Genomic DNA, 53,051 nt, shown 5'->3' on the forward strand with positions numbered 1-53,051 from the left:
GGCGGCACCAGAGCCACAGCAATCGCTGTGCCCGCCATCGAACTCACGGCCCCCGGATTGACCTTGGCGTAACTCGCGACGGCACCCGCTGCCAGGGCGATCCCCAGATCGAGAATATTGGCCTCCAGTCGAGTTGCGACCTGTTCAGGCAAGGCCTCCACCAAAAGTAAGCCCTGGCTTCGTGCGATCAGACCCAATCCCATCGACAGGATCAAGGTGATTCCGGCACCAGCTGCAAGCGTGATCAGGGATCGCGAGAGCAGACGGGCTTGCCCGATCAGCACCGCGAATACCGCCACCCGTAGCGGCAGGATCCAGGGGGCAACGACCATGGCACCGATCACGACGGCGGCGTTGTTGGCCAGTAATCCAAGGCTGGCGATCAGGCTGGCGCCAACTGTCAGAACGATGAAGGATTCGTTCAGCCGTGCTTCGCCGTCGTAGCTGCGGTGTAACTCATCCAGCCGATGGCCTTCTTCGAGCAAAGCCTCTTGATCAACGGCCATGGCGATGCTGCATCAGCTGCGCCGACCCACAATCACCGGAGGCATTCCTCCAGCGCTTCCGGGGAGTGCCGGTACCACTTCCGTTTGGCCGTCCCATTTGTCGAGGAAGAGTTTGTAGAGCACCTGATCATCGAGGCTGCGGTTGAGCGTGTCGTAGCGAAGGGCCTCTTGTTCAGCGATCTTCACCTCCGTTTGGGCGCGGAGCAATTGCTGTTCGGCGATCTGTTTTTGCTCAATGGCGGCACGGTATTCCTCAGCGATCTGCAGGCCTGTGAGGTCCAGACCCCGCACTTCCACATAATCAAATTTGTCCAACTCCTCAGCCACCGTGCGTTCCACCAGTGCTGAGATGTCGTTCCATTCGGTGGCGATGGTGACGAGCTCGTACTGGGAGAACACTGACTTCAGTGCTTTCAGCAAGGACGGCTGGATGATGCGGGGGTAGATCTCACGGTCGTTGCCGGCAATCGTGCGATAAATCCGCCCGGCCTCGTTGGGTCGAACGGCATATTTCACCGTTGCGGTGGCTTCGATGACTTGAAGGTCCTTGGTGAGAGTGGCGAATTCCTCGGGTTTGACCTGGGTGCGCACATCGAAGGGATATACCGACTGAACGAACGGCACCTTGAGATTCAATCCGGGCAATCGGGATCCCCCGCTGACCTTGCCCAAGGTGGTGACCACGGCGACCTTGCCAGCTGGAACAATGAACAGGGCTTGCCCCAGCAACAGCAAGGTGGTCAGAACCACGGCGACCAAAACGGCAAGGCTGTTTGCCGGATCGTTAATCCGTCTTGGGCTCTGCATTCTTGATTGGAGACTTGTTCCGATGATGTCGGGTTTGGTCGTTCACCGTTGCAGGAGTACGAGATTTTCTACCAAATTGACACCATTTGGTTCAGATTTGAAGGCTTTCAAGCGATCAGCATGATGGCCAAGACTTGAAGAGTTTGGTGAGAATGACAACACATCAAATCTTTGACCCAGTACGGCTTTAAGCTGGATTTCTTAGCGAAGTCGTGTCTCTACAAGCAAGTGACCTATCAGACCCCAGTTCAGGTTCAACGTTCAGAAAATATTTGGATTGATGGCCTGACTGATGGCTATCGCTGGGGCACAACTCAGGATCTCCCTGCCGTTGGCTACACCTTTATCGGCAACACCAAAGAGCTTCCTGGCGGGACGTTTGGTGGGCATCGCAGTCTTGGTTGGAGCCAGCAAGAACGTCAATTAATTTTAGATGGTATGCGTGATATTGAGAGCGTCTCTGGTCTGAGATTTGCTGATCGGGGTGATAACTCTGATGATCAAGTTGAAATTTGGTATTACATGCTTGATGGTAATTCTTCGCGAGGTAGTTTTGGTTTTGCATACACTCCCGGCAGTGATTCTGATGAAGGTATGGTCGCTATCAATCGGTCTATGTATGAATATTCGGATGGCACTTCAAAGCATTCCATCGCTAGGGGTAGCTTTTATGGGATTACATTTCTGCATGAGCTGTGTCATGCCGTTGGCTTGAAGCATCCCCATGAAAAGGGGTTGGATGGTCAGCCTCGTTTTCCCGGTCTGCAGCGTTGGTCCAATGAATATCGGGATAAGGGCACCCACAACCAAAATGCCCACCCTTTCACCCAGCTCAGCTATGTCGATAAAGGAGCTCGGAACGGTTATGTGCCGCGAGCGATCGAGGATCACGGATTTCTGAAGTCTCTTGGTGCCTTGGATATCGCTGCTCTGCAGTGGATCTATGGCGTGAATCACTCTTATGCAAAAGGGTCCAATGTTTACCGGTTACCCACGGCGAATAAGGCGGGCACAGGCTGGAAAGCGATTTGGGACACAGGTGGTCAAGACCGAATTGATGGCAGTCGAGCCAAATCGCCAGTCACGATTGATTTACGCAATGCCACGTTGGATCAAAGTGAACGCGCTGGTGGCTATATCAGTTCTGTTGAAGGAGTTAATGGTGGTTTTACGATTGCTCACGACTGGAATGGAAAGGATCTTGAGAAACCTGCTGGGCTCTGCATCATTGAACATGCCACAGGTGGTGCTTCAGACGATCGTCTGATCGGGAATATGGCGTCGAATCGTCTTCATGGGCGACAAGGTGATGACCTCCTTTATGGGGGTACCGGAGGTGGTGATGTCTTGATTGGTGGTCGTGGACGTGACCAATTCTGGATTGATGTACAGCCAGGATCATTCGCGAAGGTCAAGGATTTCCGGCCTGGTAAAGATCAACTTGTATTTTTGGTCCCGAGGAAGGATCTTTCATTTGAGAGGGTTCGTAATCATCTTTTGGTACGGCATGAGGACATATCTGTGGCCCGATTGCTTGGTGTCTCTTCTATATCCTGGGAGCGGGATGTCTTGTTCCGTGACTTTGAAGCGATGTAGTGCTGTCGTTGTTGACGCTGATGAAGTCACAATCTGATTCGTTCAACCAAACGCCTGCCCTGGCTCGTTGTCTGAATTTTTCTAGTTCATCCAGAGGGATTTGAAGGCCTTTGGGTATGGATCGCGCATGCTCATCGAGGTCTCACGGATAAAGGTGATGCATGCTTTCGATCCGTCGAACACTTTTGCTTTGATCATCATCTCCATGGCTTGTTGGAGTGTTTTCCCTTCTCCCAGCGCACCATCGATGATTTTCACGGCTTTGGTGGGTTCACAACGACCCAACTCCTGAGCCCGCGTGGCAGACGACAGCACACTGAGGGCAATCGAAAGCAGCAGCAATCCGACGAGGGCACGCATTTTGGTTTGATGTTGTTGGCGATGACTGGAGCCTATGGGGTGTGGCTTTTCTGATCTGACTCTTGTCTGACGGAGTTGTCTCAGGATGTATCTGACTTGCTTCAGTGCTCAAGCGGTTGTCAGCTCATCGAGCTCAGATCCGAGAACAGCGTGATCATCTCAAAGCCTTGCACGCCTGCACGGACAGGCGTCTTGCTCTCGAGAGCTTTCAACAATGTGCTGGATTGTCGTTGAACCAGCCATAAAAAAAACCTCCGATGAACGGAGGAATAAGCCAAGTAATCCCCATCACCTGGCGCTTCCATAAGTGTAGTGCTTCTCGTCAAGTTTGTGCAGCTGATCCACTACATCTAGTGGGATGAATGCAAAGTTACCCCGCAATGCAGGTCGTTATCCACAGGACGGTGGAAAAAGCTGCTGATCTTTGTTGGCCTCCTCTCTTCAAATGGCCTGCAAACACTGGAGCGTTCAGGTAAGCTGTGGATATCCCCATCACCCGGCCGCCCGCTTGAGGCGGCTTTTTTGTGGCTGCCCTGCCAGTCTGGGCCTGTATTCCACAAGCCCTATGACGGTGAACCGTGAGCAGGCCATGGACGCACTGTCGAAGCTCCTTGAGGTTTTCGCAGGTCCGAACTACTCGGGCGCTCTACGTGAAGGTGATCTCACCACCAGGCTTGAGCGTTGCACTGGTTGGGTTAAAGCGGAGGCGTCAGAAGCGGCATCCCTGATCGAATCTTGCGTGCCCCATGGCAAGCCGATGCTTGCTCAGGCCCAGCAACGCCTGGCGGTTCTTCAATCGTTGAAGACGTTGCAGGCTGTTGCGATCCAGCATTTTGGCCCGTTAGACGATCCCTGTTGATGGTCGTCAGTCGCGACGCAACCAAGGGGAAGCATTGCTGAACCAGTCGCCAAGATCATCTTCTGGGTGCTCAGGATCATCTGGGTAGCGTCGACCTAGGTCGAGGTCAGCCATCAAACCGTCGAGACCCTGTTGCACGCCTTCCCGTTGAAAACGCTGCGCCTTATTCACCCATGTGCTCACGCTGCGATCACGTTCGGCAAATTTTTGAAGGTAGACACGCTCCTGGAGCGACACGAATTGACCCTGGGCTAATCGGCTACAGATGTTTTGAAGTCTCAAGCGTGTTGACGTGGTCAGCATGATCAAGTCACTTTTTTCAGGTGATAGGGAGGACCGTCCTTGGTGTCAGTGGCCCATTGCACCGTTTGTTGCACTGAGGCTGGGCCTGGTTTTCATATCCTGACGGGATGGATCTCGATCAAATCCAGAGTCTGACGCCAATCTCAGCGCGAACGTCCTGGTTGGAACGCTGCGGCACTCTGTTGTGTCCTCAGGACGACCCGGCAACGTTCGGCTCAACAGATGCAGATCTCTACTTCGATGACTCAGGTCGGCCGCGTTTTTATGTGATGCGTATCCGCCGCCGACCTCCTGTTCTCAAGGCGATGACACGACATCATCGCGTGAGTCAGTGTTTGGGATCTGCAGATGCACAGCCCTGGTGGCTCGCGATGGCTCCTTCGACCGATCGCAGCTCCCCGCCACCCCCATCCTCCATTTGCTTGATCAAGTTGCAACCTGGCGAAGCGTTCAAACTTCATCCGGGAACTTGGCATGCTGGGCCATTTATTCGCCCACGATCAGCCCTGTTTTTTAACCTTGAATTAACAACGACCAACGAAGACGACCACAATTCTCTTTCGTTGGGGACGGCATTGCATTTGAATTTGATTTGATCCCCAAGGGCCACTGAATCAAGGTGTGATTGGCGTGGATTGCCCCAACCTGTAACAGCACGAACAGCAATGGGAGCTCTTCATCCCCTATTGTGTTTTTGTAGCAACCGCTACGAACGTTCACTTCGCTACACAGCGAAGCGCAGTTCGACTCAGGGCATGGAACGGGGCCTGAGCTTTCTACGAGGAACACCATGAATGCTCTTCAGCTCTTGAAGGAGCGTGAGCTGCGCTCGCAGCTTCGCAACAATTCCAAGAAGGCAGTGGCTCGCGGATCCGAATCGAGTGATTACACCTCTGCGCATCTCTCTCCCGTCAAACTGACGAAAGAGAAAGTTTTTTCAACCCAGTTGAAGTACAGAGGGGTCTCTTACGAGGCAATTCGTGCCAATTGGCTTTGATCCCTGTTTCATTCAAGGGATAGTGCCCCGCTTCGGCGGGGCTTTTTGTTTGGATGGTTCACCTTCGAGCTCAAGCCGCCCGTGCCCTTTGATAGTGCTACCACCGGATCACTGTCCTATATGGATGTCAGAGATCAATTGCCATCCATTGATCCTGAAAATCTCTCCTCGCAAGACGTTCTGACCATTCTTTTATATCTGTTCCAGCAGCAGCCTGGTTTTGTTGACCGTGGCCATGAGGTCAATAACAAAGAGACCGCGTGGGTCAACGGCTTTTTGTTTCGCCTTCACAATGATGCTGCTGCTGAGCAGTTTTCCATCGAGGAGCTTGGTTCCAGCGTCGATAAAATTTCGGCTCTTCGCTGATTACAACAGCTGATCAAGCGATCCCAACGAGTTTCTGTTGATCTCGCTCATCCTTCGCTCAACCCTCGAGTCTTTGTTCAGTTCGAACGAATGTCATGTTTGCGGTTCAAGAGCTGACAGTTGATGGTTGGTCAAATCGTGCCGAGCATGTCTCAAAAGACAATGCGTTTTGGCATGCGCGTGCTCGCAGTGATGCCGATGGGCATACCTATCGCTTGATTAGTGAGGAAAAGCATGTTGTTTGCCTTCTCACCAGTCGTGGATCCGAGTGTTGGGAACTCGACTGAGGGTTGCTTGGGCATCGGTTGATGCTCATCACCCACCGTTGCAATATCGAACAGCTGTTGCAATGTTGATGCTTCCAATTGAAATGGGTTGGCTCTGAATCTTTGCATTCATCACCTTGAAAACACAAGAATTGTGGTTTTTGGCCCACTGGGCTTGTTGTGCATCGTTGCTCAAGGCCGCATCCAGCTGAAAAAAGATTCCGATCAGTGCCGCTGTTGAGACGGCTGCAAAGGTTGGATATAAAAACAATTGAATGATCTCTCTGGAGTGCTTCATTCGAGAGTTGTGGCTGGTCTTTCCCTAGCCCCGATGACAACGCTCTTCGGTGCCTCTTCCGACCATCTTCCAATTTCGTGAAAGCATGTTGCGTTGAGCTGAAAATGTTGTTCATGATGGCTTCCTCTGATCTGTCTTTGCATTCGTTCGCTTTCGTCTTCTTCAACCCATAGCAATGATGCGTCGTGGCCGATGTCGCCGATGTAATGCGCGGTCTTTGCGTTCAGTGGATCCGCGTCCTGCAACGGTATGGCTACTGACCGTGTTGGCACTTCTCATGTTGGGGGTTCTGATCATGCTCGCTTCCATTTGAACGGCTGCTTTTGTCGCTCTCTTCAGGCATGATCGTGTGATGACCGACGAAACTCAACAGACGCATCCGCTCTACGCCATCGATCGCGACCAGATCGATGCTGTATTGGGCCATGAAGGCGTGCCAGGCCCTCAGCAGTTGACAACGATCGCCGCACTGTTTTCTCGATATGCTGATTTTCCCGGAGCGGATGACATCCGCGATGATCTGCAGAAATGTCTGGCTCTGTGGGGGATGTCGCGCGATGACCTAAACATCAAGACGCGGGAAATCTGGAGAAGTGGTTGGCGTCCAGGACAGGATCCAGTCTCGGAGGGTGTTGGATCAGGGGCGGATGTTGAAGATACCGAAGCTTGACTCTGATTGCCTGAAGCAGGAGTGTTATGCCGGCCTGGAAGTTGTGTTCGTTGCTTGATGCTTGCGTGAAGGCTAAAAGTCTCCTGATGCAGTCTTCATGGTGGCTGTTAATTCGAATGCCGAGTGATTTTGTTCTGACAGTGCAGTGGACGCGAGAAGAGATGGTTCAAGCTTGAATGTGGGGATCGAGCTGTCAAGGCTTTCTGCCACGAATGTCGTCTTGAATATCTTTGAAAACTCGTCGGGTCTTCGATTTTGTGTTTTCCTTCGACCTGCATTGATGAGAATTTCTTCAATCATTGAGGCGTGGCTTGTGCAGTAGAAAAATAATTTTCCTGATTTAGCTAATTCTCTTCGATGCTTTTTTTTGAATGACAAGGTGAATGCCTCCGAATTGATGATTCCGTTGTCAGCCCTTCCGTCGCCTTTTATCTTGATTTTGTTCGTGCTTGGCTGGTTAAATCCTTGGTCGCTGATGTAGAACGGATGTGTTGTTGCGTTGTCAATTCTTCTAAAGCGATATTTTTTGTTTGTGTTGAGTATGAGTCGATCGATTGCTCTTCCCCTCTTGTCTTGAAAACTGTAGTAAGGCCTTGAAAAACTTCCCGCACTGACGAAGATTTCAACTGGCTTTTTGTTGTTTGGTCGCCGTGAGCTTGCTTCAAAGCTGTACATCGAATCAGATTGTTGGCCCATGTCGTTACATGACGTCTGAATTCACGTTAAAGCTGATGCTTTGGCAATCGCTTGCAAAACCCTCATCCCTCGCCATGCTCACCGTTTCAAAGCAGGGTCAAAAAGGCAAAGAGGAAGGCCGCCCCTCCCGGTGGAGAGACGGCCTAGCTCGCTCGTTTGTGCATGGTTCAACCCATCACTGCTGAAGAGAGAAAGGGTCGAAGCTTCTGGCTCGAGGCGCCCTGGGGCCATTGGCTCGAGGTGTTGGGTCGTTTTCTCCGAGGGCACCTGAGACGGTGCGGATGGAGCGTCGATTGGTGTGGCGGACCATTGCGTGCCCACCAAAGGACCAACCCAGGTCATGGTTGAGACTGTTGGAGCAGGGGCCAGAAAGTCAGTCTGCTTCTTCGGTTTGCTGGGGTGGAGTGTTGTCCGTCATGGGCGCCTCCGATCTCGATGCACTCAGTTTTGTGCCTTGAGGGCACAAAGTCATCGGCATTAAGGCGCATTGCCTCGATGGCCTGAACACTCGATTGTTGGGGTGGCTTGCCCAAAGCACGACTCCCCTTGCTTTCTCCATTCATTCTCAAGTGGGGATGGGAGCCTCCAGCCCAGTGCCAACATGCGATGACGTAACTGGGCTGCTTCAGGGATTGATCGTAGGGCTAAGAATCAGTCCCCTGGTACAGATTCCTCGGCCTGCTTTGGATCGGGTCTTCCCGTCGTCGTTGTTGTGGGAGCCGGCTTGATGGCTTCCTTCGCCACAAGAGAGGCTTCGAGTCTCTGCAGATGGGCCTCGCGCAATGCTGCTGAGATGTCCAGAATGTGTTCAGTCATTGATTGGCGTTCCAGGCAACGCGATCGGAGTGATCCTCTGCCCGGAGTGGGCCCATGGGTCTGAACTCAGCTGAAGGTTAGAAAAGCGTTAATGGCGCACAAGATCTCAATAGGCCTCGGTCTGGATTTCGACATATCTCTGGGTTCAGATGGATACCAAATGTTGAGGGGCAAGTGCTTCTTGGCCAGTTCTCTGACGTCGTATCAATCCTCTGAAGGTTCGCCCCGACTGGTTTTGTAGCTTTGGGCGCCGTTTTCGATTCTCTTGTGTTGGATGGCGTGACGAATGTAGTTGATGCACTCTTTCAGCTCTGTAATGACGTGCGTTCCTCGTCAGTGAGGTATTCCTCAATTAATGGGGAACAATCACCATTCTCTACGGCTGCAATCTCACGTTCGATGTTCTGGACGAACAGTTGGTTGCCATTTCGCTTCGCCACCATGAGAACCCTGTTCAACCGTTCAAGTTCAGCCAGCTGGTCGTCTTTGTTCATGCTCCATCAGAGGGCTTCTCTCCTCAAGATGGCAGAAACTGCTTCAGATCGGTGAGGTGAGGTATTGAATAGTTATGGGAGGAATCCCTTTGTTTTGGGTGTTTTTCAGACCAGATCAACCGATTCATTGCTTAGACAACTGCCTGTTTCGACTTCAAGCATGTTTCAATTTGGATCCAATGGCTTGATTGGTGGTGTGGTTTGAATGTCTCGGTGATTTGTATTTGCTTCTTTATAGTCTTTTGGAAAAGTTTGATCCTCCGTTTGTCTGTTGAATAATGGATTTACCTGGTGGCCAGGTCGACAGCTCTAGAGAGTGTTAATCCCAATACATCAAGGACGATAAAACCATTTAGAAGTCGCGTTATTTTCGCTGCTGAGGTCTTGCAAGAGTTTTGAGAGTAGTCGAAGCATACTTCGGCGGCAAAGAAAAAGTACTCGAGGGCTCCTGGTGCATCTAGAACGATAATGGCTGGCTCCTTGTTTTGGATCGAGCATTGGAGGTTGATGCGCCAATACCACCACGAGAAGCAGATTAGGATAATCGGTAAAAACAAAAGTAATTCTGTTATCAGCAGCACGGGGCTTTTGATCGGTGCGATAAGTAACAAATTCATGATAATCAGCTCAATTATCCAGCAGCCGGTCAAGAAGATGGCCAGTATGTCAGTCCCTTTTCGAGCATTTTTTCCCATCATCGTCCAGATGATCAGTGTGATGGTGTAAATGAAAAATGCAGCACCAATTGGCCTTAAATGGTTGGTGACGGCGTCGAGAAAGAGATGTGAAATTTCAAGAAAATTTTTAATTGACCCTTCCCCGACGGCTGTCAGGTCGAGGTTCCTGTCAAACTGCTCTGTAAAGATAAATGTGACTAATAATACATAAACTTCAGTGGGTTTTTTGAGCCGTTTAAGCAGGGTCATTTTCAATTTTTTATGAATATAAGGTGGGGTCTTGGCTGCGTCATCCTTGGGACTCCGATGATCGCCAATCGTTCACTTCCCCCCTTCCGCGTCGGAATCCAGCCATGGTTCTCAGCGTTTCACCGATAGGCGACCGTTGACTCGTGGAATCTGCCCCCAAGGCAGCTGTCGGTCAAGCTGCATCTGATTCCGCTTTGTCATACAACGTTTTGAGCTGGTCAAGCTCAGCCATCAGATATTGGATTTCAAGCCAGTCCGCCGAAAGGTCAATGGCGGTTTCTAGGCGATCAATTTGACGCTTGAGAAGCTCCGGCATCCCGCCAAGTCGCTGCATTCCTCCCATCTAACCGTGCAACACGATTGACGCAAGACGATGGGCGAGCAAGCGCCATGGGCCTCACCTTTGGATCGATCCGGTCGGTCTGGTTGATTGTCCATTCAGGCTCGATGAGGTCTTGTCGCGTCCTCGCTGTCTTCGAGTCAGGTCAAGCTTTTGCGGAAGTTCGTTGCGTACGGGAAGGCATATCCATGTTCCATTCCCTCGAGCTCCTCCTCTGCCAGGTAAAGGCTGCGTTTGAAGTGACACTGGTTCTCGGCATTGCACACCAGGAATTGTCCGTCTTCAGTTTTTTGGATGGATGAGCCTCGTGGTGTCTGCACAATGAGCTCTTCTTGAGGCATCGGATTTGCTGGAGACGCCCTTGTGTCATGGCCTTGGTGGTTCTCATCTTGGGGTAGTGAATGCAACATTTTCAGGCCTTCGTCGCTTCGCACCCTGCAAACATGGCATCTTGAAGTTGGTCGTGACGCTCCCTGCTATCAGCATTTGATGGCGACGCTTCGGTTCGGCGAGGGCGCTGGCCAGAATCCACCTCATGTCGAGCAAGGACTGTGCTACACATCCCCTTGGCGATCTGTGTGCTGATGTCGAGAGTTGGTTGTGTTCCGCCGTTGTCTCTATAAAGAGTCAGGCACTTCAAGGTTGGCTGATCCAATGAGTTGAATGCCGTCACCACAGCAGAGCAAACCCTGGAGTGGTCAAGTGCTGATGCCGTGAAAGCTTTATTTAACTCATCGACTACCCAGTTTTAAAAGCTTTTCGAGCTTCAGCGCTTTCAATAGTTTTAATCCCCATCCTGCTGGAGCAGGTCGAACTATTGCCTGCTCAACTTGTAATTGATTGTGGTTGTTTTTTGTGTCATTCATGAGTACTAAAAGGAGCTGTGATGGCAGCTCCCCTATGGATCCCGATAGACCAAAACAAAGCTATGCGATTTCTCGATTTAACACTCATCAATGTATAAAAGTTCAGCGAGAGAGACTTGCCTTCATGAAGCTGGGTAAGCAAGCTCGCATGGATGTTGACGCCGTGGCGCAGCACTGGGATGCCGGACCTGAGTCTTGCAATGTTTCGGACATCTGATGTTGAGCGAAATGGCCAAGGGCCACTGGAACGTTTCTGGCGCCATCACCAACCCTGAAGGAATGGGGGCGTACATCTCAGCTGCCGAGTCCTATCTGGCTTAGTGCGGAGCGCGATTTCTCTGCAGAGATCTCCACACGGATGTTCGCCAAGGCAATGCAGGAGATCTGATCGTGATTACGCCGCTCACTCATGAGAGGCGTCGTCGGGGTGGCAGGACTTCCTTTCAGTTTTGTTGCAACCGCGACAGGCGGTAGGGACGGGGAACGGGAATGATTCCCTCAGTTACCCCAAACCGATGGGATTCCTCGCCGTTGCAGGCTGCATGCTCTTAGCCACTGCCATGTCTGCAGCTTTAACCAGCAAGCCTTCGAAAGCCTGAGGTTGGGAGGGGGCGAGCTTGGCGGCGGCCCCCAACAGATCAGGCCAGCTTCACAACGAAGCGCTGAACAGACCTAGGGCCACCCTAGGTTTTTTTGTGTCTTAAGGAACCAAGCATTAACGCCTAATTGGCTGTTGAGTGGATGCAGTGCAATGCCATTGAGGCGTTGGAGAAAATGCTGGCGACATTGTTCACCACCAGTGAGATCAAGCTCTTCCAGGGCGTCAGAATGACGGCATGGGCAAGACCAACGATTTGCAGTCATGGCATGAGGGCCTGCGTCGGCCAATGGGAGGTGACCCTCTGCATGAACCCGTCATGGCGGCGATCCACGGCTACAGGTTCAACGATCAGTTTTGGCGTCTTAACGACCAGGGCTATCCAGAACCTGTGTTGGAGCCCATCCTTGGCCGATGGGAACAGCTGCACGATCCAGAGGATTGAACCTGGCGCAAGTGCTCACTACACAGTGCAATAACGCCAACCTGACTCCCCCCGTTCAGAAGAGGAGTCAGCTTTTGCTTCGGCGCCCAATGGCAAGGGTTGGGCCATTGGATGGAGGTTTCTTGCGGCGGGAACTTCCGTTAGCAGCTTGGGTTGAAGCAAGGGGGCGTTGGCTTCAGATGACGCGGAGACGCGGTTCAAATGAGCAACGGCAAGGTTGCGAAGTGAGATTGAGCTGATCTGACTCCTCCCCTTCATAAGAGGAGTCAGGCTGTGCATTGCTGTGTCGGTGTTTAGGACGCTGTTCTGACTCCTCCGGTTGAGAAGAAGAGTCAGCTGACACTCAGCGCCCAATGGTTATTGGAGGAACCATTGGATGGAGAGCTCGAAGCTCCAAAGTCACCATCACCCCGGTCATAGTTTAGGTGCCGTTCGAATGAGGCGATGGCAGCGACCAAATGAGCGGCAACGACGTTGTGGCGTTGGTTTTCACCCCCAGTCCGATCGGCACAAAAAAGCCGGTTCATCACACCCGGCCCATGCGCAGATGAACCTGTTGATCGGCTGAGATCCGACGCGCAAGCGGGAAGCAGAGCTCATCCCTCCGCCTGATGGTCGATTAGTTGAGGAGTTCCGTCTCGTCGGCCAGCCTCTTGTTGATGTGGCGGCGAGTTTCTGCAACGTGGCGATGTTGCGCCCACAACTCCATCACGAACTTGGCGAGTCGTTCCTGTCGCTTCCCTGGCTGCTCCGGCAGCGAAGGGTCCTGCTCTGTCACTTCTGGAAATCCAGCGTTCATCTAGATCGGCTGCTCGTACTCAACCCCTAGCTAGATCTTCCATTCAGGACCACATTCCAATGAGAAGCCCCCGCCAAAGGCAGGGGCCACGGAACGCGTTTCAGGAGTGTCACCTTGTTTCCACTCCCGTGAGGCGATCCTCCTCACAACTTCAAGCTGGCAAAGCTGCTGGCACTGTGACAACAAAAGTGGACAGCTGCTGACTCGTCCAGGCCATCAGCCCTGCTGGTCCGCCGCTTCTTCCTCTGAGCGCAGAAATCTCTTGCGTTGAGCCAACTCAAAGCCGGATGTCTCTGCTGTTTCGCGATGAGGTGTGTTGGTGCTGCTCTTCTCGTCCTGCTGCGCAGGTTTGTCGAGCCCCATCAGTAGGGGGTGAATTCCTCTTCGGCTCATTTGTCGTTGGTCGTTATTCAGATCTCGCGTGGTGGCGTTCCGGCCCAACCGCGTGAGATGACGCTATCGACACTTGCCTCGGTCTGTTGGCCTCGGTCTGTTGGCCTTGGTCGGGTGCTGGTCAAGGGGGGCGCTTGCACGATCCCGGTGCGACGAGGCCGCCTAAGAGAGTTGCTCGCTATGAGCCCCTAGTTCGTTGGGGGGAGCGACGGAATTTGCAGCGACTTTTCAGGCAGTTTTCGGTATCCGGAAAATCTGCCGAGAGTCAGTCCATTGGTCTTGCTGGCAACTGACGAGATGCCTGCCGACCCATAAGTGGGAGAACTCCCCAGTGCTCACAAATGTCGATCAGGGTGAGCTGTTGTTTCTGTTTGACGAAGGTGGCGAAGGTCTCTACGTGTGGCCGATGAATTAACTCTCAGTGCTCTCTGCGATCTTGTCGCGCCAATCAGGCCCCAGCTCTGTGGCCAGATCCTGCTCAACAGAACGGAGGTAACGCTTCCGTTGAGCTGACTCCCAACCCAACCATTTGGGAGCTTGCTTTCGCTGTGTAGTTGTCATGCTCAGAGAATCACAGATCGTTGACCCCGTGCGGGTTAAGAGCAGGTTCTTGCCTGGAAAAGCTTTGTCAGCCACTTGCCAACCAGCTCAGAGGCACCCATCACACCCCTTAAGTGCATAGGAGGGGGGCAGATGCACTGCAGCTTCTCCCGCAGCCCATCCACGTCAACCAAATGTTGACGCATGTGCTGCTGAACATGGACTGTTTTTGCAGGCAGCCTTATCCCCCCAAATTGGGTTGAAGCGCCCGCACCATTAGCCATTGCTCTGCTTGCAAGGGCGTTCACCCCGCTTCAACTTCACCCACATCGCCTTCTCAAGAGCCGTGAGTTTTGGACAGGTTTCATTGAGCACTTCGAGGGCACGCGACTTGGCATCCCGGATGTACCGCGTCGTCCGGTCAAGTTCGTCAAAGGCCATAACTATTGGATAGGTATGACTACCAAGTTAAAAACTCTGAAAAATGCGACTTGCATCAAGTGACACAGAATGGACTCCCCCTGAGGGGATGCTGTGGAAGATCACCTTAAAAACATGCTATCGCTGTGCTTCTAACAAAAGCTTTGCAGCGAATGCTCGATGTTGATCAATTCAAGAAGATGCTTCAGGCTAGTGGCATGTTGATTGTGTTTTCCTAAGGCATTACTGCTCCGGTGGTAAGTCAGTTTTGTAGTCGATTTGTAGCCATGTTTAAGCGGCTATACGCTGTTCAATGGGTGTGAAGTCCCACCCAATCGGTGACTGAATTTGGTTCAGCTTTCGGTGCTCTTCGAATAGATCTTCGATTTCCTTGCAGGCTGTGCAGTATGCCGCCCACCCAATCATTCTTCGTGGATTTGCTCGCCCACGCTTGTCAATCGCTTGATCAACGGTGACTCCTTCTGTTTCTGCTTGTTCAAATGCACTAAGTAATGGAATTTGTGCGTCTAGAACCTTTATGTCGAATCCTTGAAGCAATTCTTTGGCTTTTTCAGCTGCAGCTTCTTTGCGTGAATCAACTTTCACAAGTAGTGCAGCGTAGGGGATCTTGTATTGCTTCAGCATCTGTGACATTTCAACAGTTAATTCGATTGATCTGCTCTGCGTAGTAGTGGGCAGCAGAATAAAATCGGCTCCCTCTACTAAGTTTTTCATTTCTTCTTCGTTGCTGCTTGCTTGTCCATCTGTGACAATAATCTCTGCCAATCGAGTGGCTTTGGCAGCCGCTTCAATCGGCACGACTGGGCAGGGCAAGAGTCCTCTGGCGCCATAAGCAGTGGCTGATCTGTTCCGGTCGGCATCAACCAGGACTACCCGTTTTTGTTGATGGCTCCAGGTTGCTGCTATATGAACGCTGCTACACGTTTTGGCAACTCCACCTTTCTGGCCAAAAACAGTGATGAACATCACGCAGCGACTAATGACTCCTTAAAGGATCGCGTTTTTTTTCTGGAAGGCAATACGTGGGTTATTGCTCCTACCGCGATGACAGCGTCAGTCAGCTACGGGTCCCCAAGTCATTTTCAGACAGCGCAACCACCTTCCTTAAGAGGTATGGGCGACTGTGGGCTTCGTCTGCGAACTGCCAAAAAAAGGAGAGGTCCTACCCTCTCCCTGCGCGACGCATCACCCCCTCGCCAAAAGGGAGCAATCACACATTGACGTAAGAAATACCTATTAGTGGTTGCCATGACGACCAAAAGAGTACTGAGGTCAGGAACCCACGAAAAAGGAGGCTCCCTATTCCCTCCTCTGGTGATCTATTCGCCCCTCCTCGAAGGGATGAGCTGACGGTCGCTATTCAACGGCTCCTATCCCATCGGTAGAAGAGTCCATTGGTTAGTCGTTCCGGAGATTCCTCTCAGGTGAAACCACCAGTCAATTGACCATGTCGTTCCTGGGGCAATGAAGTCGTAACCCTGGGCTTGATCTGCTCAACGCGTGTCTTGTTACTGAACGGATCGATCTCTTCGCGGTCTGGTCAGAACAACCAGGCCCCCAACAGCACGCCGATCACCAGACCTTTCAGCCAGACCAGCGCAGCCATCTGGTACTCGGAGAGACCGAGCTTTCCCTTGATCCAGAAGAAGACCTTCTTGTCTGCGAAGACGACAGCGCGGACCGGTTTCCACGGAGCAAGACCATTCAGACGCCAGCTCATCAGTATTTGACGGCAGTTAATCGCTGTATAGCGACGGCCCTCACAAATCAACCAGTTGGTGGAAAGCAGCTACCGCCAACACCTCAAGAAGCGATCCAAGCTCTGGGCACCCACCTGGCAGAAGGAAATGGGTTGGGCACCTGAGGCTGGAACTGAACGCCCCCTGATGGATTCGAACCATCGACCGACTGCTTAGAAGGCAGTTGCCCCTTGCTGCGGTGTTGCCGCTTGGATCCTCTGGCACCTCTCCGGAATCTTCGGAGGGCCAGGCACTAGGGCTCTCATTTGTGGTGCGGTGGTTTCTGTGAAGGTGTGGGGCTGGGTTTCTGACTATCGACAGGCAAAGAAAAAACGGCTTCCGGCTAGGGCCGATCTGACGGAATGCCCCTTTGTCGGTGGTTGGCTGACGGCTGAGCGGTATCGAAAGCGCCAGTCCGTAATCGGTGGCTAGAAGCGTTTAGCCATGCCTGAAGACCAGTGATTGCTCCTCTGTCGTCAGTGCTGGCGAGAATTATGCGACTTTTCTCGTTGCCTAAATCCCGGGGCGCTGACTTGCATATGCCGGTCGGTGGGAGCGAGCTTTTTGGGGGTGTCGATATCCGAGCGAAAGATGGTTTGTCTGAGTGAGGGCTCAAAGAGGAAGGCCGCCCTTCCCGGTGGAAAGACGGCCTAGCTCGCTTATGCAGGGTTAGTCGACCATTAGGGCGATCGGCCTCAAGTCGCTACACCCACAACGACAGTTGCAATAGAAACGACGATCCCTCCCCACTTCACCCATTCCGTGTCGTGATCATGAGTGTTGGCGAAGAGGAGAGCGCCAAGCTGAATAACAACAAGCTTTTCGAACATGACAGAAGAGCCAATGGCCGTCTTTTTGTAACCGGTGGAACGTGTTCGTGAAGTTACAGATGTTCTCGAATTATGTATTGCTCGTTACTTTTTTGCCTCTATTGTTCGGCCTTGTCTCCAGGCGCAAGATCTAATGCCCAAAGAGGAAGGCCGCCCCTCCCGGTGGAGAGACGGCCTAGCTCGCTCGTTTGTGCATGGTTCAACCCATCACTGCTGAAGAGAGAAAGGGTCGAAGCTTCTGGCTAGAGGCGCCCTGGGGCCATTTGCTCTAGGTGTTGGGTCGTTTTCTCCGAGGGCACCTGAGACGGTGCAAGTGGAGCGTCGAATGGCGTGGCGTACCAGTGCGTGCCTACCAAAGGACCAACCCAGGTCATTTTTGAGACTGTTGGAGCAGGGGCCAGAAAGTCAGTCTGCTTCTTGGATCTGCTCGGTTGGACCGTCGTCTCTCATGAACGCCTCCGATCTCGATGCACTCAGTTTTGTGCCTTGAAGGCACAAAGTCATCGGCATTAAGGCGCATTGCCTTGATGGCCCGAGCGATCGATCTTTGGGGTGGCGTGCCTGGCTGCCCTCGCAGTTGGTTCCACTGCTTGACCATCCACCACTGCGCCGGCTAGTACTAATGTACTGATGCTGGGTGGCGATGGAGGAGTGGGACTTCGTTGATGAGCGAGATCTGCAGAACTGGAAAGGCGGTGTGGTCTGCATGACCTGCCAACACTTCACCTATGGCGTCGACCAGCACTGCCACACGATGGTGGGCTGCAACCTCAGGCAGAAGCAGCTCCAGCAGGGACAGCACCTAAAGAAGCGGTGCAAGCTCTGGGCACCGACCTGTCAGAAGGAAATGGGCTGGGCTCCAGAGGCGGGATGAAACCAGGAAGCTGATCAATGAGTCGCTGGGTTGTTGAAAAACTGACAACCACCTGAGGTTCAGCTCGACAGATTGCATGGACGAGCCATGCAAAACAAAACGAGCGAATCTTTGGAAGTCATTGCTGCAATCGTCGTCACTGCGGGGCTGGTTGGCGGAAACATGCTGCTGTTTGCATCCCTGCGGACAGACAACAGGGTTAAGCCTCCAGACCCTCCAGCGCGCACTGCTCCCGAAGCTCGTTCAGCGTTTGGTGAACAGCCGTAGACGTTGTGGGCTCGATGGCTGTGACCAATCAATAGACAGGGGCAGCACCTGAAGCTGGTTACCCCCCAAACGGCAACCAACCGGGAAGAAGACCTGCACGGGATAGGCCGAAGACCATTGCAACCACCCCAAGCTTGATTCCCGCCAGGATTCCTGCGTACTTCCAGCTGAACAACGTTTTTGTCTGGGAGGTCACTTCGAATACTCAGTCCAAAACATCATGCGCCACTGACGAGTTGTTCTCCTGCGCCGCGACGCTGCCGAGCAACGCTGGAAAGAGCTTCTGCGGTTGGGCTGAGCTCCCACTGACCCTGCTTGGGGTGCTGAGGTTGAGCCCTAACTCTCTGGCATAAATAAACCCCGCCATTGCTGACGGGGTGATGCTCGTACTGTATGTCTGAAAAAAGTTTCTAATTAACTTATTCGGAACAGTATTCAGGTACTTCGCGGTACGGGGGATATCTGCCCTTGTAGCATTCAAAAAATATTTTTAGGACGCCAAACATCATAATGCCAATCAATGTCAACTTACCGGTAAAGACAAGTCTTTTCAACCATGCACGTGGCTTCTGCATGAATCGAGTTTAGATTTAGAACTGGAAACTGCAAGCCTTGTGGTGTAAAAGCACAAACTCGCCCCGCCATTGCTGACGGGGTGGTGTGTGTGAGGTTTTGTCGGGAGATGGATAGCGACAATCACAACGCCCCCTGCTTTTCCCTTGCGGGTTTTTATTGCTTTCCGTTCATTGCTATTTATAATCGCTAAGTTTGCGTCTATAAATTCCCCTTTCGCTATCTCTTTTTTTCTGCTGCAGGCATCGTTTCTTCTTAATATAAAGATCCTCAAAGTACAAATACTTCATGCTTTTGGGCGAGATTCTTGAGTCTATAATCCATAAAATGTTCTTCAATGCATACATAAAGAGCGTTGAGAAAAAGAATGTTTTAATCAAGATCTTGACGGCTATTTCTAATGGTTCAGGCTTTTGCAGGACGAGGATAAATACGAAAATTGATATGGCGGCTCCCCATATCAACGCTTCCTTAAAGCTTGTCTGTCCCCAAAACTGCCTTAACATTCTGATAATTCTATATCGCTGATATTCTGCAGCATATGCAGTTACATAGCAACATGAGCGGACTAGCCCGCAGGGATCTCTTCAACACCAACCGTCCAGAACACAGGCGCTGGGGCTGTTTTAACCCCTTCACGTTCATCACTAACGCCCTTCAATCGCGCAGCATCAGGCCATAACCGTGCCTCACCATCAATCCACCCAGCACCTCCTCACGCCTTACCCAACGGCTAACAGCGCCCTCCTGTGGACCGCAAATGCTGCTGGAAGTCATCAACCTCCTAATTCGCACATTTACCATGTGCGGCACGGCCTCAACAACAACCCCGTCGATCTCCAATCCAGCCCCGTCGTCATCACATAACGCCAAGCCAAATTCAGCCATCGTCACACTTGCGGCCAGGCGAACTGTGTCGCCCTTTCGGGGATTTATGACTGGCAATCCTTTAAGTAACTTTCAAACATATTGATTACTTGATTGTAAGGGCTTTCCTCTTGAAAAACATTGAAGTGTGCAGTCACTCTTTTCAGTGGATCTTCAAGCATGTAAGTGACAATCCATTGGGAATCTTTGCTCTGGTCTAGGTATTTCAGCAGAAGTTTAGCTCTCCTTGTAGCTTCCTCCGCGCATCGTCTTGCTCTGTCTATGTCAACTGAGTTTCTTTGATAGTTTCTTCGATGACGAGGGGGCAAGCCCAAGCAACTAAAAATTATTCTAAAAAACTTGTTGACGTAGAAATTCCGATATGGACCTTGGTACGTGCCTTTGTATGGACCTTGGTAATCAATAACATTGTTCAGAGAAGATAAAATCGCATTTCGACCCTCCTGGTGGTGCAAGATTAACTCTCTAATGATTCTGAATTCTTTGCCTAGGGGGTGTTTCTTCAGCATTTGATTCACATATGGGCGAACAAAATTCATGTGGCAGTCATCCAATGCTTCAGCCCATTGTTTCGCAGCTGTCACCACACCCGCGGGCCCCTGCCGGTCTTCCACTTGGCCCGCCACCACTGCACCCCATATCGCGCTGCATCCAATGAGTGATTGGCGCAACCGTCAGCAATCCTCTCCACATCCCGTGGATGTCTCGGCAACGTCGGCCATGTAGCCATCAACCCCTCACATGCCTTGGTCCACAACAGCCATGGCGTTTCAGGGTCACGGCCAGCGGCCTGCAACATCGTTCGCACCAAAGCCAATCCATTGGCCTCCCTCTGATTCATCTTTCCCGCTCTCACCAGCGGACACCCAGCAGCTTTGAAGTCCCCCGCAGTTGACCCGAGATCCCTTGGTGTGACTGACGCCCCCTGATGGATTCGAACCATCGACCGACTGCTTAGAAGGCAGTTGCTCTATCCAGCTGAGCTAAGGGAGCAAGCCAACGCATTTTGACAGGCAAGTCCAAAGTGTCTGGATCTTGGCGTCTCAGACCTCCTAAGGTGATGGGCTCCTGATTGGCATCAATGGCGCCGCGTCGTCTCAGCGACAGCGAGAAGCAGGATCTGGTGGGCCGCTACAAGGCCGGAGAGTCCACATCAGCTTTGGCTGAGGCCTACGGCTGCAGTCCCAATACCGTCAGCCGCACGGTTAAATCACTGTTGCCTGCTGATGCCTATGCCGCGCTGAAGGCCAGTCGTCTCAAGGGGTCTACCGCTTCCCCTCAGGCAGATTCAGAGGTTCAGGCTGAACCGGAGCCCCCTGCCGTTGCAACCACGGAGCAGGACCCTGTCGATGACTCCCCCAAAGACGACGACAGCAGCCTGGCCCTGGATGATGCTGATGATTTCGGTGATGACACCGATGAGGAGCTCAACGACGACGACGACATCGGCCTCGTTGAAACGTTCACAGAGCTTGTGCCCCTCATCGGTGTTGGAGACCTCAGTGATCGACCGCTCAATCAGGCGCAACCGTTCTGTGTTGATCTGCTCCCCGACAGCGCCTACATGCTTGTCGACAAGGTGGTCGAGCTGGATGCGCGCCCCCTCAAGGAGTTCCCAGAGTTGGGCCTCCTTGACGACGCTGAGCAGGAACGTCAGGGGCTGTGCCTGTTTGCAAGCCCTCGAGCGGCCAAGCGTCAATGCGGGCGGACCCAGCGGGTGATCAAGGTGCCTGATACCGCTGTCTTTCAACGCACCAGCAGCTTCTTGCTGGCCCGAGGCATCACACGCCTCGTGTTGGACGGAACATTGATCGCGCTCGACGCCTGAACGCTCTTACTCGAAGCGATCGCGTTGATCGGGAAGCAGGACGGCAGCGCTTGTTCCGCCACTGATCACGCCGATCACCAGCGCGATGCCCACGAGAAATCCGGTCGGTAGTGGTACGGAGCGCTGCCCACCGAGTTGGAGCGCATGGCGATCCCCAAGGTTCTGCGCTCCAAGGCAAAGCAGCAGCAGCAGCAGCAAGCCACTCCCCAAGCTGATCACCAGCAGACGAAGGCGAATCAACACAGCACAACCGTCGACAAGCTCAGTTTGACGTGTCCTGGTGCAGGAGGGCATACAGCCGTCGTCTTGACAGACCTGTGGCCTGGGCCAGTTGCCGTGCGGCGTCACTGGCGGTTGCGCCTTCGTTTTGCAATGCCTGCAGCTGCCTGAGCAGGTCACTGTCGTCGGGTTCCTCAGGCTCTGCCAGCTGTGCTCCCCCCAGCACAACTGTGCATTCCCCCTGGGGGGGCTGATGCTGGAAGTGCTGAAGGGCATGTTCCACCGTTGGACCCACCTGTTCTTCGTGGCGTTTGGTGAGTTCCCGTGCCACCTGAAGCGGGCGGCTTGCTCCGCAGTGTTGCTGAAGTTCCTCCAAGAGCGTGATCAGACGGTGCGGTGCTTCGTACAGCACGGTGGTTCGGCTTTCGTTGCTGATCGCCTCAAGGCGGGCCCGTCGCTCCTTGCCCTTGGCAGGCAGAAAACCTTCGAAGCAGAAGCGTCCGCTGGGCAAGCCGCTGCTGACCAAAGCGGTGGTGGCTGCGCAGGGGCCTGGAATGCAGATCACGGGATGGCCGGCCTGGTGAGCAGCGGTCACCAGCTCTTCTCCGGGGTCGCTGATGCCGGGCAGCCCGGCATCACTGATCACAGCCAGGCTCTGCCCTGCAGCCAGAACATCCAACAGTTGGGGCAGCCTCGTGCGGGTGTTGTGCTGATGAAAGGAGACCTTGCGGCCGCAAGCTCCAAGGCGACTCAGCAGCTGGCCGCTGTGGCGGGTGTCTTCACAGGCGATCACATCGACGCTCTTGAGCAAATCGCGGGCCCTTGGCGATAGATCCCCCAGATGACCAATGGGGGTGCCCACCAGATAGAGGCTGCCGCCGCTTGGTTCATCCCGCTGCATCACAATGGCGAGCGCCTCTATTGATCATGATGCCCAGCTCTGCCGTTCTTCCCGATGGCGTTAACCAGGAGGCTCTGCTGACGGAACTGCGTCGCCTGAGCTGGGGAGCCGCCGACATCTTGCGGGCTTATGCCCGCGGCGAGCAGCCCCCGCATGGTTTCCCCAAAGCCTTGAGTGTTGATGACGGCGGCGAGGGCCCGGTGTCTGCGGCTGACCTGGCCGTGAACAAGTGGCTGCTGGACGGTCTGTCCAGCTCCTTTGATGATGCCGACTGGACTCTGTTGAGTGAGGAGACTGCCAAGGAACAGCTCACCGAAGGAGAACCGCTGCCTGCGGAATGGCTCTGGATCCTCGATCCTCTGGATGGCACCAAGGATTTCCTGCAGGGCACAGGCGAATACGCCGTTCATCTGGCTTTGGTGCGGGGGCGACGCCCCGTTCTTGGGGTGGTGCTGCTCCCGGAAGCCGATGAGCTCTGGATTGGCATCGTCGGCGAAGGAGCTTGGTGTGAAGACCGTCAGGGTGAGCGTTCGCCGGTTCGCTTCAGCGACAGAACCGCGGTTTCGGATCTGATCCTGGTGGCCAGCCGCAGCCACCGCGATGACCGTCTGGTCAAGTTGATTGACGCCCTCGAGCTCGGCGGTTCCAAAGCGGTGGGCAGCGTTGGCTACAAGGTCGCCACGATCCTGAGAGGCGAAACCGACCTCTATGTCTCTCTCTCTGGCAAGAGTGCTCCCAAGGATTGGGACATGGCGGCTCCGGAAGCAGTGCTGCTTGCGGCTGGTGGTCGATTCACCCATTCCGATCAGGCCGATCTCACCTACAACACAGGTGATGTCCGTCAGGCCGGCTGCCTGATCGCCAGCCATGGAAAAGCCCACGCCGAGCTCGGAGAGCGTGCGACGCGGGCCATGGCCGAGATCGATCCCGGCTTTCAGGTCTGAGGCCTGATCAGCTGAGGGGTGCCACCGGGGTGGGCTGAGGCTCCACTTCGGCGGCTTCGCCGGCCTGGGGCACGCCACGCAGGGTGAGGTTGATGCGGCCGCGGTTGTCGATTTCTCGCACCCGCACGGTCACCTCGTCGCCCACCTTCACCACGTCTTCCACCTTCTCGACGCGAGCTTCGGAGAGCTGCGAGATGTGGATCATGCCTTCCTTGCCAGGAAGGATCTCCACAAAGGCGCCGATGGGGATGATCCGAGTGATCGAACCGGAGAACACCTCACCCTCATTGACCTTGCGAGTCAGGCCTTCAATGATCTTCTGGGCTTCTTCCGCTGCAGCACCATCGTGGGATGCGATGGTCACAATGCCACCGTCCTCGATGTCGATCTTGGTGTTCGTGCGTTCGGTGATGCCCTTGATGGTGCGACCGCCGGGACCGATCACGGTGCCGATCAGCTCAGGATCAATCCTGAAGCTGAGCAGGCGTGGGGCGTGAGGAGAGAGGTTGTCCCGTGGTGTGTCGATCGCCTCGAGCATCTTCTCGAGGATGTGGAGTCGCGCCGGGCGCGCCTGGTTGACGGCCTCGGCCACCGTCTTCACCGGCAGGCCGGTGATCTTCATGTCCATCTGCAGGGCTGTGATGCCCTTTTCGCTTCCAGCCACCTTGAAGTCCATGTCACCGAGGAAGTCCTCGATGCCCTGGATGTCGGTGAGGATCCGCACCTCATCGCCTTCCTTGATCAGGCCCATGGCAGCGCCACTCACGGGGGCCTTCAACGGCACGCCAGCGTCCATCAGGGACAGGGTGCTGCCGCAAACAGAACCCATGGAGGTGGAGCCATTGGAGCTGAGCACTTCGCTCACCACACGCACCACATAGGGGAAGGTGTCCTTCTCAGGCAGAACCGGAAGAATGGCCCGCTCGGCCAGGGCGCCATGGCCGATTTCACGACGACCGGGTGAGCGCATCGGCCGGGTCTCTCCGACGGAGTAGGGAGGGAAGTTGTAGTGATGCAGGTACAGCTTCTCGGTGTTGGGATGGAGGTCGTCCATCTCCTGGGCATCGCTGGGAGTGCCGAGCGTTGCGGTGGAGAGCACCTGGGTCAGTCCCCGCTGGAACAAACCGGATCCATGCACACGCCGCGGCAGCACGCCGGCCATGGCGCTGATCTGACGCACCTCGTCGAGGCCACGCCCATCAACGCGCTTGCCGTCCTTGAGGATCTGTTGCCGCATCAACTTTTTGGTCAGCGCCTTGAAGCTGTTGCCGAGCAACTTCGAGCTGCTGGCCAGAGCCTGGCGGACGGCATGGTCGTCCTTGAGCCCTGCGATGGTTTCGGAGACCTCGCCCTTCACGGTCTCCAGGGCTGTGTCCCGTTCCTCTTTGCTTTGATCAAATTTGCTGAGGACAGCACTGATGGCTTTGGTGCATTGCTTTTCCAGATAGGCGGGAACCGTGCTGTCTTGTTCGGGGGTTTCCGGCTTCACCTGGGTGATGCCGAGATCCTTGAGCAGTTGTTCCTGAGCCTTGATCAGTTCGCAGATCGCTTCGTAGCCGAAATCAATCGCCTCGATCACGTCTCCCTCGGGCAGCTGATTGGCGCCGGCTTCGACCATCACCACGCCGTCAGGGGTTCCGGCGACCACGAGGTCGAGATCACCCCGTTCGATCTCCCGGTAGCTCGGGTTGAGGACGAAGTCGTCTCCCAGCAGACCCACGCGCACCGCCGCCATCGGGCCGTTGAAGGGGATGCCCGCGAGAAGCGTGGCAATGGATGCTCCCGTCACCGCCAGAACATCGGCGGGCACCCTTTCATCGAGGGACAAGCAAGTGGCTACCACCTGCAAGTCATCACGCATCCAGCTGGGGAACAGGGGCCGCATGGGGCGGTCAATCAGCCGAGCCGTGAGGGTGGCGCGTTCGGGTGGGCGGCTTTCACGACGCATGTAGCTGCCGGGAATGCGCCCAGCCGCATAGAGGCGCTCTTCGTAGTCGCAGATCAGTGGCAGGAAATCAATGCCCTCACGGCCCCCTGAACGGGTTGCGGTGACAAGCACGGCGGTGTCGCCACATTCCACCAAGACGGATCCTCCCGCCTGAGGGGCAAAGCGCCCGGTGGTCAGTCGAATCTCGCGTCCGTCAAAGGAGATCGACTGGGTTTGTCCTTGCACGACGTCTTATGTCCTTTTGTCAATCCCAAGTCTGACATTTCATGGCTGCTCTTCACAAGAAAGGGGAGGTCAAGCCTCCCCGTGACAACGCCATGGCGAGACGTGGTTCACCAGCTGGACTTGACCACGCCGGGCAGTTCTCCCTTGTGGGCGCGCTCACGAAGCTGGTTGCGGCACAGACCGAAATCGCGGTAGACGCCGCGGGGCTTGCCGGTGGCCCAGCAGCGGTTGCGGACGCGGATGCGTGCACTGTTGCGGGGGAGCGCCTGAATCTTCCGATGGATCTCCAGACGATCCATCGGATCTTCGGCTGCATTAAACGCCGCCATCAGAGCTGCGCGCTTCGCTGCATAGCGCTCAACCATTTTTTTGCGCTTCACATCGCGAGCGATCATCGACTTCTTGGCCATGCAGCTAGGGGGCGGCGAGCGATTGAGTCGTCAACGATACACGGGCGCCATCTCGGGCTCACCGACCCATCAATTGCTGAATGACGGGCAGCTGACTGGTGTCACGCACGATCAAAACAAGGGTGAGTCCCACCAGAAGAAGAAAACCGGATTGGGCAAAAGCCATTTGAATCCGTTCCGAAACAGGACGACCGCGAACGGATTGGATCGCGAGCATCATCATTTGCCAGCCATCGAGCAGTGGCAGCGGCAGTGAATTCAGCACCGCCAGATTGATCGAAATGAGGGCTGAGAAGAGCACCAACCCTGATCCCCCTTGCTGGCTGAGCTGAGCCCCCATCTCAACGATCTTCACCGGACCACTGACCTGGCCTGCTGTGGCTCGGAAGTTGGTGAGCAGACCGGCATAGCCACGCACGGTCTGCTGCAGGAGTTGGGTGAACTGCGAGCCGGTGGTGAGAACAAGTTCCCAGGGATCACGCACTCGGCGCATCTCCCCGCTGATGTTGGCCTGGAGTTGGGCCCCGATTTTCCCCATGCCCTGTTGATCGTCCGGGATCAGTTGAACCGTTGTCGTCTCGTCTCCCCGTTTTCGCTCCACACGGATGGATTGTTGCGGTGCTGCTTTCACATCGCGCACCATCGACTCAACGCCCCGTTGCCCTGCAGTGAGGGGTTTGGTGTTCAAACTGAGGATCTGGTCGCCGGCACGAAGGCCTGATCGGGCTGCGGCACCATCGGGTTGAACCTGAACCACCAGAACCCCAGGCTCCGGTTCGGCGGGGACGCCCACAAAAGCTGCCTGACCTAACAGCACCACCAGAGCCAAAGCCAGATTGGCCATCACCCCAGCAGCAACCACCAGGGCTTGCTGGGGGATCGGTCGGTTGCGCAGCAGATCTGGATCATCGGCAGGGATTGTGCTCTCCTCGTCGTCGTCAGGGAAGGCGACAAAGCCACCAAGGGGAAACAGCCGCAGGGCGTAGGTCACTCCGCGACGTTGCTTCTTGATCAGGGCCGGACCAAAGCCGATCGAGAACCCGCTGACGCGGATGCCCTGGAGTGTGGCTGCGAGGAAATGTCCTGCTTCATGCACCACGATCAGCAGAGCAAGGACCAGGAGGGCCGCCAACACGTTCATATCACCGTCAGGATTCTGGTCGGATCATTCTGGCTGGAGTCGCTCGCGGCCGACGTAAGGCACTAAGGCTTTGGGCAGTAGAACGCTGCCGTCTGCCTGTTGGCCGTTCTCCAGCAGGGCCGCCATGGTTCTGCCGATGGCCAGACCGCTGCCGTTCAGGGTGTGGACCAGTTTCGTTGCTTTGCCTTCTTTGGTGCGGATGGAGGATCGTCGCGCCTGAAAATCGCCACAAACGCTGCAACTCGAGATTTCCCGGTAGGCACCCGCCCCCGGCAGCCAGACTTCGAGGTCGTAGGTCCGGCGTGCTGAGAATCCAAGGTCTGCGGTGCACAGGTCCAAGACTCGATAGGGGAGTTCCAAGGCCTGCAGCACGGCTTCCGCATCGGCCGTGATCTGCTGATGGGCTTCTTCGGATTGATCCGGATGCGCAAACCAATACAACTCCACCTTGTTGAACTGGTGCAGGCGAATCAGACCACGTGTGTCACGGCCGTAGCTACCGGCTTCACGTCGGAAACAGGGGCTGTAGGCGGCGTAGCGCAGCGGCAGTTGATCCGCCGGGATGATTTCGTCCCGGTGCAGGGAGGTCACCGGGACTTCAGCGGTTGGTGTCAGCCAGAGGTCGTCATCCGCGCAACGGAAGCTCTCCTCAGCGAACTTGGGCAGCTGTCCTGAGCCGGTGAGGCTGGCGCTGTTCACAAGCACCGGGGGCAGCACTTCCCGGTACCCCTTGCTCGCATGGAGGTCGAGCATGAAGTTGATCAGGCCACGCTCCAGTCGAGCCCCCTGCCCCAGCAGGGTGACGAACCGGCTCTGAGCGATTCGGACGGATCGTTCCGTATCGAGCAGCTGCAGGCGTTCGGCGATCTGCCAGTGCTCTTCCAGGTTGTCTTCAACGCGGGGGCTGCCCCAACGGCGGACCTCAATGTTGTCCTCCTCACTGCGCCCATCAGGGCAGGCTTCGGCCGGAAGGTTGGGAAACCCAAGCAGCTGTTGCTTGAGCTCACTCGACAGCTGCTTTTCCTCGTCCTCAAGAACCGCCACCTTCTGCTTGATGGCATTGCCCTTGTGGCGCAGTTCGGCCACGTCTTCGCCTTTGGGATCAGCACCTGCCTTGATCCGCTGCCCGACCTCTTTGCCGATCTGATTGCCTTCCGCCTGGAGGCTGCTGCGTTGTTGCTCCAGATCACGCTGCTGCTGAGCGATCAGCTGCAGTTTGGTGAGATCAACAGACTTACCTCGACGCCCCAGTTGCTGGGCGATCGTTTCGGGGTTGTCACGCACAAGGCGCTGATCGAGCACGGTTTCAGGGGGGTCAGCGCCGGCAGCCTATGGCAGGCCGTTTCAGAGCACCTGGCCAACCATGACTGCTGCGATGCCTGAGAACAGCGTGATGCCAAGGGCAGTGAGAGGGCTCTGACCCTGGGCGACGGCCATGGTGGTGATCACACCAGCGCCAAGGCAGGCCACGCAAAGCTGAGTGGCAATGTCGTTCTGGCGCTCCACGTGCATCCGGCAGTTGGTTGGACCGTAGGGAGGGTGCTCACTGCCGCCTCTCTTGATCGCAGTGTTCGTTACGCTGCGTCAGGCTTCGTTACCTGCAGCAACAGAGGCGGGTCGGGCGCGGCCGCCGGCCGCCCACTGTTTCAGCTGCTCCAGCTGTTCGCTGGCTGTTCGTGACAGGGGAATGAGCTGGGAGGCGGCACCAATCAGATCCGGCTCTGTCAGTTCACGGTTGTCGGCAAAGGCCAGGTGCATCGCCTCGATCACGGTTTGCTCCAGCTCGGCTCCGGAGAACCCTTCACTGCGGCTCACCACGGTCGCCACGGGCAGCTTCAGCCCAGGTCGTCTCCGCTCCAGATGCAGCTGAAGGATGCTGTTTCGTTCAGCGCTGCTGGGCAGATCGAGCATGAAAATTTCATCGAAACGCCCCTTTCTCAGCAGTTCCGGTGGGAGTTTCTCAACACCGTTGGCGGTGGCGACGACGAACACCGGTGACTGTTTCTCCGCCATCCAGGTGAGCACGTTGGCCAGAACCCGCTGCGTGGTGCCGCCATCGCTGCGTCCATCGCCCCCGAATCCCTTGTCGATCTCATCGATCCAGAGCACGCAGGGCGCCATCGCTTCAGCGCGTTGGATCATCTCGCGTGTGCGCGCCTCGCTGGCTCCCACCAGACCTGCGAACAAACGCCCCACATCCAGACGGAGCAGGGGCATGGACCAGCTGCAGGCGATGGCCTTGGCTGTGAGTGACTTCCCTGTGCCCTGGGGACCCACGAGCAGGACGCCACGGGGGAGAGGCAATCCAAAGCGCCGCGCATCTTCAGAAAATGCCCTGTGCCGTTGTTGCAGCCACGTTTTGAGACCATCGAGGCCTCCAATAGCTTCCGTGCCTTCATCGCTGCGGCAGAACTCCAGCACCTCACTGCGGGCAATGGTCTGGCGCTTCTCCTCGAGCACGTCCTGAAGATCGTCTGGTCCCAACTGGCCGCGGCGGGCCAGGGCACGGGCCGCGACCTGACGAACCCTCATCTCGCTGAGCCCACTGCATGCCTGTGCCAGCTCATCCAAGACGGGGGCTGTCAGGGGACTGCCGCTGCTCATGCCGATGCTGCTGATCAGTCGGCGCAGGTCGTCGTTGTCGGGAAGGGGGAGATCCAGAAGCGTGAGGCTTTCTTCGAGATCGCCTGGGGGTGTCCATTGCCCGCAGCACAACACCAGCGTGTGAGGGGTGCTGCGCAGCGATCCCTCGAGATTGCGCAGCATCCGGGCGACGCCGGGGTCATCGCAGAACCGATGAAAATCCTTGGCGAGCAGCAGGGTCGGACTGCCTGCATCCCGTTGCTGGAGCCACTGCAGCATGGCCATCGGTTGACGGCTTCCCTGGCCGTCGGCATTCACCGGTCCGCTGATGCCATCGATGAAATTCCAGCAGACCAGTTGGCGTGCAAGACGTTTGGCGGCTTCGTCAAGCAGGCTTTCGACCCGTGCTTCCTCGTTGCTGCGGACCCAAATCAGTGGTGTACGTGCACGCACCAGAAGGTCGATTTGGTGGCCCCAGGCTGCACTGCTCATTGCTGGTTCATCTGCTGTTGCAGCTGTTGAAGGGCCTGCCAGCGGGGATCAACCTCCATCGAATCGGGGGTAGAGATGGCCGGTTGATGATCGAGGCCCGGTGGGCCTGGACAGTGGTCACCGCAGTGATTCACAACGGGCAGCAGCAGATTGAGCTGTTCGAATGCCCATTGCTGGGGATCAAATTGACCGCGTGGATCGAGAACATCAACCAGACCTTCCATCTCAGCAACCTCTCCGGAATGCTCCAGGTCGTTGGCCGTTGGTGGGGCCTCTCCCAGCCAGATCAATTCAGAGGGAGTGCAGCTCAGGTGCTGATTGAACTGGTTCAGGCAGCGATCGCAGCAGAGGGTGACGATGGTGCTGAGTTGCCCCTGCACCGCCAAGACGTTGCCGCGGTGCTCTGCTGAAACATGGCCTCGGACCGGTGTAAGCGAGGGGAGCTCATCGAGCTCCCCCTCAACCTCCCAGACCTTCGGTGTGCCCAAGGCCCGGAGCTCCTGGAGAGGAACAGGCTCCAGTGCCTCGATCACTTGCCCTTCGGTTCAAACGGCAGCCGTGAACCGCCCGAAGTGGCCGAAACCGTCACCGTTTTCTGAGCCATCTGCTGGTCCAGGATTTTCTGGAGGTTGTCGGGCAGTGCCTCTTTGCTGAGGATGAAGGTCTGCAGTGCCTGGAACACGTTGGCGATCAGCATGTAGAGCAGAACGCCGGCCGGGAGTGGGAAGAACAAAAACATTCCCGTGATCATCACGGGGGTGATTTTGTTGGCTGTGGACTGCTGGGGGTTGGCAGGCATGCCCATGCCGGATAGCAGTTGGGACAGGAACAGGGTGATACCGAAGCCTGCAACCAGAATCGCGATATCCCAATTGACTGCACCATCGGCGTAGAAGCCGACCTGCCCCAGGGCTTTGATGAACAGGAAGCCGCTGCGGGCTGCCAGGCCTGGAATCTTCGCTTCAACGGTGGCATCGCCGGCGGCGAGTGCCTTGATCGTTCCATCGTCGCTGACGCTGACGATGTCATCACCCTTGGTCACTTCCCACGTCGGCGCGAAGCGTCCAGAGTTTTCAACGCCCGTGAGCACGTCGCTGAAGGCGCGGCCATCCTTCGTATGAAGGTTCACCGTGGCACTGTCTCCAACGCCGATCTTGGTGCCCCGCGGCAGGCTGGCGATCACCGGCACATGGTCGGTTTCACCAATGAAGATGGAGTGGCTGGCGCTGTTGAACGGCTTGGGTTCCACAGCAGCGATCTGGTCCGCCGGCATCACCTTCATGTTCAACGTGTAGGGAACGTCGGCGAACGGTGACCCCCGCAATGTTGCAAACAGAGCGAACAGGATCGGCATCTGCACCAGCAGCGGCAGACATCCCGCCAGGGGGCTGCCGAATTCCTTCATCACATTGCCAAGTTCCTCTTGCTGCTTCTGAGGGTTGTTGGCGAACCGGCTCTTGATCTCAGCCTGGCGTTTCTGAATCACTGGCTGAGCGATGCGCATGCGCCTGGCGCTGCGAATCGATCCTGCGCTCAGGGGATAGAGCGCGATCCGAATGACGAGAGTGAGAGCGACGATGGCCAGGCCATAGCTGGGCACCAATCCATAGAAGAAATCAAGGATTGGAATCAGCAGGTTGTCGGAGATGTATCCGATCACGTTGAAGAAACGGGGGGGCGGGACGGTGTGAGGCCAGTGTGCATGAACAGCTGCACTCAGGCGGCGAAACCTTCAGTCGATTTCTGTTGGTCTTTCGCAGCACGGCTGCTGATTCGTTCGAGGATGTAGGCCTCCACCTCGCGGAAACGAGGCATCGAGCGCAATTCGAGCCTGGCGCCATCCTGGAGAACCAACACCATGTCTCCCCAGGCGCCAAAGCCCCGGGGAACGGTGCGGACTTCGGTGATCTGGGAATAAACCACTTGGGTTTTGTCTTTTCCCATCCAGCCGCCTGTCACCGAGATCCGGCGACTGGTGATGCGGAAGCGCAGCCAGAGGGCACGTACAACGGCGCCAATGGTGAAAGGAAGGCCGATCAGTGTGAAGCCGAGCAGGATGTTGAAAATGAGGTCTCCGCGGGCTGGGCCACCGTCGAAGTGGACATCTTCCTGAATGCTGGTCATGGATCCAGTCCGGCGCTTCTCAAAAGACTGTCGCATTCTTCCAGCAACTGTGTGGGTTCGGCTTCCGCGGCTTCTGGACGAAGGCTGATCAAAAGCCAGCGCCCAGCCAGGTCTTTGCGCCGTTCGAAACGCCGACGCAGATGGTCATGCAAAAGCCTTCTCAGGCGATTCCGCTTGACGGCGCGCTTGCTCACCTTGCTGCTGATCACCAGAGCGCAACGGCAGCACTGATCCTGCATCCCCCGCATCTCTCGACGAAGCAGGTTGGAGTCTCCTGAGGCAACACGCAGAACCATCAAGGCTCCGTGCTGACGTTTGGAGGATCGGTGCAAGCGGTTGAAGCATCGATGCCCGCGCAATCGCATGGAGGCGGGAAGGACCATCAACCAATCCTGTTGAGAGGGGTCGAAGACGGGGTGAACCGTTCGGATTCACCCCTAACGATCAGGCTGCGAGACGAGCGCGGCCGCGTTTGCGACGCGTACGGATCACGCGACGGCCGGTGTGGGAACGCATCCGTACACGGAAACCCGAGACGCGCTTCCTCTTGCGGCTTGTTCCTCCGAGGGTGCGCTTGGTCATGGACGTCTCCTGGCTACCGGCCGATCTGAATTTGGGATTTTATCAGTCAGTCCACATCAATCAGCCAGCTGCCGCGGTAGCCGGACATCGGCACATCACCGGGGGCCTGAACCAGGGCGTTGAACTGATACATCCGTTTCCCCTGGGGATTGAACAACTTGATGGACAGCGAATAGTCGGCGTCCGACGGCAGCGGTGTGTCGGGGAAGACTTCAATCGCTGTCTGGTCCTCAGTGACTTTGATGACGGCTGGAATCTCTTCGAGGCACTTGCTCCGGCTCATCATTCCGCCAACCGTCGTGCGGCAGAGGCGCATGCGATGGGGTTTGAGCTTGGAGTCGAAGTAGTCCGGCACGGTGACGGTGAGTTTGAGGATCGCTGTCTTGCGGTCCTTTTCGCGCAGGGTTAGGAACCACTCAGACCGGTCACCGTCGATGTTGGAGGTCTGGTAGTAGTACAGCTTGCGGTAGTCGCGATCCGTGTCCCATCGGAATTCCAGGAGGCTCGGCGTGCCCTGGGCATAGGCGGTCTGCTCGGGCATCCCAGACAGGGTTGAGCCCATCAGCAGAGCCGCAGCCGTGCCGGCTCCAGCGAGCAAGCGTCGGGTGGTGGAACGAGCCATAGGAAACGTCTCAATGAATGGGATTCTCCTGAGTCCAATCGCAAGGCGGTGATCTCAGGGGTCGGAGGGTGATCTGTCAGTTATGACCAGATCGGTCTGGCCTGAGCCGCTGCGCGTCGCCTTGATAGGGGTGTATGGGTTTCTGGTCCTGCGGGATCCAGGCGTGGGCCAGGACACGGATGCAGTGGGGGAGATCTCCTTGGACGGCCATTTGCTGGCAGTCCAGCAAGGCCACCGTGTCCCAGCCTGGCCGGCGCCGGGCGATGGCGGCCGGAAAACAGGCGTCCAGGTCGGCCGTGACCGAGAAGGTCACTGACACAAGTTGGTCTGGGGTCAGACCATTGCGATCGACCAAGGCATCCATCAGCGCGCTGACAGCCGCTTCAATGGCAGCTGTGCTGTTCTCGGTGCAGGTGGTGGCCCCACGCAGGCCTCTCAGAACAATGGGGGAATGGGTCATGGGCGGTACAGCCAAAGCACCTGACCACTCCCCATTAACTCGATCGACAGGCGTTGCTGCAGTTGATGCAAGAGCTGGGATCCCGGCAGCAGGCCGCTGAGCTTCCGGCGTTGTTTGCCGAGGGTGACGGGACGAATGTCGTCCTCGTCGAGATCTGCCAATTGCGCTGCCAGGCGCTTGGCGTGGTCTTCGTCGCCGAGCTCATCGACCAACCCCAGGGCCTTCGCCTGTTCTCCACTGAAGACCCGTCCATCGGCGAAGCGCTTCACCGTCTCCAGCTCGAGGTTTCGCCCCTTCGCCACAACGCCCACGAACTGGCCGTAGCTGCTATCGATGAGTTCCTGAAGCAGAGCCCGCTCTGCATCGCTGAGTGGGCGATCAGGGGAAAGGATGTCCTTGAACGGACCACTCTTCACCGTGTCAAAGCGAATTCCAATTCGTTCGAAGACCTTGGAGAGGTCGTTGCCCCGCAGAATCACCCCAATGGAACCGGTGATCGTGCCTGGATTGGCAACGATCTTCTCTGCCGCGACACCGATGTAGACGCCACCAGAGGCGGAGATGTTGCCAAAGCTGGCCACAACGCGACAGCCCTGCTCCCTCAGCCGCAGAAGGGCTGCATGAATTTCCTGGCTGTCTCCAACCGTGCCGCCTGGGCTGTCAATGCGCAGCAGCAACGCTGGAAATTCCCTCTGCTTCACCTCCCGCAGAGCTTTCAACACTCGCTGCCGTGTGGCCCCATTAATGGGGCCGTCAACAACGATGCGCGCCATCCGTCGTCGGGATTTGCGCCGCAAGGGCCAGATCATGTTGCGCAGCTGCATCACTCCAGATCTTAAAAAGAGCACCCCAACGCCCATTCATGCCGTCACTGCGACTCTGGTTCCTGATGGTGCTGCCCTTCGCGCTCTGGGGAACTGCCATGACAGCCATGGCGCCGTTGCTCGACAGCTCTGGCCCCTGGCTTGTTGCTGGTTTGCGACTGGTCCCAGCGGGTTTGGCTCTTCTGCTCTGGAGTCAGTGGACCGGTCGTGGCTTGGCGATCGATCCCCGCGACCTGCTTTGGTTCCTGCTGTTCACCCTGGTGGATGCCACCTTGTTTCAAGGCCTTTTGGCCCGGGGTTTGGAGGGGACAGGTGCGGGTCTCGGTTCTGTCCTGATTGATTGCCAGCCCCTGCTGGTGGCCCTGATGGCTCGCGCCTTGTTCATGGAGTCGATCAATCCCATTGGTTGGATGGGCTTGGCCATCGGTTTGGCAGGAATCGTCTGCATCGGCCTGCCCGCTGAGCTGCTGGGTCATTGGTGGTTGCTGGCTGATCCACCGGTGGTGCAGCAGTTGTTTCAGCCCGGCGAGGGCTGGATGTTGCTGGCGGCCGTCGCCATGGCGGCTGGGACGGTGTTAATTCGCTTTGCGTCTCGCCATAGCGATCCGGTCACCGTGACGGGCTGGCACATGCTGCTTGGGGGACTCCCCCTGCTTCTGGTTCATGCTCTGCAGAAGGCTGATGAAGGTCTGGCCTGGACGGCATCGGACTGGGCAGCTATGGGCTACGCGAGCCTTTTTGGAAGCGCTTTGGCCTATGGATTGTTTTTCTGGTTCGCGAATCAACGCGATCTCACCAGTTTCAGCAGCCTGGGATTCTTGACGCCGGTTTTCGCGTTGGCCACCGGTGGGTGGTTGCTTGGGGAACGCCTTGATCTGCTCCAGTGGATTGGCGTTCTGATGGTGCTCGTGTCGGTGATCTTCGTTAGTCAACGGCGCAGGTTCTGGGAGCCGCTGCCGATCACGGACACCTCGTCATGACGAGTTCGCCTCTCCACCTCGTCATTGTCAACACGCCCATCGGGGCCCTTGGCAGCGGCGAGGGTGGTGGTGTGGAACTCACCCTGCGATCGCTGGTTCAGGGGCTGGTACGGCGTGGTCACAGGCTCACTGTTGTGGCTGCCAAAGGCTCAACACTCCCCGTTGACTGCACCGGTGTCGAGCTGCTGGAGGTGGAGGGTGTGAATCAGCCGAGCTGGCAGCACGCCGCAGCGCACGCACCGGTGGAGATTCCTCACAACGGTCTTCTGCCTGCTCTCTGGGAGACCGCTCTCGACGCGGGGCAATCCGCCGATGCCGTGATCAATGGAGGGTATGACTGGCTGCCGCTGTGGCTGACGCAACGGGTCAGCGCCAAGCTTTTTCACCTCATCAGCATGGGAGATGTGGCAGCGGTGATGCGCGATGTGATCGAGGCCGTTGCCGCTTGGAACCCCCATCGCCTCGCCTTTCACACGCATCGCCAGGCCGCTGATTTTCAGCTGCCAGCTCCCGCCAATGTGGTGGGCAACGGATTTGATCTGACCAATTACACCTTTCAGATCCAGACCAATGGTCCTCTGGGTTGGGCGGGTCGCATCGCTCCCGAAAAGGGTTTGGAAGATGCTGCTGCTGCTGCTGCTGCCTTGGGAGAACAGCTTCTTGTTTGGGGGTTTCGTGAGGATGAGGCCTACGCCCGGCAGGTGGAGTCGAGCGTTCCCGCAGGCACGATCGATTGGCGCGGTTTTCGATCGACCATGGAGCTGCAGCAAGAGTTGGGGAGTTGCCGCGCTCTGATCAACACCCCGAAATGGAACGAGGCCTACGGCAATGTTGTGGTGGAGGCCTTGGCCTGTGGGGTTCCCGTTGTTGCCTATGACCGCGGCGGACCCGGGGAATTGGTCTGCTCAGGCAACACCGGCTGGTTGGTGCCTCCCGACGATGTCGCATCTCTCGCAGAGGCACTGCGTCGTGTCGGCAGCATTAACCGTTCGGCTTGCCGCAGCTGGGCTGAGGCCCATGCCTCCTGCGAGGTCTTCAGCCAGCGTGTTGAAGCCTGGATTCGAACAGGACTGACGGCGGATGTCAGCATCAACCCCAGGCGCTGAGAGTTCCTTGTCGGTCAATGTTTCAGGACGACAGCGACGCCAGGTTCTGGCGCTTGTTCTGGCCCTGGGATTGATCATCACGCTCTGGCGGCTGGGGTCCACCGGCGTTGTGGATGAAACACCTCCGTTGTTCGCCGCTGCAGGGCGGGCCATGGCCGACACCGGCGACTGGCTGACGCCTCGGGTCAATGGCTTGCCCCGTTACGACAAGCCGCCCCTGGTGTACTGGCTGATGGGCTTTGGTTATGCCTTGCCTGGGCGCGAGTTTTGGGATCCTCTGGGCAGTTGGGCGGCGCGTCTTCCTTCCGCCCTGGCCACGGTCGGGCTGATGCTCGCCCTCGCCGACACGGTGTTGCGTTGGCCTTTCCCCGGTGATGCGCGTCCCCGCTGCACGGCACTGATTGCATCACTGGGTTTTGCCTTTTCGCCTCTGGTGATCGTCTGGAGCCGCACCGCGGTGAGCGATGCCCTTCTCTGTGGCCTGCTGGGTCTCAGCCTGTTGCTGCAGTGGCGGCGCTTTGCGGCGCCCCAAGAGGTGCCTTGGTGGCCGGCCTGGGCGATTCTGGGCTTTGCCGTCCTGGCCAAGGGACCGGTCGCTGTTGTGCTTTCAGGGATCGTTCTGTTGTTGTTCGGAGCGTTGCGCAGGGATCTCGCCCAACCCTGGCAGAGGCTGCGCCCAGTGCCCGGGTTGCTGCTCACCGCCCTGATCAGCCTTCCCTGGTATGCCGTGGAGTTGCTGGTGGAGGGACAGCCCTTCTGGGACAGCTTCTTCGGCTACCACAACCTTCAACGGTTCACGTCCGTGGTGAATGATCACCTCCAGCCCTGGTGGTTTTTTGGCCCGGTGATGCTCGTGGCTGCGCTGCCTTTCACGCCATACCTGCTGTTGGGGCTGGCGCAAGTGCCTCGATCGCGGACCGCCCCGGAGCATTCGCTGCATCAATTCGCAGCCTGCTGGCTGTTGGCGGTTCTGCTGCTGTTCACTACAGCAGCCACCAAACTCCCGAGTTACTGGCTGCCTGCGACCCCTGCGGCTGCCCTGTTGGTGGCCCAGGTCACCTTGGGATCATCGCGCTGGCAACGACTTGCTTGGGGAACCAGCTTGGCTCTGATTGCTGTTCTTGCCGCTGGTTTTTGGCTGGGATCGCTTTGGGTCCCGTTGATCGACGATCCGGAGATGCCGACGCTGTCGGTTGATCTGTTGGCCAGTGGTCTGTTGGGACGGGCAGCGTTCTGGTTCAGCGCCGCTGGGGTGCTTGGTGCGTTCCTGCTCCTGCAGAGACGCTCCGCTGGTCAGGCTTTGTTGGCGATGGAGGCTTGTCTACTGGGATTTCACCTCACGGCTCTTGTCCCCACTGCCGAACTGGCCGATCGTCTGCGGCAGCGTCCGGTCCGCGAGGCTGCTGCCTTGATGGTGTCGAAACAGCGCAGCGGAGAACCGATGGCCATGGTCGGAGCCATGAAGCCCTCGCTTCATTTCTATACAGGCCAAGTGATCTTGTATGAGGGGCAATCCGATGGCGCTCTGGTCAACATTGCGGATCGCTTGGCGGATGAACAGCGACGGGGTTGGCGCGGACACCCCCTGGGCACCCCGTCCGCATCCGACACCGTGTTGGTGCTGATCGATCGCGGCACGGCACAACGCGATCACTGGAGCAACCTGCAGCCTGAACGGCTGGGTCAAATCGGGATTTACGACGTGTGGCGCTTGGACCGCAGACGCCTGGAGCAACGGGCCCGAACCCTGCAGGACGATGGTGTCGAGGCCGACTGGCGTGAGCCGCGTCCGGAGCGTTTCTGATTAGAAATCAGAGTGTTTTCTGGAGTATCCGGTGGCTTGGAAATCATCTTTGTAATACTCCACCACTCTTCGAAAGTCTTTTTTCGATAAATGGCCTAGATCAACGCTCGAGTTGGATTCATTTGTGCGTTGTAGTTTTGCTTTGACATTCAGGATGTTCGAGAGAATGGCAAAGTCAGTGTTTATATTTTCTACCCTGCCGATGAATTGTGGCTTTCCTCTTTGAAGCCAATGGTGCTGATGCATGAAGGTCAGCATTTTTTTGAGCTTTCCTTCGACGAGGTTGTCTACAATTGATGTATAGTTTGGTTCGCTATTTGCGAGATGTAGGCGATACTTTTTTGTAGGGCTTAAGGTTTTAAATTCTGCTCGCTCCAGTTGATTGCGAGTGGCTATGGCAACTCTCAGGTTGTATTTGCAGGCGGATATGAAGCGCCTGGCAGGGTGTCGAACAAAGGTGAACCGAAAATAATTTTCTATGTCGTTGGGCAGGTCATTGAGTTTGTGATATCGGTGATGGTGACGGTATCCCAGTGCTTTTTCAATTGATTGACCTGCGCACTTTGGGATGTGCAGAAAAATGGCACTGTGCTCGGGTAGAAACAAGCTCATCAGGTTTCAGATTTGGGGCGTGAGTGTTTGCCTGTGGCAAAAACCGCAGTGCCCCCAGAGCTTCATTTCGCCGTTGGGTGCCGGTCTGCCGCAATCAGGGCAGGTCCCCATGCCATGGACATCCGTGCGGCTTGGATGTTGGGCCCAAATGCTGGCTTCACTCTCCAAAACAGGGGCTTGAAGGGAATGGTGTTGCTGGATGCGCAGATCACGCACCGCATGGCCGGCCTGATGCAGGGCGCTGATGAGCTGTGGTCGGTTGTAGAGGAGTGCCTGGCGCCACTGGGGATGGCTGGCTCCAACGGTCAGCACCCCCCGTTGCAGGGACAAGGGGCGACAGTGCGGAGCCAGTTGTGCTCCGGCAACCCTGGGCCAGTCCTGCCACAACGCGGCCAGATGATCGTCTTTTCTCCATCCCTGCTGCAGCGCTCCCAAACACTTCTTCAAGGGTTCTGCGGGTGGTGGCGCAGCCGTTTGGAGCAGCTCCAGGCCCGGTAAACGACGCCGTTGGGAATCAGGAGCAATCGCCATTAGTTGATCCTAGGCAGGACTGTGGCAGAAACCTCGCTAACCTCAGCGCGACTGAGGGCAAGCCATGGGTTTCTTTGATCGGCTGAGCCGGCTGGTTCGCGCCAATGCCAACGCTGCTGTCAGCAGCATGGAGGACCCGTCCAAGATCCTCGATCAGTCCGTCGCGGACATGCAGGCGGACCTCGTCAAGTTGCGTCAGGCTGTCGCCCTTGCGATCGCGAGTCAGAAACGTCTGACCAATCAAGCTGAGCAGGCCGCTGCTCAATCGAAGACCTGGTACGAAAGAGCAGAGCTGGCTTTGAAAAAGGGAGAGGAATCTCTCGCTCGAGAAGCCCTAACCCGCCGGAAGACCTTTCAGGAGACGGCGACGTCACTGACCGCACAGGTGAAGGCCCAGGACGGGCAAGTGGAATCGCTCAAGAAGAGTCTTGTTGCCCTCGAAGGAAAAATCGCCGAGGCCAAGACCAAAAAAGACATGCTCAAGGCTCGGGCGCAGGCCGCCAAGGCCCAGCAGCAGTTGCAGAGCGCCGTTGGCAACATCGGCACCGATTCAGCCATGGCTGCTTTCGAGCGGATGGAGGAGAAGGTGGAAGCCCTGGAGGCCACCGGTCAGGCCGCGGCTGAGTTGGCCGGATCTGATCTTGAGAGCCAGTTCGCAGCTCTGGAAAGCGGTGGTGGCGTTGACGACGATCTTGAAGCTCTGCGGGCTCAGCTGAAGGGAGGCCCTGAAGCGGTCGCCCTGCCTGCGGCGGATGCAGCCGAGGCTGTTAAGCCCGTGCAGGTGGAGGAAGTTGATGCTGAGCTCGAGGATTTGAAGCGATCCATCGACAAGCTCTGATCATCCACGGAAAGTCATCCGGCTTTCCATAGGATCGGTTCAGTCATATGAGTGCCTTGGCTGGAGCAGTTGCTGATTTCACAGATGCCGGTTTTGAGCATGACGTGCTCAAGGCTTCCGGCACTGTCCTTGTCGATTTCTGGGCTGCCTGGTGTGGACCCTGTCGCCTGATCGCCCCCCTCATGGATTGGGTTGCCAATGACTATGCCGATCGGGTGAGCGTTGGCAAGGTCGAGGTTGATGGCAATCCGAAAACAAGAGACGCTTATCAGGTGCAAGGCATCCCCACGCTGATTCTCTTCCGCGACGGTGAGGTGATAGCGCGGCATGAAGGAGCCATTGCTAAAGCGCAGCTGCAGTCCTTCCTGGATGCCAACCTCTAAGCGGCTCGCGTCGCTGGGCAACGCCGTTTTCGCCCGCGTTGATGCTGATAAGCATGCCTACCAGGTCCATGCGTCTGCATCGGCGCGTCCAGATCTGGTGGATCTCTCCATCGGATCCTCCGATCTTCGGCCGCCAACAACTCTCTTGGAAACCATGGCCTCAGCGGTCATGGATCCCAGCAGTGGCTCCTATTGCCTTCAGACCGGTCTGAGGCCTCTCCATGCCGCCGTCGCGGACTGGTGTCGCCATCGTTTCGATGTTGCGGTGGATCCCGATCAAGAGGTTCAGTTCCTCGTGGGATCCCAGGAAGGAACCGCACATCTGCCCTTGGCGGTGCTCGATTCAGGGGACGCTGCCTTGCATCTGGACCCCTGTTACCCATCCCACACCGGTGGACTGCATCTTGCGGCAGCCAAAACCAAAGCCTTGCCGCTCACTCCTGAACAGGACTGGCGTCCGGATCTTTCAGAACTCACCTCCCAGATCTGGGATCAGCTCAAGCTGTTTGTTCTGGGGTATCCCCACAATCCTTCGGCTCGGGTCGGAGACCAGGAGGACCTCAACCGCATCATGGCCATCGGGATGCGGCACGACGTGGTGATCGCTCACGACAATCCCTATGTCGATCTCGCTCTGGATGGACAGCCTCCCTGTCTGTTGCAGGCTCCGAACTGGCGCTCATCCGGCATTGAATTCTTCTCCCTGTCGAAGGGCTGGTGCCTTGGAGGATTCAGGCTGGGTTTCGCGGTGGGAGCGGCACCGCTGATATCCGCACTGCGTCGCACCAAGGCGGTCATCGATTTCAATCAAACCTTGGCCTTGCAGCAGGGGGCGATCCAGGCGTTGCAAAGCTTCCCCGACTGGCCGCGGCAACTGCATCCGACCTATCGCGAGCGACGCGATCGTGTGGTGGAGACCCTGACGGCACGCGGCTGGTCGGTGCCCTCTCCCGAGATGGCGATGTATCTCTGGTTCCCCTTGCCTGATGGGGCCCGTCGTCGGGGTTGGACTGATGAAGACGCCGCCAGGGAACTGCTCCAGCGCAGCGGTGTTGCGTTGACCCCAGGGTCAGGTTTCGGTGCCGGCGGACGCCAGTGGCTGCGCATGGCGCTGGTGCGGCCGGTCCATGAGCTGGTGGACGCTGCCTCGCGGCTTGCGGATGCGATGGATGAGTGATCGATGGGTGACTGAGCGCCAACGTCCTCAACGGGGTGGTGGTCGGTTGATGGCGATCTATCGCGATCTCGCTGGGGCATCGGCGCGCCCTTGGACCCTTCGTCGTGTTCCTGTCTGCAGCAGTACGGAGGAGCTGCTGGGGGCCTGGTTGCAGGATCAGCCTTCCCTGATGGGGCCCCGCGCCGTCATCGCCACCCACCAGCGCAGGGGAATCGGGCAGTTGGGGCGCCCATGGCTGTCTCCTGTCGGTGGTGTCTGGATCAGTGCAGCGTTGCCCTGGAAGAGTCATGCATCTGGCCATGCCGGTCTCCTCGGTTTGGCGCTGGCACTGTCGGTGGTGCAACGGCTTGAGCAGCGGGGGCTTTCGGTTCAGATCAAATGGCCCAATGACCTGCTCGTGGAGGGTCGCAAATTGGCCGGCCTTCTCCCGGGGGTGGTGCAGCGAGGTTCCCAGCTGCGTTTGCTGCGCATCGGATTGGGCCTGAATGTGCGGAATCCAGTGCCTTCCGAGGGCATTGCCTTGCGGAGGCTTGAAAGGCAGCAGGCTGCGGATCCGACACGTTGGACAGCGGAGATCTTGCTTGCTTTGGATCACTGTCATGCCGTCGGAGGTGATGGGGCCTGGTGCATCGATGGAGTGCAGGCCCGGCTCTGGTCAGATCAGCTCGTCCATCCCCAGGATGGTCAGATCTGGCATGTCAACGGCCTTGAAAAGGATGGTGCTCTGCGGTTGCGTCAGGGTTCAAGGACCGAAAGCTGGCGACGCTGGCCCTGAGTTGCACCGCCGTCCATAGGATTTGGCTGTGAAAGCGTCTCCTCTGGTGCTGAGCTGGTTCGCGGTGATCTGGTTGCTTGTTCCAGCTGCGGCCGCTCAGGATTTTGATCAGTCTCTTGATGCTCTGGAACGCCAACGGGTGATCACGCCCAAGGAGCGCAAGATGCTTCAGGGCGGTTCACCGTCGGTTCCCATGGGGCGGAGCCGTTTCGAAGAAGCCTGTCGGAGTGGGGCGTTGTCCCGTCGGGACTGCTCTTCCGGTGTGGCCAGGCGTTCGCCAGGTGCCCCATCACCTGCCCGTGTTCGCTTGATCCCCTCCAAGCAACCGCTGCGTGTTCCCGTGTCAGCGCTTCTTGCCCGTGATGGCGGCACATTTCAGCTTGAATCTGTTTTTGCGGTCACGCCCCGCCCCTTGCCGAGCCCTGGAAACGGCGACAGCCGACTGCTCTTCCCGGTTGCCGGTGATGCCTTCAACAGCAGTGGGTTTGGCTGGCGTCTGCATCCGATTTTGGGAAGTTGGCTGATGCATGCCGGTCGGGATTTCGCGGCGCCTGAGGGGACTCCGGTGGTGGCTGCTCTCTCGGGGAGGGTTTTAACCAGTGGCCTTGCGGGGGGGTATGGCATCGCTATCGAATTGGAACATGCCGATCCATTGCGCCGCACGCTGTATGGCCATCTCTCGGAGATCTATGTGCGACCGGGTCAGCAGGTGCGTCAAGGAGAGGTGATTGGACGCGTCGGCAGCACAGGTCTCAGTACAGGCCCACACCTGCATTTCGAGTTGCGCACTCCATCCCAGGCTGGTTGGCAAGCTGTTGATCCTGGTGATCTGGATTTGTCGTCCGTGATGAGTCTCGAAAACGATCCTGTGTCGCTGATCGTCGGGCAGGTGTTGAGCAGCCTTGAACGCACGTCGCCCTAGCCCAGAGCCGCTCTGAGCGAACAAGAGACCTCAGCTCGACTTCTCCCTGAGAATGAACCCGACACCGCGGACGGTGTGGATCAGGGCTGGAGCATCTTCCAATTCAATTTTTTGTCGTAAATAGCGGATGTAGACGTCCAGGAGGTTGTCGTCCCCATAAAAATTCTCTCCCCAGACCCCGTGCATGATCTCCTGACGTTCAAGGACCCGATCAGCACCCCGCATCAGGAAATTCAGCAGGTCGTATTCCTTCACGGATAGTCGGATGGCTCGATCACCCCGACTCACATCCCGAGTCCGGGTGTTCATGCTGAGGTCGGCCACCTGGAGAACCTCGTTGACGTCGGATCCATTGACAGGCCCTGAGAATGTTTCTGCGCGGCGGTGCATGGCACGCAGTCGCGCCATCAATTCGTCGATGGAAAAGGGCTTGACCAGGTAATCATCAACACCGGCATCGAGAGCTTTGACCCGATCGGTGACTTCGTCGTGCCCCGTGAGCATCAGGATTGGGATGGTGATTCCCCCGGCTCGGATCCGCTGACAGATGTCGATGCCGCTGAAGTCCGGCAGGTTCCAATCCAAGATGATCAGGTCGGGAGCGGGTTCCGTTCGGCTGCGGATCAGGCCGCTCGCTCCGTCAGAGGCGACATCAACGTCATACCCCTCAACATCAAGCTCCAGGCGAAGCAGATCGGTCAGTTTGTGTTCGTCGTCAACAAGAAGGACGCGGAGACGGTTCTGGGGTTCCAGTGACATCCGGCCTATCAACCTCACTCCACCTTAGGCACTGACATTAATTCCACCGATTCTGTCTCTACATTGAAATCGACTGCTCTCCGCTATGTCGTCACAAGGAGCTTGGACCGAGGATCGAATCCGAGCGCTGCGCGAGCAGGAAGACCTCCCGTTTGTTCGTGCCGATGCATCAGGGATCGTGCAGGAAATCAATGACCGTTTCCAGGCCATCTACGGCTGGACGGAAGCAGCCCTGATCGGTCAATCCCTCGGTCTGATTCTGCCTCCTAGCTTCCGCGATTCCCATCACGCTGGATTTGCTCGGTTCAAATTGACGGAGGTGTCCAAGGTGCTGAATCACCCGTTGAAATTGGCAACGTTTTGCTCGGATGGGCGTGCCATTGAGAGTGAACATTTCATCGTGGCTGAGAAGCACAATGACGGCAGCTGGTCGTTTGCAGCAACGCTGCGACCCTTAATGGAATCAAGCTGAGATGGGCTGTCCGGCATGAACAGCTCAGCCTTCTCTTCGTCATCCTCAAGGGATAGTGAACTGATCGCGCAATTGCGTCAGTCCCTGGGAATGCTCCAGGTCGCTTTCGATGCGGCCAGCGAAGCGATGGTGATCATTGATGTGGATCGCAGGATCCACTGGGCCAATCAAGCCTCTGCAGAACTGTTCGTTGGAGGGGTTCCAATTCAGGTGGTGAATCAAACCTTGGCTGATGTTCTAAAGCTGAGGCCATTGGATACCCACGCCAAGGCTGCTCTCCAGCTGTTTGATCCCCAGATTCCTCTGCCCCGGACGTCTGGAGAGAGCCGCTGCCAGGTGCTGTCTCGCAACGGTGACGGATCACAGGTTCAGTTGCTGCGTTGGCGGCCGGTCGAGTTGATTCAGTCGCCTTTTTTGTTGGTGTCGTTTCGCGACCTCAGCCCCGAGGAACGGGCCCTGGTTCAACAGCAGCGCTTCATGACCGATCTGACCCATGAGCTGCGAACGCCACTGGCGATCGTCAGTGGAAATCTGCAGCGGATGGCTCGGCTGAAGAACCTCCCCAATGCCATCACTTCACGCCTGACAATGGCTCGGGAGGAGATGGCGCGGATTCAGAAGCTGCTCGGTCATCTCTCTCTGCTCACGCGCCTGGAGGTGGATCCGGATGTGGTTTGTTGTGGGGACCATCCGTTGGGGCCGCTGCTGCAACGCTGGTATGACGACTCGCGGGAGTTGATTCCGAATCTCGAGCTGCACGGCCTGGAACCAGGAGACGATTTGCTTGTCCAAACCGATCCAAGAGCCCTGATGCTGGCATTGGATCAGTTGCTCGATAACGCCTGGCAGCATGCCAATCGTTCCATGCCGATCAAGCTCAGTCTTGCTGGGCGCGACGGGCTCGACCGCTGCATCCTGGAGTTCGCCAGTCAGAGCCTTGATGCTCCAGTGGCTTCAGAGGATCTGGAGATGTGGTCGTCACCCTTTTTCAGGGGCAAGCCTGACCGCGATGGGGACAAGGTGGAGGGACCTGGTTTGGGTCTCGCCTTGGCTCGCGAAATGGTCATGGGGTGTGGCGGAACACTGAGCCTCCACCAGCAGCCGTCGGCGAAGGGAACAACCACCATTGTGCGGTTGGTTCTGAGGCTCAGCGAATCGGAGGCGTCCGGAGCAGTTGCGGCAGCTGTTCGAACAGATCCGGCTTGAGCACATAGGCCTCTGCTCCGTTGGAGAGAGCTTCGCGACGCTTGTCGGCATCATTGAGAGCTGTCACGATCACCACCCTCAGGGTCGGCCTGGACGGAGCTTTCAGTTGCAGCTGTTTCAGGCAGGTCAAGCCATCCATGCCCGGCAGCATCAGGTCAAGCAACACCAGATCAAAGCTGTTGGGGGCAGCTGCTTCGAGAAAGTCTTCCGCGGAGCCGAAGCAGATGCAATCGTGCCCCTCATCGCTGATTTCAGCGCCGATCAGCTGCTGAATGCGTGGGTCGTCCTCGATGAGTGCGACACGAAGAGCCTTGGTGGTCTCTTCCATTACCGCAGGGGCATTGCAATCATTTTGGGCATTCCGTCAGCACTCGACCATCCTGGAAGCGTGCAATCCGCTGGGCACGGGCCGCAACATCGTCTTCATGGGTGACCATCACCAGGGTGATTCCCTGTTGGTGCAATTCATCAAAAAGTTCCAGCACCTCTGCGGTGGTACTGGAATCCAGGGCGCCCGTGGGTTCATCTGCCAGCAGAAGACTGGGGCGATTGATGATGGCCCTCGCGATGGCCACCCGTTGTTGCTGTCCTCCGGACAACTGGTTGGGTTTGTTGTCCAGTCGCTGCGCAAGGCCAACGCGGGTTAGGGCGGCTTGGGCACGCTCGATCCGTTCGTCCTTGGGAACTCCCGCGTAAATCATCGGGAGCATCACATTCTCCATGGCGCTTGCATGGCCCAGAAGATGGAACTGCTGAAAGACAAAACCGAGCGAGCGGTTACGGACGTCCGCCAAGGCATCGTCGTCCAACTGTTCAACGGCCATGCCATTCAGCCGGTAAGTCCCACTGGTGGGCCGGTCGAGACAACCGAGAATGTTCATGGCCGTGCTTTTGCCGGATCCACTCGCTCCCATCACGGCGAGGTAATCACCGTCCAGGACGTTGAGGTTCAACTGATCGAGGGCTTTGACCTCGAGATCGCCAGATCCATAGATCTTGCTGATCCCACGGAGTTCAGCAACTGCGGCCCGTGCCCCCTCAGCCAAGGCCTTTCAAGCTGGATAGGGCGATGGCCTGCTGAAGCATAGGTGTTCCCGCAACAGCTGTATTGGCCCACTGGAACAGGGGATTGGAGAGGATTCCACCGACGGCGGTGATGGCCACACACCCGATCAGGGCAACACGCAGAGGCTGCATCCCCATCAACGACCAGTTGACGTCGGGGTAGGACTTGACCACGTCGGACGCCTCTTGAGGCTCCTTCACCACCATCATCTTGATGACAGAAATGTAGTAGTAGATGGACACCACAGACGTCACCAGGCCAACCACTACCAGCAGGTACTCGTGGTTTGCCCACCCGGCAAAGAACAGATAGATCTTTCCGAAGAAACCCAGCATTGGTGGAATCCCACCAAGGGACAGGAGGCAAAGACTGAGGCCGAGAGTGATCAAGGGATCCTTCTGATAGAGCCCGGCGTAATCGGAGATTCGATCACTGCCCGTGCGGATCGAGAAGAGAATGATGCAGGCGAAGGCCCCCAGGTTCATGAACAGGTAGGCCGCCATGTACAGAACCATGGCCGCAAAACCGTCCTCGGTGCCGCAGACCATGCCGATCATCACGAAGCCGGCCTGGCCAATCGAGCTGTAGGCCAGCATTCGCTTCATCGAGGTCTGTGCGAGGGCGACAACGTTGCCCAGGGTCATGCTCAACACCGCCAGGACGGTGAACAGCAATTTCCATTGATCGTCGAAGGCACCGAAGCACCCCACCAGGATGCGAAGAGCCAATGCAAATCCAGCAGCCTTAGAGCCCACGGAGAGAAAGGCAACCACCGGAGTCGGTGAACCCTCGTAGACGTCAGGCGTCCACTGGTGAAAGGGAACAGCAGCGATCTTGAAGGCAACTGTCGCCAGCACAAACACCAAGGCCAAGGCGGCGAGAGGGGTGGTGCTGGTTTGGAGGGCAAGCCCGATGGTGTCGAGGCTGGTGCTGCCGCTCAGGCCGTAGAGCAACGATGAGCCATAAAGGAAAACTGCGGCTGCTGCCGATCCCACCAGCAAATATTTGAGTGCGGCTTCGGAGCTGCGGGCATCCCGCTTCATGTAGCCCGATAGCAGGTAGCTGGCGACGGAGAGGGTTTCCAGTGAAATGAAGACGCTCACCAGATCCGTTGCCCCGCAGAGGAGCATGGCGCCAAGTGTGGCTGCAAGAAGGATGGCGGCGTATTCGCCGACAGGCGTGCCGCTTTTCTCGGCGTAACGCCAGCTAATCAGCAGAGAGAGGAGGGTGGACAGGGCAATCACAGCCCTGAAGGCCACAGCAAGGTTGTCGGCAAGAAAGGCGCCGAGGAACGAGGGCTCGAGGGGTGCATTCCATTGCAGGGCCAGCAAGACCAGGGAGCTGCCCAGGCCGAGATAGCAAATCGGCGGTACCCAGCGTGTGGCGGCCTTTTCGCCGGCCAGGTCCACCAACAGGGTGGCAATCATCGCCAGCAGCACTGCTGCTTCTGGCAGCACGGCGGACGCATTCAGAGAGAGATTCAGCAGCTCACCAGGGGCAGCCGTGGCCTGGGTGGCGAGTAGGGAAGCACCCATGTCGGGCATGACAGCCTGGAACCGTTGCGCTGCGGCGACTGTAGCGGCGCTTGACGCGCACACGGTCATGCAGAGCGATCCTCGGTGCGATAAAGAAGGGGAACGGTTCACTTGCCGCTAGTGGCGCACACCCTCGTCATCGTTGAAAGCCCCACGAAGGCCAAGACCATCCGTGGCTTCCTTCCCAAGGGATTCAAAGTTGAAGCCTCCATGGGGCATGTCCGCGACCTTCCCAACAACGCCAGTGAGATTCCGGCATCGGCCAAAGGGCAGAAGTGGGCCAACCTCGGCGTGAACACGGAAGCGGATTTTGAGCCGCTGTATGTGGTCCCGAAGGACAAGAAAAAAGTGGTTCGGGAGTTGAAAGACGCCCTCAAGGGTGCCGATCAGTTGCTCCTAGCGACGGATGAAGACCGGGAAGGCGAGAGCATCAGCTGGCACTTGCTTCAGCTTCTGGCTCCAAAGGTGCCGGTGAAGCGGATGGTGTTCCACGAAATCACCAAGGACGCCATCGGCAAAGCCCTGGATCAGACCCGTGATCTCGATATGGAGCTGGTCCATGCCCAGGAGACCCGGCGGATTCTGGATCGCCTTGTGGGTTACACCCTTTCGCCTCTCTTGTGGAAAAAGGTGGCTTGGGGACTCTCCGCGGGACGGGTGCAGTCCGTTGCGGTTCGGCTTCTGGTGCAACGGGAGCGTGCCCGTCGGGCCTTCCGCAGTGGCAGTTATTGGGACCTCAAGGCCCAGCTCGAGCAGTCCGGTAGTGCCTTTGAAGCCAAGCTCACCCACGTGGCTGGCCAGCGCATTGCCACCGGCAACGATTTTGATGAAACCACCGGTGGGTTGAAGCAAGGCAGTGCCGTCCGGCTGCTGAGTGAGAGCGAGGCCAAGGCGTTGGCTGAAGCCGTGCGGTCGAGCGCATGGACGGTGGATGCGGTGGAGGAGAAGCCCACCGTGCGCAAGCCCGTTCCCCCCTTTACCACCAGCACCCTCCAACAGGAAGCGAATCGCAAACTGCGGCTCTCAGCCCGGGAGACCATGCGCTGTGCCCAAGGCCTCTACGAACGGGGTTTCATCACCTACATGCGGACGGACTCGGTGCATTTGTCCGATCAAGCGATTAATGCATCACGCAGCTGTGTTGAGAGCCTGTATGGCAAGGAGTATCTGAGCAAGGGACCGCGCCAATTCAGCACCAAAGCCCGCAACGCTCAGGAGGCACACGAAGCGATTCGTCCCTCAGGCGAAAGCTTCCGAACTCCCGGCGAAACCGGCCTTGATGGCAGGGACCTGGCGGTCTACGAACTGATCTGGAAGCGCACCGTGGCCAGTCAAATGGCCGAAGCAAGGCTCACGATGCTGTCGGTGGATCTCAGTTCAGGGGAAGCCAGTTTCCGATCCAGCGGCAAGCGCATTGACTTCCCCGGTTTCTTCCGCGCCTACGTGGAGGGCAGTGACGATCCGGATGCAGCCCTTGAAGGTCAGGAAGTGTTGTTGCCGGCGCTCAGCGTTGGCGATGCACCCGAGCCGAAGACCGTTGAACCGCTCGGTCATCAGACCCAGCCGCCGGCTCGGTTCAGCGAGGCTTCCCTGGTGAAGATGCTGGAAAAAGAGGGCATCGGTCGGCCGTCGACCTATGCCTCGATCATCGGAACGATCGTGGATCGCGGTTACGCCACGCTTCTGGGAAATGCACTCACCCCCAGCTTCACCGCTTTTGCTGTGACGGCTTTGCTGGAGGAGCATTTCCCCGAACTGGTGAACACGAGTTTCACTGCTCGGATGGAAAACACCCTGGATGAGATCTCCCACGGGAAGGTGCAGTGGCTTCCCTATCTGGAGGGGTTCTACAAGGGAGATGAGGGACTCGAGACCCAGGTGCAACAGCGGGAGGGTGACATTGATCCCGGCGCATCCCGCACCATCGACCTCGAGGGCTTGTCCTCCGTGGTGCGCATCGGCCGTTTTGGCGCCTACCTGGAGGCCAAACGCGTCAGCGAGGATGGTGAGGAGGAGCTGATCAAGGCCACCTTGCCCCGGGAGATCACCCCGGCTGATCTTGATGAAGAGCAGGCCGAACTGATCCTCAAGCAGAAGGCTGACGGCCCCGAATCCATTGGCGAGGATCCGGAAACGGGTGACCTGGTTTATCTGCTCTTCGGGCAATACGGCCCCTATGTGCAGCGGGGGCAGGTGAGTGATGAGAATCCCAAGCCCAAACGCGCGTCTCTACCCAAAGGGCAGAAGCCTGAGGACCTCACCCTGGAGGATGCCCTTGGTCTGCTTCGGTTGCCGCGCCTCCTGGGCGAACACCCTGATGGTGGCCGCATTCAGGCAGGTCTGGGCCGCTTTGGTCCCTACGTCGTCTGGGATAAGGGAAAGGGGGAAAAGGATTACCGATCCCTGAAGGGCGATGACGATGTTCTGGTGGTGGGACTGAGCCGTGCCCTCGAGTTGTTGGCCATGCCCAAACGCGGTCGGGGAGGACGCACCGCCCTCAAGGACCTGGGCAAGCCGGAGGGCAGTGATGAGACGATTCAGGTCTATGACGGTCCCTACGGCCTGTACGTCAAGCAGGGCAAGGTGAATGCTTCGTTGCCGGAAGGCAAAGGTGCTGATGATGTGACCCTCGAGGAAGCCGTTGAACTGCTCGCGGCCAAAGCGGCCTCGAAAAAGGGTGGTCGCAAAACCGCCGCCAAAAAACCGGCGGCGAAGAAGCCAGCAGCCAAAAAGCCTGCGGCCAAGAAACCCCCCGCTACCACCAAGACCGGTCGGCTCAGGGCCAGTGCGGTGCGGGTGATCAAGCCAGCGGACAGCTGATGACGCGTCTGCTTTGGCTGCTGCCCGTAGGGCTCCTGCAAGCCTGTGCAGGCACACCGGTCGCCGAGCAGTTGGAACGGTCCTTTGTGGTGCCAGAAGACAGGCCCACGCAGGTTGCGCCAGTCCAGGCTTCTGAAACTGTCCCAACGGGTGACCGTCCCGCCGGATCAGCACCCGAGGTGGCATCCCCAGCTGGGTCAAGCGTCCCCACTCCAACCCCAAACTCGACCCCAACCCCGACAGCCGCTGGCACTGATCCGCAGGATTCGCAGGACCCCCTGCCGGAGTTCACACCGCGGCCAGCCGCAGCCCAACCTCAGCCCCAGGCGCCTTACCGGATCACCATCCGTTTGGCCGGAGCCGATCCCGCAGCTCCTGCGGAGGCTGTGACCCGTGCCTTGCGTGAGGCAGATGTCGGCTTTGCGGTGGAACGGATTGAGCGGGTCGAGCCATGACCGACACCACTCCTCGGTTGAGCCGCCAGCAGGCTCTGAGGCTGGTTGAGGGGGCTTATCTCGCCGCTGCGACGGGGCTGATCTGGCTGGCTCTTTACTACCTCCCGGTGGGCGGTGCTCTCTTCCGTCTGGCTCTGCCCCTTCCTTTAATCCTGCTGCAGTTGCGCCGTGGCAGCCGTTCCGGTGCCGAGGGATTGCTGCTGTCCGTGCTGTTGATGACGGCGCTGATGGGTCCATTGCGTGGACCGCTTCTGCTGTTTCCTTACGGACTTCTCTCGCTGTGGCTGGGCTGGAGCTGGTGCCGAGGGTTCAGCTGGTGGTTGAGCTGGGCGGGCGGCATCGTTCTGGGAACAGCCGGGTTTCTGGTGAGAGTTCTGGTGCTCTCGTTGCTGGTGGGAGAAAACCTCTGGGTTGTGATCACCAGGGCCGGGTCTGCACTGCTCGACCGATTGATCGTGGCCCTTCATCTGCCGATCACACCGGATCTCACCCAGGTGCAGTTGATGGCGCTTCTGCTGGTGGTGGTTCAGGAGGTCATCTATGTCCTGTCCCTCCATGCCCTGGCGTACTGGATCTTTCCCCGCCTGAGATCACCGATTCCGGAGCCCCCTCGACTGCTGCATGGACTCGTTGCCCTCGACCCCCTCTGATGCGTCCGGGTTGCCCCAGGGCTGTCAGCAGCTGGGACGCCTTGGAGCGAGCCTTTTGGATGCAGCGGCCCTTGGCCCCTGGATTGCTAGGGATCAACCTGTGG

The 53,051-nt window shown here is 57.2% G+C and carries 62 protein-coding genes and 2 tRNA genes (2 of these 64 cut by a window edge); 23 read left to right on the forward strand and 41 right to left on the reverse strand.

Going from position 1 to position 53,051, the window contains the following annotated elements; translation table 11 throughout:
• Both SynPROSU1_RS03120 and SynPROSU1_RS03125 read right to left on the reverse strand, forming a co-directional pair.
• A protein-coding gene (locus SynPROSU1_RS03120) for a DUF389 domain-containing protein (protein WP_186571468.1) crosses the window boundary here: on the reverse strand, positions 1 to 506 show its start. It extends 742 nt beyond the left edge of the window; only the first 506 of its 1,248 coding nucleotides appear in the window; the start codon lies at positions 504 to 506; its stop codon lies off the left edge, out of view.
• 12 nt (positions 507 to 518) lie between these two features.
• Positions 519 to 1,313, reverse strand: a complete 795-nt coding sequence (locus SynPROSU1_RS03125) for a prohibitin family protein (RefSeq protein WP_186571469.1) — start codon at positions 1,311 to 1,313, stop codon at positions 519 to 521.
• A 171-nt stretch (positions 1,314 to 1,484) separates the two neighbouring features.
• On the opposite strand from SynPROSU1_RS03125, the gene SynPROSU1_RS03130 reads away from it, so the two are divergent.
• On the forward strand, positions 1,485 to 2,909 hold the full coding sequence (locus tag SynPROSU1_RS03130; RefSeq protein ID WP_186571470.1) for a M10 family metallopeptidase C-terminal domain-containing protein: 1,425 nt from the start codon (positions 1,485 to 1,487) through the stop codon (positions 2,907 to 2,909).
• Positions 2,910 to 2,990: 81 nt separating this feature from the next.
• Here the strand turns inward: SynPROSU1_RS03130 and SynPROSU1_RS03135 are convergent, their stop codons facing one another.
• Complete coding sequence (locus tag SynPROSU1_RS03135; protein WP_186571471.1) at positions 2,991 to 3,269, reverse strand: hypothetical protein; 279 nt, start codon at positions 3,267 to 3,269, stop codon at positions 2,991 to 2,993.
• Positions 3,270 to 3,834: 565 nt separating this feature from the next.
• Here SynPROSU1_RS03135 and SynPROSU1_RS03140 point away from each other — a divergent pair.
• Positions 3,835 to 4,128 carry a hypothetical protein gene (locus SynPROSU1_RS03140; RefSeq protein ID WP_186571472.1) on the forward strand — a complete coding sequence of 98 codons (294 nt, stop codon included), beginning with the start codon at positions 3,835 to 3,837 and terminating at the stop codon, positions 4,126 to 4,128.
• 6 nt (positions 4,129 to 4,134) lie between these two features.
• On the opposite strand, the gene SynPROSU1_RS03145 is transcribed toward SynPROSU1_RS03140, so the two are convergent.
• Positions 4,135 to 4,431: a hypothetical protein gene (locus SynPROSU1_RS03145; RefSeq protein WP_186572199.1), complete on the reverse strand. Its 297-nt coding sequence runs from the start codon at positions 4,429 to 4,431 to the stop codon at positions 4,135 to 4,137.
• Positions 4,432 to 4,538: 107 nt separating this feature from the next.
• Between SynPROSU1_RS03145 and SynPROSU1_RS03150 the strand changes: the two genes are divergently transcribed.
• Both SynPROSU1_RS03150 and SynPROSU1_RS03155 read left to right on the forward strand, forming a co-directional pair.
• A complete protein-coding gene (locus SynPROSU1_RS03150) occupies positions 4,539 to 5,027 on the forward strand; it encodes a hypothetical protein (protein ID WP_186571473.1) in 489 nt (162 codons plus the stop codon).
• Between the two features lie 446 nt (positions 5,028 to 5,473).
• Positions 5,474 to 5,794, forward strand: a complete 321-nt coding sequence (locus SynPROSU1_RS03155; RefSeq protein ID WP_370586240.1) for a hypothetical protein — start codon at positions 5,474 to 5,476, stop codon at positions 5,792 to 5,794.
• Positions 5,795 to 6,109: 315 nt separating this feature from the next.
• Here the strand turns inward: SynPROSU1_RS03155 and SynPROSU1_RS03160 are convergent, their stop codons facing one another.
• Together SynPROSU1_RS03160 and SynPROSU1_RS13825 are read right to left on the reverse strand one after the other, a co-directional pair.
• Positions 6,110 to 6,358, reverse strand: coding sequence for a hypothetical protein (locus tag SynPROSU1_RS03160; RefSeq protein ID WP_186571474.1), 249 nt, complete (start codon positions 6,356 to 6,358; stop codon positions 6,110 to 6,112).
• Positions 6,355 to 6,603, reverse strand: coding sequence for a hypothetical protein (locus SynPROSU1_RS13825; protein ID WP_222929899.1), 249 nt, complete (start codon positions 6,601 to 6,603; stop codon positions 6,355 to 6,357). The genes SynPROSU1_RS03160 and SynPROSU1_RS13825 overlap by 4 nt, the downstream gene beginning before the upstream one ends.
• Positions 6,604 to 6,710: 107 nt before the next feature.
• Between SynPROSU1_RS13825 and SynPROSU1_RS03165 the strand changes: the two genes are divergently transcribed.
• Positions 6,711 to 7,028, forward strand: a complete 318-nt coding sequence (locus SynPROSU1_RS03165) for a DUF3288 family protein (protein WP_186572201.1) — start codon at positions 6,711 to 6,713, stop codon at positions 7,026 to 7,028.
• A gap of 72 nt (positions 7,029 to 7,100) precedes the next feature.
• Here SynPROSU1_RS03165 and SynPROSU1_RS03170 read toward each other — a convergent pair whose 3' ends face one another.
• The 5 genes from SynPROSU1_RS03170 to SynPROSU1_RS03190 form a co-directional block, all read right to left on the reverse strand.
• A complete protein-coding gene (locus SynPROSU1_RS03170) occupies positions 7,101 to 7,724 on the reverse strand; it encodes a hypothetical protein (protein ID WP_186571475.1) in 624 nt (207 codons plus the stop codon).
• Between the two features lie 651 nt (positions 7,725 to 8,375).
• Entirely contained in the window at positions 8,376 to 8,540 is a 165-nt protein-coding gene (locus SynPROSU1_RS03175) for a hypothetical protein (RefSeq protein WP_186571476.1), read from the reverse strand.
• A gap of 305 nt (positions 8,541 to 8,845) precedes the next feature.
• A complete protein-coding gene (locus tag SynPROSU1_RS03180) occupies positions 8,846 to 9,034 on the reverse strand; it encodes a hypothetical protein (RefSeq protein ID WP_186571477.1) in 189 nt (62 codons plus the stop codon).
• Between the two features lie 284 nt (positions 9,035 to 9,318).
• Positions 9,319 to 9,960 (reverse strand): hypothetical protein, encoded by a 642-nt coding sequence (locus SynPROSU1_RS03185; protein WP_186571478.1) that lies wholly within the window; start codon positions 9,958 to 9,960, stop codon positions 9,319 to 9,321.
• 172 nt (positions 9,961 to 10,132) lie between these two features.
• On the reverse strand, positions 10,133 to 10,276 hold the full coding sequence (locus tag SynPROSU1_RS03190; protein WP_186571479.1) for a hypothetical protein: 144 nt from the start codon (positions 10,274 to 10,276) through the stop codon (positions 10,133 to 10,135).
• Positions 10,277 to 12,002: 1,726 nt separating this feature from the next.
• On the opposite strand from SynPROSU1_RS03190, the gene SynPROSU1_RS03195 reads away from it, so the two are divergent.
• Positions 12,003 to 12,209, forward strand: coding sequence for a hypothetical protein (locus tag SynPROSU1_RS03195; RefSeq protein ID WP_186571480.1), 207 nt, complete (start codon positions 12,003 to 12,005; stop codon positions 12,207 to 12,209).
• Positions 12,210 to 12,828: 619 nt separating this feature from the next.
• On the opposite strand, the gene SynPROSU1_RS03200 is transcribed toward SynPROSU1_RS03195, so the two are convergent.
• The 6 genes from SynPROSU1_RS03200 to SynPROSU1_RS03225 all read right to left on the reverse strand — a co-directional run bounded on the left by SynPROSU1_RS03200 (position 12,829) and on the right by SynPROSU1_RS03225 (position 16,344).
• Positions 12,829 to 13,008: a hypothetical protein gene (locus tag SynPROSU1_RS03200; RefSeq protein WP_115024138.1), complete on the reverse strand. Its 180-nt coding sequence runs from the start codon at positions 13,006 to 13,008 to the stop codon at positions 12,829 to 12,831.
• 216 nt (positions 13,009 to 13,224) lie between these two features.
• Complete coding sequence (locus tag SynPROSU1_RS03205) at positions 13,225 to 13,371, reverse strand: hypothetical protein (protein WP_186572437.1); 147 nt, start codon at positions 13,369 to 13,371, stop codon at positions 13,225 to 13,227.
• An 846-nt stretch (positions 13,372 to 14,217) separates the two neighbouring features.
• Complete coding sequence (locus SynPROSU1_RS03210) at positions 14,218 to 14,382, reverse strand: hypothetical protein (protein WP_186571481.1); 165 nt, start codon at positions 14,380 to 14,382, stop codon at positions 14,218 to 14,220.
• A gap of 270 nt (positions 14,383 to 14,652) precedes the next feature.
• Positions 14,653 to 15,348: a ParA family protein gene (locus SynPROSU1_RS03215; protein ID WP_186571482.1), complete on the reverse strand. Its 696-nt coding sequence runs from the start codon at positions 15,346 to 15,348 to the stop codon at positions 14,653 to 14,655.
• Between the two features lie 574 nt (positions 15,349 to 15,922).
• Entirely contained in the window at positions 15,923 to 16,102 is a 180-nt protein-coding gene (locus SynPROSU1_RS03220) for a hypothetical protein (RefSeq protein ID WP_115095021.1), read from the reverse strand.
• Between the two features lie 157 nt (positions 16,103 to 16,259).
• A tRNA-Arg gene (locus tag SynPROSU1_RS03225) sits at positions 16,260 to 16,344 on the reverse strand.
• 1,250 nt (positions 16,345 to 17,594) lie between these two features.
• Here SynPROSU1_RS03225 and SynPROSU1_RS03230 point away from each other — a divergent pair.
• A complete protein-coding gene (locus SynPROSU1_RS03230) occupies positions 17,595 to 17,825 on the forward strand; it encodes a hypothetical protein (RefSeq protein ID WP_186571483.1) in 231 nt (76 codons plus the stop codon).
• A gap of 2,308 nt (positions 17,826 to 20,133) precedes the next feature.
• On the opposite strand, the gene SynPROSU1_RS13830 is transcribed toward SynPROSU1_RS03230, so the two are convergent.
• Positions 20,134 to 20,409, reverse strand: a complete 276-nt coding sequence (locus SynPROSU1_RS13830; protein WP_222929900.1) for a hypothetical protein — start codon at positions 20,407 to 20,409, stop codon at positions 20,134 to 20,136.
• A gap of 63 nt (positions 20,410 to 20,472) precedes the next feature.
• Positions 20,473 to 20,546, reverse strand: a tRNA-Arg gene (locus SynPROSU1_RS03245).
• An 88-nt stretch (positions 20,547 to 20,634) separates the two neighbouring features.
• On the opposite strand from SynPROSU1_RS03245, the gene SynPROSU1_RS03250 reads away from it, so the two are divergent.
• Positions 20,635 to 21,381, forward strand: coding sequence for a helix-turn-helix domain-containing protein (locus tag SynPROSU1_RS03250; protein WP_186571486.1), 747 nt, complete (start codon positions 20,635 to 20,637; stop codon positions 21,379 to 21,381).
• Between the two features lie 6 nt (positions 21,382 to 21,387).
• Here SynPROSU1_RS03250 and SynPROSU1_RS03255 read toward each other — a convergent pair whose 3' ends face one another.
• Together SynPROSU1_RS03255 and rsmI are read right to left on the reverse strand one after the other, a co-directional pair.
• Positions 21,388 to 21,624 carry a hypothetical protein gene (locus SynPROSU1_RS03255; RefSeq protein ID WP_186571487.1) on the reverse strand — a complete coding sequence of 79 codons (237 nt, stop codon included), beginning with the start codon at positions 21,622 to 21,624 and terminating at the stop codon, positions 21,388 to 21,390.
• 19 nt (positions 21,625 to 21,643) lie between these two features.
• Positions 21,644 to 22,501, reverse strand: a complete 858-nt coding sequence (gene rsmI, locus SynPROSU1_RS03260; RefSeq protein WP_186571488.1) for a 16S rRNA (cytidine(1402)-2'-O)-methyltransferase — start codon at positions 22,499 to 22,501, stop codon at positions 21,644 to 21,646.
• Between the two features lie 26 nt (positions 22,502 to 22,527).
• Here rsmI and SynPROSU1_RS03265 point away from each other — a divergent pair, with 26 nt between their 5' ends.
• Positions 22,528 to 23,445: a 3'(2'),5'-bisphosphate nucleotidase CysQ gene (locus tag SynPROSU1_RS03265; protein WP_186571489.1), complete on the forward strand. Its 918-nt coding sequence runs from the start codon at positions 22,528 to 22,530 to the stop codon at positions 23,443 to 23,445.
• A 7-nt stretch (positions 23,446 to 23,452) separates the two neighbouring features.
• On the opposite strand, the gene SynPROSU1_RS03270 is transcribed toward SynPROSU1_RS03265, so the two are convergent.
• The 14 genes from SynPROSU1_RS03270 to sppA form a co-directional block, all read right to left on the reverse strand.
• Entirely contained in the window at positions 23,453 to 25,618 is a 2,166-nt protein-coding gene (locus tag SynPROSU1_RS03270; protein WP_186571490.1) for a polyribonucleotide nucleotidyltransferase, read from the reverse strand.
• 107 nt (positions 25,619 to 25,725) lie between these two features.
• Positions 25,726 to 26,028 carry a 30S ribosomal protein S14 gene (rpsN, locus tag SynPROSU1_RS03275; protein WP_115024129.1) on the reverse strand — a complete coding sequence of 101 codons (303 nt, stop codon included), beginning with the start codon at positions 26,026 to 26,028 and terminating at the stop codon, positions 25,726 to 25,728.
• A gap of 58 nt (positions 26,029 to 26,086) precedes the next feature.
• Positions 26,087 to 27,169, reverse strand: coding sequence for an RIP metalloprotease RseP (rseP, locus tag SynPROSU1_RS03280; RefSeq protein ID WP_186571491.1), 1,083 nt, complete (start codon positions 27,167 to 27,169; stop codon positions 26,087 to 26,089).
• Between the two features lie 24 nt (positions 27,170 to 27,193).
• Positions 27,194 to 28,471, reverse strand: a complete 1,278-nt coding sequence (gene serS / locus SynPROSU1_RS03285) for a serine--tRNA ligase (protein ID WP_186571492.1) — start codon at positions 28,469 to 28,471, stop codon at positions 27,194 to 27,196.
• A gap of 42 nt (positions 28,472 to 28,513) precedes the next feature.
• Entirely contained in the window at positions 28,514 to 28,681 is a 168-nt protein-coding gene (locus SynPROSU1_RS03290) for a hypothetical protein (protein WP_186572438.1), read from the reverse strand.
• Between the two features lie 72 nt (positions 28,682 to 28,753).
• The gene (locus tag SynPROSU1_RS03295) at positions 28,754 to 30,244 is read right to left on the reverse strand and encodes an AAA family ATPase (RefSeq protein ID WP_186571493.1); all 1,491 of its coding nucleotides are present in this window, start codon (positions 30,242 to 30,244) and stop codon (positions 28,754 to 28,756) included.
• The gene (locus tag SynPROSU1_RS03300) at positions 30,241 to 30,777 is read right to left on the reverse strand and encodes a DUF177 domain-containing protein (RefSeq protein WP_186571494.1); all 537 of its coding nucleotides are present in this window, start codon (positions 30,775 to 30,777) and stop codon (positions 30,241 to 30,243) included. Before SynPROSU1_RS03300 ends, SynPROSU1_RS03295 begins: the two co-directional genes overlap by 4 nt.
• Positions 30,774 to 31,904 (reverse strand): membrane protein insertase YidC, encoded by a 1,131-nt coding sequence (yidC, locus tag SynPROSU1_RS03305; protein WP_186571495.1) that lies wholly within the window; start codon positions 31,902 to 31,904, stop codon positions 30,774 to 30,776. Before yidC ends, SynPROSU1_RS03300 begins: the two co-directional genes overlap by 4 nt.
• Positions 31,905 to 31,960: 56 nt before the next feature.
• A complete protein-coding gene (locus SynPROSU1_RS03310; protein ID WP_186571496.1) occupies positions 31,961 to 32,368 on the reverse strand; it encodes a PH domain-containing protein in 408 nt (135 codons plus the stop codon).
• Entirely contained in the window at positions 32,365 to 32,751 is a 387-nt protein-coding gene (locus SynPROSU1_RS03315; RefSeq protein ID WP_186571497.1) for a ribonuclease P protein component, read from the reverse strand. The genes SynPROSU1_RS03310 and SynPROSU1_RS03315 overlap by 4 nt, the downstream gene beginning before the upstream one ends.
• 61 nt (positions 32,752 to 32,812) lie before the next feature.
• Positions 32,813 to 32,950, reverse strand: a complete 138-nt coding sequence (gene rpmH, locus SynPROSU1_RS03320; RefSeq protein ID WP_115024114.1) for a 50S ribosomal protein L34 — start codon at positions 32,948 to 32,950, stop codon at positions 32,813 to 32,815.
• A gap of 46 nt (positions 32,951 to 32,996) precedes the next feature.
• Complete coding sequence (locus tag SynPROSU1_RS03325; RefSeq protein WP_186571498.1) at positions 32,997 to 33,572, reverse strand: DUF2808 domain-containing protein; 576 nt, start codon at positions 33,570 to 33,572, stop codon at positions 32,997 to 32,999.
• Positions 33,573 to 33,648: 76 nt separating this feature from the next.
• Positions 33,649 to 34,032, reverse strand: a complete 384-nt coding sequence (gene aroH, locus SynPROSU1_RS03330; protein ID WP_186571499.1) for a chorismate mutase — start codon at positions 34,030 to 34,032, stop codon at positions 33,649 to 33,651.
• A complete protein-coding gene (gene sppA / locus SynPROSU1_RS03335) occupies positions 34,029 to 34,841 on the reverse strand; it encodes a signal peptide peptidase SppA (RefSeq protein ID WP_186572202.1) in 813 nt (270 codons plus the stop codon). The genes aroH and sppA overlap by 4 nt, the downstream gene beginning before the upstream one ends.
• A gap of 53 nt (positions 34,842 to 34,894) precedes the next feature.
• Between sppA and SynPROSU1_RS03340 the strand changes: the two genes are divergently transcribed.
• From SynPROSU1_RS03340 to SynPROSU1_RS03350, 3 genes are read left to right on the forward strand one after another with little or no spacing between them, the layout of a single operon-like run.
• On the forward strand, positions 34,895 to 35,836 hold the full coding sequence (locus tag SynPROSU1_RS03340) for a DMT family transporter (RefSeq protein WP_186571500.1): 942 nt from the start codon (positions 34,895 to 34,897) through the stop codon (positions 35,834 to 35,836).
• The gene (locus SynPROSU1_RS03345) at positions 35,833 to 36,942 is read left to right on the forward strand and encodes a glycosyltransferase (RefSeq protein WP_186571501.1); all 1,110 of its coding nucleotides are present in this window, start codon (positions 35,833 to 35,835) and stop codon (positions 36,940 to 36,942) included. The genes SynPROSU1_RS03340 and SynPROSU1_RS03345 overlap by 4 nt, the downstream gene beginning before the upstream one ends.
• Entirely contained in the window at positions 36,917 to 38,746 is a 1,830-nt protein-coding gene (locus tag SynPROSU1_RS03350; RefSeq protein ID WP_186571502.1) for a glycosyltransferase family 39 protein, read from the forward strand. The genes SynPROSU1_RS03345 and SynPROSU1_RS03350 overlap by 26 nt, the downstream gene beginning before the upstream one ends.
• On the opposite strand, the gene SynPROSU1_RS03355 is transcribed toward SynPROSU1_RS03350, so the two are convergent.
• Together SynPROSU1_RS03355 and SynPROSU1_RS03360 are read right to left on the reverse strand one after the other, a co-directional pair.
• Positions 38,747 to 39,358, reverse strand: a complete 612-nt coding sequence (locus SynPROSU1_RS03355) for a sulfotransferase family 2 domain-containing protein (protein WP_186571503.1) — start codon at positions 39,356 to 39,358, stop codon at positions 38,747 to 38,749.
• Positions 39,359 to 39,364: 6 nt separating this feature from the next.
• On the reverse strand, positions 39,365 to 39,889 hold the full coding sequence (locus SynPROSU1_RS03360) for a DUF721 domain-containing protein (RefSeq protein ID WP_186571504.1): 525 nt from the start codon (positions 39,887 to 39,889) through the stop codon (positions 39,365 to 39,367).
• A gap of 64 nt (positions 39,890 to 39,953) precedes the next feature.
• Between SynPROSU1_RS03360 and SynPROSU1_RS03365 the strand changes: the two genes are divergently transcribed.
• From SynPROSU1_RS03365 to SynPROSU1_RS03385, 5 genes are read left to right on the forward strand one after another with little or no spacing between them, the layout of a single operon-like run.
• Complete coding sequence (locus tag SynPROSU1_RS03365) at positions 39,954 to 40,727, forward strand: PspA/IM30 family protein (RefSeq protein WP_186571505.1); 774 nt, start codon at positions 39,954 to 39,956, stop codon at positions 40,725 to 40,727.
• A 47-nt stretch (positions 40,728 to 40,774) separates the two neighbouring features.
• Positions 40,775 to 41,110: a thioredoxin gene (gene trxA, locus SynPROSU1_RS03370; RefSeq protein ID WP_186571506.1), complete on the forward strand. Its 336-nt coding sequence runs from the start codon at positions 40,775 to 40,777 to the stop codon at positions 41,108 to 41,110.
• Complete coding sequence (locus SynPROSU1_RS03375) at positions 41,097 to 42,287, forward strand: aminotransferase class I/II-fold pyridoxal phosphate-dependent enzyme (protein WP_186571507.1); 1,191 nt, start codon at positions 41,097 to 41,099, stop codon at positions 42,285 to 42,287. Before trxA ends, SynPROSU1_RS03375 begins: the two co-directional genes overlap by 14 nt.
• A 7-nt stretch (positions 42,288 to 42,294) precedes the next feature.
• Positions 42,295 to 43,062 carry a biotin--[acetyl-CoA-carboxylase] ligase gene (locus SynPROSU1_RS03380; protein WP_370586242.1) on the forward strand — a complete coding sequence of 256 codons (768 nt, stop codon included), beginning with the start codon at positions 42,295 to 42,297 and terminating at the stop codon, positions 43,060 to 43,062.
• A 43-nt stretch (positions 43,063 to 43,105) separates the two neighbouring features.
• The gene (locus tag SynPROSU1_RS03385) at positions 43,106 to 43,984 is read left to right on the forward strand and encodes a M23 family metallopeptidase (protein ID WP_255444874.1); all 879 of its coding nucleotides are present in this window, start codon (positions 43,106 to 43,108) and stop codon (positions 43,982 to 43,984) included.
• A 30-nt stretch (positions 43,985 to 44,014) separates the two neighbouring features.
• On the opposite strand, the gene SynPROSU1_RS03390 is transcribed toward SynPROSU1_RS03385, so the two are convergent.
• Positions 44,015 to 44,743: a response regulator transcription factor gene (locus tag SynPROSU1_RS03390; RefSeq protein ID WP_186571508.1), complete on the reverse strand. Its 729-nt coding sequence runs from the start codon at positions 44,741 to 44,743 to the stop codon at positions 44,015 to 44,017.
• Positions 44,744 to 44,828: 85 nt separating this feature from the next.
• Here SynPROSU1_RS03390 and SynPROSU1_RS03395 point away from each other — a divergent pair, with 85 nt between their 5' ends.
• Positions 44,829 to 45,215 carry a PAS domain-containing protein gene (locus tag SynPROSU1_RS03395; RefSeq protein ID WP_186571509.1) on the forward strand — a complete coding sequence of 129 codons (387 nt, stop codon included), beginning with the start codon at positions 44,829 to 44,831 and terminating at the stop codon, positions 45,213 to 45,215.
• Between the two features lie 15 nt (positions 45,216 to 45,230).
• Positions 45,231 to 46,421: a PAS domain-containing sensor histidine kinase gene (locus SynPROSU1_RS03400; RefSeq protein WP_186571510.1), complete on the forward strand. Its 1,191-nt coding sequence runs from the start codon at positions 45,231 to 45,233 to the stop codon at positions 46,419 to 46,421.
• Here the strand turns inward: SynPROSU1_RS03400 and SynPROSU1_RS03405 are convergent.
• From SynPROSU1_RS03405 to SynPROSU1_RS03415, 3 genes are read right to left on the reverse strand one after another with little or no spacing between them, the layout of a single operon-like run.
• Positions 46,363 to 46,749, reverse strand: coding sequence for a response regulator (locus tag SynPROSU1_RS03405; RefSeq protein ID WP_186571511.1), 387 nt, complete (start codon positions 46,747 to 46,749; stop codon positions 46,363 to 46,365). The two genes, SynPROSU1_RS03400 and SynPROSU1_RS03405, sit on opposite strands and share 59 nt — an antisense overlap.
• A gap of 19 nt (positions 46,750 to 46,768) precedes the next feature.
• Positions 46,769 to 47,467: an ABC transporter ATP-binding protein gene (locus tag SynPROSU1_RS03410; protein WP_186571512.1), complete on the reverse strand. Its 699-nt coding sequence runs from the start codon at positions 47,465 to 47,467 to the stop codon at positions 46,769 to 46,771.
• Positions 47,460 to 49,031 carry an NAD(P)H-quinone oxidoreductase subunit N gene (locus tag SynPROSU1_RS03415; protein ID WP_186572205.1) on the reverse strand — a complete coding sequence of 524 codons (1,572 nt, stop codon included), beginning with the start codon at positions 49,029 to 49,031 and terminating at the stop codon, positions 47,460 to 47,462. The genes SynPROSU1_RS03410 and SynPROSU1_RS03415 overlap by 8 nt, the downstream gene beginning before the upstream one ends.
• Positions 49,032 to 49,142: 111 nt before the next feature.
• On the opposite strand from SynPROSU1_RS03415, the gene topA reads away from it, so the two are divergent.
• The 4 genes in view from topA to SynPROSU1_RS03435 are tightly spaced (each overlapping or abutting the next) and all read left to right on the forward strand, a layout consistent with a single transcriptional unit that may run on beyond the window.
• On the forward strand, positions 49,143 to 51,842 hold the full coding sequence (gene topA / locus SynPROSU1_RS03420; RefSeq protein WP_186571513.1) for a type I DNA topoisomerase: 2,700 nt from the start codon (positions 49,143 to 49,145) through the stop codon (positions 51,840 to 51,842).
• Positions 51,842 to 52,297, forward strand: coding sequence for a hypothetical protein (locus tag SynPROSU1_RS03425; RefSeq protein WP_186571514.1), 456 nt, complete (start codon positions 51,842 to 51,844; stop codon positions 52,295 to 52,297). Before topA ends, SynPROSU1_RS03425 begins: the two co-directional genes overlap by 1 nt.
• The gene (locus SynPROSU1_RS03430) at positions 52,294 to 52,947 is read left to right on the forward strand and encodes a DUF2232 domain-containing protein (RefSeq protein ID WP_186571515.1); all 654 of its coding nucleotides are present in this window, start codon (positions 52,294 to 52,296) and stop codon (positions 52,945 to 52,947) included. The genes SynPROSU1_RS03425 and SynPROSU1_RS03430 overlap by 4 nt, the downstream gene beginning before the upstream one ends.
• On the forward strand, positions 52,919 to 53,051 hold the 5' portion of the coding sequence (locus tag SynPROSU1_RS03435) for a nicotinate-nucleotide--dimethylbenzimidazole phosphoribosyltransferase (protein WP_186571516.1). The gene runs 1,067 nt beyond the window's last position; the window shows 133 of its 1,200 coding nt (coding positions 1–133); its start codon is at positions 52,919 to 52,921; its stop codon lies off the right edge, out of view. The genes SynPROSU1_RS03430 and SynPROSU1_RS03435 overlap by 29 nt, the downstream gene beginning before the upstream one ends.

This window comes from Synechococcus sp. PROS-U-1 (genome assembly GCF_014279755.1).
Lineage (GTDB): Bacteria > Cyanobacteriota > Cyanobacteriia > PCC-6307 > Cyanobiaceae > Parasynechococcus.

What these genes read in the sequence shown, in the direction of transcription:
- SynPROSU1_RS03125 (WP_186571469.1), bottom strand. Translation starts at nt 1,313, where the DNA reads ATGCAGAGCCCAAGACGGATTAACGATCCGGCAAACAGCCTTGCCGTT.
- SynPROSU1_RS03135 (WP_186571471.1), bottom strand. Translation starts at nt 3,269, where the DNA reads ATGCGTGCCCTCGTCGGATTGCTGCTGCTTTCGATTGCCCTCAGTGTG.
- SynPROSU1_RS03140 (WP_186571472.1), top strand. Translation starts at nt 3,835, where the DNA reads ATGACGGTGAACCGTGAGCAGGCCATGGACGCACTGTCGAAGCTCCTT.
- SynPROSU1_RS03145 (WP_186572199.1), bottom strand. Translation starts at nt 4,431, where the DNA reads ATGCTGACCACGTCAACACGCTTGAGACTTCAAAACATCTGTAGCCGA.
- SynPROSU1_RS03150 (WP_186571473.1), top strand. Translation starts at nt 4,539, where the DNA reads ATGGATCTCGATCAAATCCAGAGTCTGACGCCAATCTCAGCGCGAACG.
- SynPROSU1_RS03160 (WP_186571474.1), bottom strand. Translation starts at nt 6,358, where the DNA reads ATGAAGCACTCCAGAGAGATCATTCAATTGTTTTTATATCCAACCTTT.
- SynPROSU1_RS03165 (WP_186572201.1), top strand. Translation starts at nt 6,711, where the DNA reads ATGACCGACGAAACTCAACAGACGCATCCGCTCTACGCCATCGATCGC.
- SynPROSU1_RS03170 (WP_186571475.1), bottom strand. Translation starts at nt 7,724, where the DNA reads ATGGGCCAACAATCTGATTCGATGTACAGCTTTGAAGCAAGCTCACGG.
- SynPROSU1_RS03175 (WP_186571476.1), bottom strand. Translation starts at nt 8,540, where the DNA reads ATGACTGAACACATTCTGGACATCTCAGCAGCATTGCGCGAGGCCCAT.
- SynPROSU1_RS03180 (WP_186571477.1), bottom strand. Translation starts at nt 9,034, where the DNA reads ATGAACAAAGACGACCAGCTGGCTGAACTTGAACGGTTGAACAGGGTT.
- SynPROSU1_RS03185 (WP_186571478.1), bottom strand. Translation starts at nt 9,960, where the DNA reads ATGACCCTGCTTAAACGGCTCAAAAAACCCACTGAAGTTTATGTATTA.
- SynPROSU1_RS03190 (WP_186571479.1), bottom strand. Translation starts at nt 10,276, where the DNA reads ATGCCGGAGCTTCTCAAGCGTCAAATTGATCGCCTAGAAACCGCCATT.
- SynPROSU1_RS03195 (WP_186571480.1), top strand. Translation starts at nt 12,003, where the DNA reads ATGGGCAAGACCAACGATTTGCAGTCATGGCATGAGGGCCTGCGTCGG.
- SynPROSU1_RS03200 (WP_115024138.1), bottom strand. Translation starts at nt 13,008, where the DNA reads ATGAACGCTGGATTTCCAGAAGTGACAGAGCAGGACCCTTCGCTGCCG.
- SynPROSU1_RS03205 (WP_186572437.1), bottom strand. Translation starts at nt 13,371, where the DNA reads ATGGGGCTCGACAAACCTGCGCAGCAGGACGAGAAGAGCAGCACCAAC.
- SynPROSU1_RS03210 (WP_186571481.1), bottom strand. Translation starts at nt 14,382, where the DNA reads ATGGCCTTTGACGAACTTGACCGGACGACGCGGTACATCCGGGATGCC.
- SynPROSU1_RS03215 (WP_186571482.1), bottom strand. Translation starts at nt 15,348, where the DNA reads ATGTTCATCACTGTTTTTGGCCAGAAAGGTGGAGTTGCCAAAACGTGT.
- SynPROSU1_RS03220 (WP_115095021.1), bottom strand. Translation starts at nt 16,102, where the DNA reads ATGAGCTGGCGTCTGAATGGTCTTGCTCCGTGGAAACCGGTCCGCGCT.
- SynPROSU1_RS03230 (WP_186571483.1), top strand. Translation starts at nt 17,595, where the DNA reads ATGGAGGAGTGGGACTTCGTTGATGAGCGAGATCTGCAGAACTGGAAA.
- SynPROSU1_RS03250 (WP_186571486.1), top strand. Translation starts at nt 20,635, where the DNA reads ATGGCGCCGCGTCGTCTCAGCGACAGCGAGAAGCAGGATCTGGTGGGC.
- rsmI (WP_186571488.1), bottom strand. Translation starts at nt 22,501, where the DNA reads ATGCAGCGGGATGAACCAAGCGGCGGCAGCCTCTATCTGGTGGGCACC.
- SynPROSU1_RS03265 (WP_186571489.1), top strand. Translation starts at nt 22,528, where the DNA reads ATGATGCCCAGCTCTGCCGTTCTTCCCGATGGCGTTAACCAGGAGGCT.
- rpsN (WP_115024129.1), bottom strand. Translation starts at nt 26,028, where the DNA reads ATGGCCAAGAAGTCGATGATCGCTCGCGATGTGAAGCGCAAAAAAATG.
- rseP (WP_186571491.1), bottom strand. Translation starts at nt 27,169, where the DNA reads ATGAACGTGTTGGCGGCCCTCCTGGTCCTTGCTCTGCTGATCGTGGTG.
- SynPROSU1_RS03290 (WP_186572438.1), bottom strand. Translation starts at nt 28,681, where the DNA reads ATGCACGTGGAGCGCCAGAACGACATTGCCACTCAGCTTTGCGTGGCC.
- SynPROSU1_RS03295 (WP_186571493.1), bottom strand. Translation starts at nt 30,244, where the DNA reads ATGAGCAGTGCAGCCTGGGGCCACCAAATCGACCTTCTGGTGCGTGCA.
- SynPROSU1_RS03310 (WP_186571496.1), bottom strand. Translation starts at nt 32,368, where the DNA reads ATGACCAGCATTCAGGAAGATGTCCACTTCGACGGTGGCCCAGCCCGC.
- SynPROSU1_RS03315 (WP_186571497.1), bottom strand. Translation starts at nt 32,751, where the DNA reads ATGGTCCTTCCCGCCTCCATGCGATTGCGCGGGCATCGATGCTTCAAC.
- rpmH (WP_115024114.1), bottom strand. Translation starts at nt 32,950, where the DNA reads ATGACCAAGCGCACCCTCGGAGGAACAAGCCGCAAGAGGAAGCGCGTC.
- SynPROSU1_RS03325 (WP_186571498.1), bottom strand. Translation starts at nt 33,572, where the DNA reads ATGGCTCGTTCCACCACCCGACGCTTGCTCGCTGGAGCCGGCACGGCT.
- aroH (WP_186571499.1), bottom strand. Translation starts at nt 34,032, where the DNA reads ATGACCCATTCCCCCATTGTTCTGAGAGGCCTGCGTGGGGCCACCACC.
- sppA (WP_186572202.1), bottom strand. Translation starts at nt 34,841, where the DNA reads ATGATCTGGCCCTTGCGGCGCAAATCCCGACGACGGATGGCGCGCATC.
- SynPROSU1_RS03340 (WP_186571500.1), top strand. Translation starts at nt 34,895, where the DNA reads ATGCCGTCACTGCGACTCTGGTTCCTGATGGTGCTGCCCTTCGCGCTC.
- SynPROSU1_RS03345 (WP_186571501.1), top strand. Translation starts at nt 35,833, where the DNA reads ATGACGAGTTCGCCTCTCCACCTCGTCATTGTCAACACGCCCATCGGG.
- SynPROSU1_RS03350 (WP_186571502.1), top strand. Translation starts at nt 36,917, where the DNA reads ATGTCAGCATCAACCCCAGGCGCTGAGAGTTCCTTGTCGGTCAATGTT.
- SynPROSU1_RS03355 (WP_186571503.1), bottom strand. Translation starts at nt 39,358, where the DNA reads ATGAGCTTGTTTCTACCCGAGCACAGTGCCATTTTTCTGCACATCCCA.
- SynPROSU1_RS03360 (WP_186571504.1), bottom strand. Translation starts at nt 39,889, where the DNA reads ATGGCGATTGCTCCTGATTCCCAACGGCGTCGTTTACCGGGCCTGGAG.
- SynPROSU1_RS03365 (WP_186571505.1), top strand. Translation starts at nt 39,954, where the DNA reads ATGGGTTTCTTTGATCGGCTGAGCCGGCTGGTTCGCGCCAATGCCAAC.
- trxA (WP_186571506.1), top strand. Translation starts at nt 40,775, where the DNA reads ATGAGTGCCTTGGCTGGAGCAGTTGCTGATTTCACAGATGCCGGTTTT.
- SynPROSU1_RS03375 (WP_186571507.1), top strand. Translation starts at nt 41,097, where the DNA reads ATGCCAACCTCTAAGCGGCTCGCGTCGCTGGGCAACGCCGTTTTCGCC.
- SynPROSU1_RS03390 (WP_186571508.1), bottom strand. Translation starts at nt 44,743, where the DNA reads ATGTCACTGGAACCCCAGAACCGTCTCCGCGTCCTTCTTGTTGACGAC.
- SynPROSU1_RS03395 (WP_186571509.1), top strand. Translation starts at nt 44,829, where the DNA reads ATGTCGTCACAAGGAGCTTGGACCGAGGATCGAATCCGAGCGCTGCGC.
- SynPROSU1_RS03400 (WP_186571510.1), top strand. Translation starts at nt 45,231, where the DNA reads ATGAACAGCTCAGCCTTCTCTTCGTCATCCTCAAGGGATAGTGAACTG.
- SynPROSU1_RS03405 (WP_186571511.1), bottom strand. Translation starts at nt 46,749, where the DNA reads ATGGAAGAGACCACCAAGGCTCTTCGTGTCGCACTCATCGAGGACGAC.
- SynPROSU1_RS03415 (WP_186572205.1), bottom strand. Translation starts at nt 49,031, where the DNA reads ATGCCCGACATGGGTGCTTCCCTACTCGCCACCCAGGCCACGGCTGCC.
- SynPROSU1_RS03425 (WP_186571514.1), top strand. Translation starts at nt 51,842, where the DNA reads ATGACGCGTCTGCTTTGGCTGCTGCCCGTAGGGCTCCTGCAAGCCTGT.
- SynPROSU1_RS03430 (WP_186571515.1), top strand. Translation starts at nt 52,294, where the DNA reads ATGACCGACACCACTCCTCGGTTGAGCCGCCAGCAGGCTCTGAGGCTG.